Origin of the sequence: Asticcacaulis benevestitus DSM 16100 = ATCC BAA-896, assembly GCF_000376105.1 — a bacterium.
In the GTDB taxonomy this organism is placed as follows: domain Bacteria; phylum Pseudomonadota; class Alphaproteobacteria; order Caulobacterales; family Caulobacteraceae; genus Asticcacaulis; species Asticcacaulis benevestitus.
Map to the genome: position 1 here is coordinate 1 of NZ_AQWM01000014.1, position 56,359 is coordinate 56,359.

The window sequence follows — 56,359 nt, forward strand, 5'->3', positions numbered from 1 at the left end:
CAAGCCCCTTTGCCTCCAAAACCTTGGAGTGGCCGGGGACGACCACCGTCGTTGCTGCAACGTAATCCCGACCACGCGCCCATCTCGGCCAAGGCGCTGGCACGGGAGCTGCCGCCCGAGGCCTGGAAAACGGTCTGCTGGCGAGAAGGTACGAATGTGGACCTGAGTTCACGCTTTACAGCTCTTTGGCTGCACCTGGCCTCCCGCGACTATAACCTGACAGAACCCCGCCCTGAGGAATGGCTGCTGATCGAATGGCCTGAAGGCGATGAAGCGCCGCTCAAATACTGGCTTGCCACCCTGCCAGCCGACACGTCACTCGAAGATCTGGTCAGCATCGCCAAATTGCGGTGGCGAATTGAGCGAGATTATCAGGAACTCAAGCAGGAACTCGGCCTTGGCCATTACGAAGGTCGAGGGTGGAGAGGCTTCCATCATCATGCAAGTCTCTGCATCGCAGCCTACGCCTTCCTAGTCTCCCAACGGGAGGCCATTCCCCCCTCAGGGCCGCACATTGCCAAGAACCTCAAAAAACTTGGCATTCCCGAAGGTTATAGATCCCGCGGATCCCCCGATCAGGCCGGAACGCCACGTCAGGGATTCGATTGCGACCATCCGACGATGTTTGACCGTAGCCCTAAGTCGCTACCTCCAGCGATGTCCATACTGTACACGACCAACAATAACTGAGAAGGCATTTTTATGACGCAGAAAGACTAAGGCCCCGTGTTGAAAAACAGAGTGCACATGGCGGTGAGGCGGTCGCGCTCGCCATAGGTAAAGTGGAAGATCGCCGTGGAGTTGGAAAGAGCGAACAGGCCGCCCTTGCCGCGATCGCTGATAACATAGATCTCGGAATCGAAATCGCGCCTGTCACGCGACGCGACGTGATTGGCGTCGATATCATCGCGCAGGATGGAATCGACCTCCAGCCGGGTCATGCCCAGATGCACCTTGGCGCGCATCTCGATATCGCTGGTGCGCACCGTTTCGCTGGGCTCAAAGCCGGTGACGCGGCACGGCTCAGCCGCCATGACGGGCACGGACGTCAGCAGCGCCAAGAAGGCGAATAAGGTGGCGATGATACGTGGCATGATGCGCGGGGCTCTCCCAGGTTCAGCCTAGCGCAAGCTGTAGTCCGCCGTCAAATCGGCGCTTCAAGCGGCCTCGTTGGCTTTCGACTTAACAGGTTTTTGGCCGGGCATTTCGGGCGCCACAACGCCGTCGTCGAAGATGATCTTGCCTGGGATGACGGGGTCAATCGAGAAGCGGGGTGTGAGCGGGCTTTTCAGGCCCTTGAAACCGCCCAGCGCCTTGATTATGCGGGCATAGGCGATCTTGAGCGGTTCAAGCCATTTCGGTGAACGGGCGAGGCTCGGCTTGAGGCCGAAATAGCGGCGCAGGCAGCCATTGGCATAGATGACATTGGCCCGCCAAAGGGCGCGCGGCGTCATGAATTCGATCGACAGCGACACATTGACCATGCCGTGATTGACGATGCGGTGCGGCGCGTTTTGCGCCCAGGTCATCATCTCGCCCGGCTTGAGGTCGTGAACCAGCGCCAGGGAATCGAAGCCAGCGTCATAAGGCAGTTGCTCGTCGGATTCGCGCAAGGCCACGCCTTCGAGGTGGGCGTCATCGACGCAGGGCGCCGCCGGCGGATAGAGGTAGAGCTTCTTCACGCCGCGGATCTGCCACAGCATGACCAGAGGCATGTCGAGATGATAGAAGACGTGGGCATTGGGCGAAGAAATCAGCAGGCCCAGGTCCTGCTTGAGCGTGGTGGTGCCGCTCTGCGCCTTGATCTCGTCGAACATTTGGTCGCACAGCGCGGCGATATCGGCGTCGGCATGATTGACCTTGCGCAGGTTGAGCCACAGGCGGCCGGCCTTGACGCCCTCCATCAGGGCGCGACCGTCCAGATCGCCGCGCCGACCGAGATACCACTGACCCCAGTTGGCCGGATCGTAGCCCATGGTGAAGACTTCGAGCTTGTCACGCGGATAGCGGTCGATCAGCGCGATCAGGGCTTCGTCGGTGAAGAGGGGGCTTTGGTCAAGATCATGGTTGAACAGCAGGTTCTTCGCCGCGAAATCGGCCTTGTTTTCGGGTGTCCAGGTGAGCAGGGTCATATCAGCGTCCGCGCGGCTTGGGTTTCAACAGCGCCGTGCCGTAGAAACCGACTTTGAAGGGGGGCATCCAGACCAGCTTGCCGAGGCCGCGCGCCGCCTTGTCGAGACGGGCTGCGCTGGTCTTGCGGCCGGTGGCCATGAGGATAAGGCCGAGCAGGCCGAAGATCACCGCCTGCGCCGTGCCTTGCAGCATCCAGGCGGCGGTGGTGAAGGGCTTGCCGGTGAGGGCGGCGGTGTAGCTCGGGCCTTGCCCGTAGGCGAAGGCGCGCAGCAGGGTGTAGCTCAGGCGGGCGCGGGCCGGCGGCACATCCTCGAAGACCGGTGCGTCGGCGGCCCAGGCGATGACGGCGCCGCCCAGCATCAGGCTGTGAAACAACTGGTCGTCCTCGCCGCCCATATCGTTTTGCTCGACGCTGAAAGGCGCATGGTCCTGTGGCAGGCAGGCGCGGCGGATCAGGCTGTTGCCGCAGCCGTAATAGCTGGTCAGGCGTTCCGATTGCGCCGGTCCGAAGCGCGAAAAAAATCGCGTGAAATAACCATTGTAAGCGGTATCGGGTGTGGTCAGGCGGGCCTCGACCGGGCCGAAGACGACATCGGCGGCAAAGCGCGCTTGCGTGGCCATCAGCTTGCCAAGCCAGCCAGCGGGGGCTTCTTCGTCGTCATCGAGAAAGGCGATGAAGGCGCTGTCGCACGCCGCGACGGCGCTGTTGCGCGCGTTGGCCACGCCTGTGGCGGGTTCGTGGACGTAAGAGACCGGAAATGGGGCGGTGGCGGCGAAGGCCTCGGCCTGCGCCCGCGCCGAGGCCTCGGGGCTGTTGTCGCAGACGATAACGCTTAAAGATAGGTGTGCGATGTCTGTCTGGCCCGCCACCGAGGCCAGCGCTGTGGCGAGGCCCTGCGGTCGGCGGAAGGTCGGGATGATGACGCAAACAGTGCTCAGCGCATGGGCCGTCGTCACCTGCGCTTCAAGGCTGGCGGAGCTATCCGGCATGGGCGCCTCCAATGCGGCGTCGGGCGTTGGCGAAGGCATGGGCGACCCCTTTGGCACGGCCAGCGAAATCGAGTTCAAGACAAGCGATCTGATCGACGCGACGGTTCAGGCGGGTCAAGGCATTGGCCACGCCGCGACCAATCCGGTAGCGATCCATCGATTTTTGCACATCCGAGGCCAGGTGCGCCAGACGTTCGCTTAAATGTGCGCTGGCCGAGCCGCCATAGATGCGGGCATGGCGGACTGGAAACTGCGTGTTGCAGAATGAGGATTTGTAGTGGGTCTGGCCAGTCGAAAGATCGTAATAGCGCACGCCGGCGGCCTTGAGCACAGCGGGGGCGTCGCACAGGAAGATCTGGCCGGGAGAAAACTCGCTAAAGGCCGGATCGAAGCTGGACACCCACGGGTGCATGTGATCGCCGTAGCGCAGGCCATAATGGAACATGACCGGCGCATCACCGACCATCATGACCAGCAACGATCCGTGCAGGCCGTCGCGCGGGGCGTCGAACACCTCTTCGAGGAGTCTTGAGGCCCAAGGCGCATCGAGGAAATTATGCAGGCCATTCTGAGCGAGTTGCTCACGTTTGAGCCGCAGCATCATCTCGTAGTGCTCGCGATCGAATTCGCTCAGGCGGAAGGTGATCTCGCCGTGCGCCGCGATCAGGTTGCGGCGGTGGCGGTTGATGTTCTTGCTGTGCTTTTTGGTGACCGTATTGATGGGTTCGTCGCTGCCGAGGTCGATGCCGTAGCCCATATCGTCCGAGCCGTCGACATCACCAAAAACGCCATATGGATCAATCAGACCGATGGCCTGGTAGCGGTCGATACGGGCGGCGGCCAGGGCGTCACGGGCCTTGAGGTCGGTGTCAGGGAAGGTGATCAGGGCGCTGTAATCGGCAAAGGGCGCGCCGACCGGACGGGCGAAGCGGTTGGGGCGGCGATGATGCGGCAGGAAGCCTAGGGTCGCGCCATCGCGGCGATAGGCGGCGATGACGACATCATCGCGCACCGACGCCACGGCGTGGATGAAGGCCGGCGACAGGACGGGTGACTGGAAGGCTTCGGTGGCGTCGATCATATCCTGCCAGATCGTCTGGTCGCGGGGGGTAAGATTTTCTACACGGATCAGGTCACAGGTCAGCACAGGCACGCCTTTGGCACATAAACAATAAGAAACCCATGGAGTGCAAGGAGCGGGCCAGACTGTAACTGTAAGGGAGGAGGGTAAATATGAGGTAAGGAGAGGTGTTGATTTTGTCTCATATTTTTACAACGCGTGACAAGTAAGCGTGTCATTATGTAAAATAAACTTGACACAATGTGAGTGGGGTATGTAAAGCCTGCTTGTCACGTAAAGGAGGTTTGCATGCGGGTATCAAAATCGAGACTGGCGGGCGGGATTATCGCTCTTGGCCTTGTCGGAGGTCTGCTAGGCGGGTTTAATATGTATTGGGGACGGCAGCCTGAATTTCCACTGTATGGCGTTCTTATAGACCTGTGCGCTATACCCATCCTGATCGTCATGATCCTCTATGTTCGACGCATAAAGGCCTCCGCTACGGATGAATTTAGTGTGGCCAAGAAACGTTATGCCGCACAGAATGGCTTTCTGATGGGCTTCGCCCTCTTTATGCTGAGCGGCCTGTTTCCAATTGTGTTCCCGGCGGCCTATCTACAGTTTATCGCCAGTCTTGACGGCGCGCATGAGGGTTTTTTGATGGGACGTGTGGCCGGCATGGCGCCTTTTATATTGGGTCTGGTTATCGGCCAGGTCAGTGCGTGGCTGAAGTATCGCTGATGCGCAATCGCCTAAAAATACTCCGCGCCGAGCGCAACTGGTCGCAGGCCGATCTGGCTGATCGCCTCAGCGTGTCGCGCCAGACGGTCAATGCCATCGAGACGGAAAAGTACGATCCGTCCCTGCCGCTGGCGTTTAAAATTGCAGACCTGTTCGCTTTGCGGATAGAAGATATTTTCGCGCCCGCTTAAACGGTGCCCTGGGGGAACCTCATGTTCAAAGCTTTCAAATCTGGCCTGCTGGCCGCCGCCCTGCTGGCTTGCGCTTTCGCACCCTCGGTGCAGGCCCAGACTGCGCCCGCCGTCGTTGCCGCGCCAACCAAACCGGCCCTGTGGGTGATCCGTGATGCGGACTCGACTATCTACCTGTTCGGCAGTATCCACGTCATGAAAGAGGGCGCCGCCTGGCTGACGCCGGATTTGCAAAGCCGTTTCGACAAGGCTGACGACGTCTGGTTTGAGATCCCTGATCTCGACGACAAGGCGGCCGCTACGCCGCTGGCGCAAAAATATATGTTCGATGCCAGCCAGACCATGACCGATGGCCTGACGCCCGAGGAAATCGCCCGTGTCGATGAACTGCTCAAGCCCTCAGGTCTGAATTCGCAGATGCTGAAACCGATGCGTAAGTGGGCGGTGGGTCTGATCATCACCTTGCAGCAGATCACGGCTTCGGGTTACGCCACCCAGACAGGCGTCGATCTCACCCTGGTGACGCGCGCTCGCGAGTTCGGACAGACGGTCCACGGGTTCGAGACCATGGAGTCGCAACTGAAGGCCCTGGTGCCGGCCAGCGAAGACGAGGAACTGAAAAGCCTGCGCACGACGCTGAGCGATGTCGATACCATGGCGCAGGATGTGCATAACCTGTTCGGCGCCTGGCGGACCGGCGATACCGAGAACCTGACGAAGCTGATGATCAACAAGATGAAGGCGGAAGATCCGAGCGGTTATCAGCGCATGATCGTGGCGCGTAATGCCGACTGGACGCCGCAGATCGAAACGATCCTGGCTGGCAAGGGCACGGTATTTATTGCGGTCGGCGCCGGCCATCTGGCGGGCCCGGACAGCGTCATCGCCATGCTGCAAAAACAGGGCGTCATGGTTGAACGAGTAGCCTATTAAATCAGGCCGATGGCCACGGCGGTCAGCACGCTGTGCTGTAACTGATTGCCGCGGATAAAGCGGTCATTGGCGAGGATGTCGTTCTGACGGGCGGCATCCTGCGCCGCAGCGGTCTCGTCACCTTTTTCCTGATCGTACTGCCCGCTTATGACGGCGCTCAACGCGGTCAGGGCCTCGGGAAGCGTTGGGCCGGTGGCGCTAAGCTCGCCCTGCCGGACACGATAACCGCCGCCCGCCAGCAAGGATATCACCGGATGTGCTGCCTCGCTGCTCATGAGCGCCCGCCTTCCTTGCGTAAATCTTCACCATACCGTCACGCGATACACGCCCAAATATATTGACATTTCCCCCGGATGTCTACAAAACGCGCGCCTAGGCTCCCCACAGCTTAGACGCCTTTTCCCTTGCGCGAGGTGCGCAGGGTTTTTCGCCGTTTTTTGGGGTAATACCATGGCTCAGTCGGAAGATCATTTGTTTGGTGTGTATGCGCGGGCGCCTATCGAGGTGGAACGCGGTGAAGGCAGCCGACTGTATGACCGATCGGGCCGTGAATATCTCGATTTTGTGCAGGGCATCGCCGTCAATGGCCTCGGCCATGCCAACCCGATCCTGATCGCGGCGATGACCGAACAGGCGAAGAAGCTGTGGCACGTCTCCAACATCTTCCGCATCCCCGGTCAGGACGAACTGGCGGGCAAGCTGTGCGCTACGTCCTTTGCCGATCAGGTGTTTTTCACGAATTCGGGCACCGAGGCGGTCGAGTGCGCCCTCAAGCTGGCGCGCAAGTATCATGCTTCCAAAGGGCACGAAGAGCGCATCGATGTCATCGGCTTTCAGGGCGCCTTCCACGGCCGCACCTACGCCGCCGTGACTGCCGCCGGCAACCAGACCTATCTCGACGGTTTTGGCCCGCGCCTGCCGGGCTTTGTCAATGTGTCGCTCGATGACCACGAAGCCATCCGTGCGGCGGCTGAAGCCCCGACAGCGGCGGCCATTCTGGTCGAGCCGGTGCAGGGCGAGGGCGGCGCACGCGCCCTGACCGACGCTGAGCTGCACATGTTGCGCGATCTCTGTGATGCCAACGGCCTGTTGCTGATCTTCGATGAAATTCAGTGCGGCATGGGGCGGAGCGGCAAGCTTTGGGCCTATGAGCATTCCGGCGTCGCACCCGACGTCATGTGCATCGCCAAGGCGCTCGGCGGCGGTTTCCCGATAGGCGCCTGCCTTGCCACGCGCGAGGCGGCTTCCGGCATGGTGGTCGGTTCGCACGGCTCGACCTTCGGCGGCAATCCGCTGGCCATGGCCGTCGGCATCACAGCCTTCGATGAAATCTCGAAGCCGGAACTGCTCGACAATGTCGTCAAGGTGTCGGGCTATCTCAAGCAGCAGCTTGAGGGTCTCAAGCAGACCTGGCCCGACATGATCGTTGATGTGCGCGGCAAGGGGCTGCTCATTGGGGTCAAGCTCAAGCCGAACAACCGTGAGATCATGGCTCTGGCGCGCGACCATGGCCTGCTGGTGGCCGGCGGTGGCGACAACTGCATCCGCCTGTTGCCGGCGCTGAACCTGACCGAGGCCGACGCCCGCGAGGCGCTGGAACGTCTGGAAACGACCTTCGCTGCTGCCCGCGAAAAAGCTAAAAAAACCGCTTAAATCAGAGCCCCTCATCCGGCCCTCTGGGCCACCTTCTCCCCGTAAACGGGGAGAAGGAAAACCGGATCGATAAGGCTCAATGCCCCTCGCCCCGTTTACGGGAAGAGGGTTAGGTGAGGGGCCTTTCATCACTTGGAGTCACCAATGACCCGCCATTTTCTCGATATTTCCGACCTGACCGGCGAAGAGCTGCGCGCCATCGTTGATGACGCCCACGCCCGCAAGCGTCTGCGCCTCGGCTGGCCCAAGGGCAAGCCGGATGTGGATGCGCCGGGCAAGGACCGCGTGCTGGCGATGATCTTCCAGAAAAACTCGACGCGCACGCGCTTCTCGTTCGATGCCGCCATCCGCCAGCTTGGCGGTCAGGCGATCATCTCGACCGCGAACGACATGCAGCTCGGCCGCGGCGAGCCCGTCGAAGACACCGCCCGCGTTCTGTCGCGCATGGTCGACGCCATCATGATCCGCGCCAACGAACACGACGACGTGCTGCGCCTTGCCAAGACCTCCGAAGTGCCGGTGGTCAACGGCCTGACCAACCAGTCGCACCCGTGCCAGATCATCGCCGATATTATGACGATCGAGGAACATCGCGGCGCCATTGAAGGCAAGGTTCTGGCCTGGGTCAGCGATGGCAACAATGTCTGCAACAGCCTGATTCACGCGGCGGCGCGCTTTGGTTTCACCCTGCGTATCGCCTGCCCCGCCGGCTATAAGCCCTCGACCGAAGCCATGGTCTTTGCGTCAGAATCGCGCGCCCACGTCACTGTGACGCAAGACCCCGAAGAGGCCGTGCGCGGCGCCGATGTCGTGCTGGCCGATACCTGGGTCAGTATGGGTGATCTCGATCACGATGAACGCCTGGAAGCCTTCCAGTCCTATCAGGTCAATGCCGAGTTGATGAAGCTGGCCAAGCCTGACGCCCTGTTCCTCCATTGCCTGCCCGCTCACCGGGGCGAGGAAGTGACCGAGGATGTGATCGACGGCCCGCAATCGGTCATCTGGGACGAGGCCGAAAACCGCATACATGCACAGAAAGCCATACTGGCCTGGTGTTTTGGCGCGCCATCCTTGGCCGACTAATACGCAGCCTGCGCTAGCGGTACGAGATGTACCCGCGTCGCTTGCCGGCTATTATTCGTCACAAGGCTGACGGCTAAAAGCGTGACGCTATTATTTTGCCGGAAACAGGGCGCGGATGGCTTCAGTCGCCGCCGGATGATAGATCGTGCTGTGTTTTTCGGTCGGGTAGGGCCTGTAGGTCCACGCAACGGATGACCCTGCGTCGGAACGTAAGGCGGCGACAAGCCGGTCCATGCCGGTTTGCATCGTCCCGCCTTCATCGGCAATGGCAAGCCACAGCGCATAGTGCGCCGGACGTGACTCCTTGAGGAGCTTTTCTGCGTCTTTCGACAGGCGTTCGCCATCCCACCATAGGCTGGGGCTGATAGCGATATAGTCCTGAAACAGGAGCGCGCTGCGCAGGGCGGTTTCGACGACAAACAGGCCGGCCAGGGATTCGCCCATAAGGGCGTTCGTGCCATTGGCGCGACAGGTTGCATTGATCAAGGGCCGCAGCTCATCAATGAGAAAGCGTCGGAACAGGGCGGCTTTTCCGCTCGTGGGGAAGTCCTTCTGTTCCTGCGGGTCAAGGGTCGGGGCGGTGAATTCCGCCTTGCGGTCCTGGCTTTCGATGCCGACCACAATCATGGCCGCGCTGGCGCCCCATGTACCGCCTTGCTGCACAAGGCTGGCGATGTGGGCGAAATCCTGCCAGTCGGCCCCGCCATCGAGCAGATAAAGTACGGGATAGCGTGTGGCCGCGTTTTCAGGATCATCGTAGCCGGTCGGCAGCGAAATGTTGACGCGCCGGGTATGGCCCAGGACAAGGGACTGAACATCGTAGCCCTTGCCGATCTCGATAGGTTCGCCGGGGCCAGTCAGTTTCGTCTCTGCGTGCGCTATCTGCCCGACAGAACTCCAAATGGCGCAGGCGCCTGCGCCGGCAAGCCACTGACGCTTCGAGAGGCTGAAGGTTTGCGTAGGCATAAGCGGCATCCTGTTCAGGTGGTCAGGGGCGATAATTAATAGCGTTCTGGTGGTTTGGTCTGGATGCCGAGCAGGTTGAGCAGATGCACGACCATAAACAGGCTGACGGTGAAGGCCAGGATCATCAGGAAGCGCCACGGCACCATACGCGGGCCCTTGCGGATATCCAGCGGCCGCGCGCCCATATAGCCGAAAAAAGCCGTCAGAATGGCTGAGGCAGAGGCGAGAATCACGGTAAGGGTAAGGCTAAGTTCCATCCCGCGCATATGTAGGGGATCGGGCGTCGAGGCAAGGTCGCACGCTGAAAATCAGCCTTTTCCTGCCCCACTGTGTCTTTTCCCGCATCTGGCGAAAAACGCCTTTCAAGTTTCCACAGAAGATTAATGCGCTCCCACATATAGTAGTTAACAAAGTGTTTACACCCAACATAATGCGGTCTACGCTCGTTTTCTGACGAAGTTAGGGGAATCGCATGAGCGCGAACGCACCTTGGAGTGTGAAGGGTATTGATGCCAAGGCGAGAGAAGTCGCCAAGGATCTGGCGCGCCGTTCTGGCATGACCCTCGGTGAATGGCTGAACCAGATGATTCTCGAAGGCGAGGACGTTGGGGCGCTGATTTCGCGTGAGCGCGCGCAATCCGAGCGAGCCGCTGCGCCTGTGCGTGCCGCTCGCCGTGCGCCTGAGCCCGAAATTTACGAAGAGGATGAGGTGGCCTACGAAGAGCGTCCGCGCGTTCGCCGCGCGCCCGCCTATCGTGAAGTCGGCTATAACGAACTGTCCGATACGGGAGGCCGCATGGCCCGCAATGACGCCCCTAAAAGTCGCTCGGCTGCGCCCTATTCCACCAGCGCCCGTCAGGGCGCTGTGCCAAGTGATCTGCGCCGCAAGTCGATCTTCGAGGGTCGTCCGCGTTATGATGATGGTTATACTGCTGAGGAAGCGCAGTATCAGGCGGCGTCCAGTGATCTGAGCCGCGTCGCGCGTGCGCTGGAGTCGCTCGGTGCCCGTATGGAAACGTCGGAAGCCCGTTCGGCCACTGCCGTGCGCGGCGTGTCGTCGGCCGTCGAAACCGTGCTCAGCCGCCTTGAGCGCTCCGAAGCCGCTCATGCCGAAACGCAAGGCCGCATCGAGGAGCAGTCGCAGGAAGTCCAGTCGTCGTTTGAGCGTTTGGCGCGGACCGAAGAAGATCACGGTCTGTTCGCCGAGCGCCTTGAGCAGGCCGAGCGCCTGATCGACGCCCAGGCCGAGCGTCTCGAAGGCTTGTCGGGACACGTCCGCGAAGCGCGTGATCGCGCTGCCAAGGTCGAGGAGCAACTGAAATCGCCGCAGGCGCAGGAAACGGTCCGCGCTGTTGAGGGCGCGCTCGGCAAGCTGGCCAACCAGCTTTATGAGGGTGAGGCCCGCACGCGCGACACTTTGCAGGACGTCCGTCAGGATATGGTCGGCCTGTCGCACCGCATGGCGCAGGTCGAGCTGCGCGATCCCGATCGTGCCGCTCAGGCCCTGATCGATAAGGTGGTGGCGCAACTGGCGCACCGTCTGGAAGCTGCCGAAGCCCAGACAAACGGCGCCATCAAGACGCTTGAGCAGGCCTTCAAGTCGCTCGACAGCCGTGTCAATCGCGTCGAGGAAGGTGGCGATGTCACCGATTCGGAATCGATCAAGTCGCTGACCGGCCTGGCTGCCGATCTGTCGCGCCGTGTCGAGGAATCGCGTCAGGACCTGTTCAGCGCCCTTCAGACCGGCAAGCAGGAAACCATCGAACTGGCGGTCAAGGTCGTTGGTGAGCGCATCGAGCAGTCGGAGCAGCGCTCCGCCGGCGCCATCGAAAAGCTCGGCCAGGACGTCCTGCGCGTGGCCGATAATCTTAACCGTCGCGTTGCCGGCGTCGAGGCCAGCGGCCACGAGCAGTTGACCCGCGTCAGCCGCGATGTCCAGCGTGTCGCCGATTCGATCGACGGACGCCTCAGCCGCGCCGACAATACCCACGCTCAGGCGCTGGAACGTCTCGGCGGCGAAATTGCCCGCATTTCCGAGCGCCTCGGTACCAAGGTGACCGAGTCCGAGCGCCGCACCGCCCAGGTGCTGGGCGCCGTCAGCGAGCAGTTCGAGCAGCAGCGCGAACAGGCGCGCGGCGAACTGGCCGATCGTATTCGCCAAAGCGAGGAGCGCACCGCCAAGCTTCTGGAAGAGACCCGCGTCCGCATCGATTCGCGTCTGGCCCATGTCCAGACCCAGAGCCTGTTGCAGGAATCGGTGCTCAAGCCTACCGCCCGCACCGCACCGGAACGTGTCGAGCGCGCGCCGGAGGCCCCCTTGCCGAACCCTTTCGCCGCGGCTCCACAAGCTGAGCCCGATATCGATGCCTTCGATCCTGAGCCCGTGGAGGCCGTTGCGGCACATGACGAGCCGCTCGATCTGACCGGCGAACTTCTCGGCGGCATCGCTGATTTCGGCAACAGTCATTTCAAGCCGGATTTCGATCCGTTCGAAGAGGACGATATCGAAGCCGATTTCGTCACCGCGCCGAAGACCGCCGCGCCTGTCAAGGCTGCGCCGCCGGCGTTTGCACACGATGACGACGATCACAGCGACCCGTTCGCCGATATCGAGGTATCACGCAAGACCGCGCCGCGCGTATCGACGGTGACCGAAGGTTCCGCCGGTGCGGCCGCCGCTTTCGCCGAAACGCGCCATCAGGCGTCCATCAGCGAAGACATGCCGCGCGTGCATAACCTGTTTGATGACGAAGACGATATCGCGCCGGACGCTGCCGCCGTGTCGCTCTCGACGCGCGACGCCCTGGCTGCCGCCCGCGCCGCCGTCCGTGCCAGCATCGAAGGCACCGAAGAACGCGGCCTCGGTCTCCTGAAATCGGGGCCGTCGCGCGCCCGTGGTGTCAAGCCGGAGGCTGCTGCCAAGGTCAAGGGTGGTAACACCTTCATGAATGCGGTCAAGGCGTCCTCGATTGCCATGGGCGTGGTTGCGGTCGGCGCTGCCGGACTGGTGGCGGTTGATCGTCTCGATACTGCCCGCAAGGCCGAAACGCCGATCATCGCTTCGGCGCTGAATGTGGGGCAGTCCGACACGCAGAATCAGCAGAACCTCAAGACGCGCTATGATCTGGCCCTGCAATCCCTGACCGCCAAGGACCCCAAGGCGGTGGATACCCTCAAAATGGTCGCCAATCAGGGGTATGCTCCGGCGCAATATAAGCTCGGCCTTATCTATAAGGGCGACGAAGGCAAGCTGGCTCCGGTCGATAAGGCGCAGGCCCGCACCTGGATCAAGCGTGCGGCCGAAGGTGGCGTCCCCAACGCCATGTTCATGCTGGGCTCGATGTACTACAACGGTGAAGGCGGCGAGCAGGATCGTTCGACGGCGGCCATGTGGTTCCGTAAGTCGGCTGAGCGCGGCGTGGTCGATGGCCAGTTCAATCTCGGCAGCCTCTATCAAAGTGGTGAGGGCGTGCCGCTCAACCCGACCGAGGCCTACAAGTGGATGCGTATCGCCGCCGATAATGGCGATGCCGGTGCCAAGGAAGCGGTCGAAGGGCTGGCGCAGCAACTGAGCGAAGCCCAGCGCGCCAAGGCCGATGACGCGGTGGCCCGTTTCACACCGATCAGCGACGAAACGCCGCCCATCGCAGCGCCGGGTTCGGAAGCGAACAGCTAAGGTTTGAAGAGCGTAATGACCATCGTCGTTACGCTCTTTTCACATTTCGTTCTGATTAGACTTGGCCCGCTGATCGCAGCACGCTAAACTTTGCCGGTGAGTGACGACGTAACCCTGAAGACGACCGATGCGCCGGTGTGGTGGCATGAATTCGCCCCGGCGCAAGCCCTGGGCTATTCTCCGGTGCGCGCCTGTATCGCCGGCGCCGATGCGCGCGATATTTCCCCTAACGAACTGCGCGAACTGTGGGGCCGCGAACCCCTGATCGTCGCCAATGCCGCTCTGATGCGCACACGCCTGTTCGGCAATCGCAGCCACCGCGAGGCGCGCCATTTCGATGTGCTCGAACTCTTCGCCTTCGTTCGTCCGGCGCAATTCTGCGCCCCGTCCGTGGCCGGGGTGGCGCTGGCCTGCGGCTATGCCGAGCCGCAAACACCGGAAGCGCAGGCGCGCGTCCTGTTCGATGTCGTATCCAGCCTGTGCGACAGCCTGAAAGCGGCGCCGCTCGGCTTCCGGCTGGTGGCACAATCGGGCGTAAAGCTTATGGAAAAGCAGGGATGGCCGTGGGCGCGCCTGCTTCAGGCTGTGCTCGACCAGACGCAGATTCCGGCCGATTATATCCCGCCACCAGCGCTGGATGTCTGGTCGCTTCTGGAAGAATGGGAGGATCAGCCGCCCGAAGGTCAGGCGCGGTCGGTCGCGCTTAGCGACGAGGAGGTCAGCGCCGCGCTGGATGCCGGTCTGGCGCGGGCGGGGCTCGACGAGCGCCGGCCTGAGCAGCGCGAATTCGCCATGAAGGCGCGTGATATCTTCGCGCCGAAATTCGTCAAGGATCAGCCTAACATGCTGCTGGCCGAGGCCGGCACAGGCGTCGGCAAGACGCTCGGCTATCTGGCGCCGGCGATAGCCTGGGCGCAGAAGGCGCAAGGTCAGGTCTGGGTTTCGACCTACACCAAGGCGCTGCAAAAGCAGATTTACAATGACACCCGCGCCCTGTTCGATACGCCTGAAATGCGCGCTGAGCAGGTGGTGGTGCGTAAAGGCCGCGAAAACTATCTCTGCCTGCTCAATTTTCAGGAACGGCTGAATAACGCCCATAGCCAGCCGGAAATCATCATGGCGGTGCTGATGGCGCGCTGGGTGGTTTACAGCCGTGACGGCGATATCATGAGTGGGGATTTCCCGACCTGGCTGCCTTCACTGCTGCCGCCCGGTTCCCCGGCGCATGTCTTCCAGACCCTGACGACGTCGGCTTTGGTCGATCGTCGCGGCGAATGCACCTATGCCGCCTGTCCGCACTACCGCGTCTGCTTCATTGAAAAATCGGTGCGCAAGGCCAAGTCGGCCACACTGGTTATCGCCAACCACGCCCTCGTTATGGCGCAGGCGGCCTATGACCTGCGCGATGTGGCGCGCGCCGAAATGGAAGCCGAGTTGAACGGTCAGGATATGGCCGAGGAACACGCCATGCCGGCGCTGTCGCGGCTGATCTTCGACGAAGGTCACCACGTTTTCGAGGCGGCGGATTCGGCCTTCGCCACGCGGCTTTCCGGACTGGAGGCGTTTGAGCTGCGCCGCTGGATTCGTGGCAATGAGGGTCGGTCACGGCGGGGCAGGGGCCTTGAGGCGCGCCTCGGTGATCTGTTGAGCGGCGATGATACGGCCAAGGCGGCGATGCAGGATCTGATCCGCGCCGCCGCTGTGCTGCCATCGGAAGGATTCTCGCAACGCATCACGGTGCGGACGCAGGATGGCGGCGGTATCGATCCGGCTGGCCCGATCGAAGCCCTGCTGGTGGCGGTCTATGGCCAGATCGATATCCGCCAGGGCGAGGCGCGGCTGCGGTCGCGTTTCTCGCCGGACAATGAACAGGGCGGCGAATGTGAGGCGCATCCGTGTCTGGACACTGTGGCCGAGGCGGCGAAGACGGCCGCGCGTGCCTTGGCCGCCATCGAAGCGCCCCTGCTGGCGTTGGTGCGTGCGCTGGAAGATCGGCTTGGTAGTAATAATTTGGGCAGCGGCAAGGAAGAGATTGAGCCGGCCGATCGCATCCGCATCGAAGGCGCCTTGCGCGGGCTGGAGCGACGGGCGCGGATGTTGCTGCCGGCGTGGCGCTCCCTGCTGCAGCAACTGAACATAGATGACGAACCGGTGGCAGAAGCGGCGCGGACTGTGGATTGGTTCTCGACCGAGGTAATCCGCGGCCGCGTGGTCGATGTCTGCCTCAACCGCCACTATGTCGATCCGTCCCTGCCGCTGGCCGAATATGTGCTGAAGCCGGCGCATGGCGTTCTGGTGGCGTCGGCGACCCTGAGCGATGGCCCGAAGGAAAGTTCGGATGCCGATGTGTTCGCTCTGGCGCGTCAGCGCACCGGCGCCAACCATCTGGTGATGGGCGCCAAGGCGGCGCGGATCGCCTCGCCGTTCGATTACGCCTCGCAGGCCCGCCTTTTCGTGATCACCGATGTCAGCCGCGATGATGCGCGCTCGATCGCCGCCGCCATGCAGGCGCTGTTTGTGGCGGCAAAAGGTGGTGCGCTCGGTCTTTTCACCGCCATCCGCCGTCTGCGCGCTGTCTACGACCAGATCAGCAAACCGCTGGCCGAGCAGGGGCTGTCGCTCTATGCCCAGCATGTCGATCCGCTCGATGTCTCGGACCTGATCAGTGTGTTCCGCGCCGAGCATCATTCGTGCTTGCTGGGCACCGATGCGATCCGCGATGGCGTCGATGTGCCGGGGCAGGCCCTGCGCCTGATCGCTTTTGACCGCATTCCGTGGCCGCGTCCGGATACCTTGCATCGCGCCCGCCGTCTGCATTTCGGCGCCAAGCTCTATGACGATGCCCTGACCCGCGCCAAGCTGGCTCAGGCGTTTGGGCGTCTGATCCGCCGCAAAGACGATAAGGGGGTCTTCGTCATGCTCGATTCCGCCGCCCCGACGCGGCTGTTTTCCGGCCTACCCGAAGGCGTGCTGGTGCAGCGCTGCACGCTGGCGGAGGCCATTACCGCCATTCAGATATTCCTCTATCCTGATTGACTTTGCAGGGGGCGGCGTGTTTGGTTAATGTCAGTAAGCCCCTCACCCCAGCCCTCTCCCCACGCGTGGGGAGAGGGGGCAAATTAATCCCCTCGCCCCGTTTACGGGGAGAGGGTGGCCGACAGGCCGGGTGAGGGGCTCTTTCACTAGGAGCCGCCTGTGTCCGAGACCAACGACCTGACTCTCTCCGTCAAACCGCAAAAGAGGGCCAATCGCTGGGGTCTGTTCGGTCCGGTGCTGGTGCTGGGCCTCCTCTTTGCCGCCTGGAGCGGCTACTGGTTTTACACCGCGCACAAAATCCAGGGGCAGATCCTGCAAAACCAGAAGGGGCTGATCGATGCCGGCTATCAGGCCAGCTTCGATCCGGTCGCGGTTGAGGGCTACCCCTACCGCATGTATGTCGATTTCAAGAACGTGGTGGTGGTCTCTCCGGCCGGACGCGGCTTCTCAGCGCCGTCGGTTCAGGCCGAGGCCAATGCCTACGCCCTCGAAAAGTGGGTGGTGGTGGCGCCCGAAGGTCTGACCCTTTATCGCGGACGGCCGGGCGGTATCGATCTCGGCAAGCTGCTCGTCACTGGCCGCAGCCTGCGCGCCAGCATTTCGGGCGTCAATCATCCGATCTATAATGTGGCGCTGTCCGGCGTCGGCCTGACGCTGACGCCTTCGGACCCGACGCATCCCTTCACCTTCTCGTCGGCCGATAATTTCGAGGCTTACCTGCGGCCCAACGCCACCGCGCCCGACAGCGCCGACATGCTGCTGCGCCTGACTGGCGCGCGAGGCCAGCCGGGTGGCATCGTCGGCGATCTGTCGCGTGACAAGCCGCTGTCCCTGCATGTCGAAAGCACGATCAATCAGATGAGCCGCTTCAAGGGCGAGAATTTCGCGGGCAGCCTGAAGGCCTGGAGCGCTGGCGGCGGCACGGTCAGCGGCTACAAGGCCAAGCTGATCGCCGGCGATCTCAGCCTCTTCACCACCAGCGACGCCCTGACGCTTGATGAGACCTCGCACCTCAGGGGCAAGATGAACATCGAGATGTCGGGCACCTTCAATCCGCTTGATGTGCTGGGCGCCCTGCATATCATTTCAGAAGAGAACATGACCCTGGCCAAGCCCTTGCTCAACATGACGCTGGCGACACAAGGCACGCAGAAATTCGCCATCGATTTCCATGAGGGCGGCGCCTATGTCGGGCCTTTGAAAGTTTCAGATGCACCTATACTGCCGTAATACTGACGGACTGCGCATTTTAGCTCAAACAAGACTTGTGATGGTCATTTTACAGGCCTAAAGTTTTGCGATCTCTCGCCAAAACGGAAGCCTTGCCTTGACGACTCTCGCTGACCTTCGCACCCGGATCGATGCCCTCGATGCCGAACTGCTGCGCCTGATTGATGCCCGCGCGGCGCTGGGGAAGGCGATCGGTGAGGCCAAGGCGCAGGAAGAGCCGGCCAACACCCAGGTGTCGCTGTTGCGCCCGGACCGCGAGGCCATGCTGATCCGCAAGCTTATCGCCATGCCGCGCGAAGCCGCCAGCGAGAGCGTGGTGGTACGCATCTGGCGCGAACTGATCTCGGAAAACCTGCGTATTCAGGGGGCGGCGCACGGCGGCCTGCATCTCAACTTAAGTACCGCCGAACACTCAAAAGAGGTTCTGGTATGGGCGCGTGAACGCTTCGGTTTCGCGCCAAGCTTTGGCTACGTCAATGATGCGACGGCGGCGATCCAGGCCGCCCGCGATGTCCGTCACATCTCTGTCCTGTCGCTCGATCCGCGCGGCGGCGCCTGGTGGGCACGTCTGCTGGCCGAACCGAAGGTGCGCGTTATCGCCGCACTACCCGAACTTTCGAGCGCCCGGCCATACGCCGTGGCGCTCGCTTCTATTCAGCCTGAGCCTACCGGGGACGACATGACCTTCTGGGTCAGCGATTCCGCCGAACACGAAAACAAGATCGTCGAAGCGCTCGGTCAGCGTGGTTTCGCCGCAGAATGGCTTTGCACCGCGCAGGGGCTTAAGCTATTTGGCATCATCGGCTTCGTGCAGGAGCATGACGAGCGGCTGGCCACCAAGACTTTGGGCAGCCTGTCGGGCATTATCGGCGCGGCGCCCCGGATTTAAACTTAAGAGACGTCTCATGACCAAGACCGTTCCCGCTCCTAAGGCGGGCATACTGGATATCGCCCCCTATATCGGCGGCAAGTCGAAGATTGAGGGCGTGGCCGAGCCGATCAAGCTGTCGTCCAATGAAAACGCGCTCGGCTGTTCGGCCAAGGCGATCGAGGCCTATGAAGCCGCCAAGGTCAAACTGTTCCGTTACCCGGATGGTCATGCCGCGCCGTTGCGCGCGGCGGTGAGCGCCTATCACGATCTGGAACCTGAACGTCTCGTCTTCGGCAATGGCTCAGACGAGGTCTTCGCCCTGCTCAATCAGGTCTATCTCGAAGCCGGCGACAATATTGTCACCGGCGAGCATGGTTTCCTGGCCTATCGCATTTCAGCGCTCGCCTGTCAGGCCGAGGTCAGGCTGGCTGAGGAGCCGGATCAGCGCGTTTCCATCGAGAAACTGCTCGAACTGGTCGATGCGAAAACCAAGATCGTCTATATCTCCAATCCGGCCAACCCGACCGGCACCTGGAACACGCCGGAAGAGATTGCCTATCTGCGCGCACGTCTCGATCCGTCGATTTTGCTGGCGATCGATGAGGCCTATGCCGAGTTTGTCGACGAGCCGACGTGGGAAACGGCGTTCGGTATGGCGCGCGGTTCGGACAATATGATCGTCACGCGCACCTTCTCGAAAATTCACGGTCTGGCGGGTTTGCGCATCGGTTTCGGCTATTGTCCGCTGCCGGTGATCGAGGCCATCGACCGCATCCGCCTGCCGTTCAACGCTAACCTGCCGGCGCAGTTCGCCGCCGTGGCCGCCTTGCAGGACAGTGTGCACATCGAGGCCTCACGCCAGCAGATTTTGAACTGGCACCCGCGTCTGCGTCAGGCCATCGCCGGTCTTGGCTTTGAGGTGCGCAAGAGCATCGGCAATTTCGTGCTGATCTATTTCAAGGATGGCGAAGAAGCGGCGCGTGCCAATGAATTCCTGATGACGCAGGGCATTATTATCCGTCATGTCGCGAATTACGGCCTGCCACAATGTCTGCGCATCACCATCGGCAAGGATGAGGAAAACCAGGCCGTGCTTGAGGCTTTGGCGAAGTTCGCGGCGACACGGGCTTAAGCCTTAAACCCTCACGCATGTGCAGCATTTTTTTAACGCCATATTGAGTGGGATCGTCTATAAACCTTAACCGTAAGCTGGTGGGCAGCCGTAAAGGCCGTCGCGTGAACAAGTCGAATGGCCAATATCCGAAGTGAATACAAACGCCTGCTGAAATCAGGCGAGATTGTTCCCGATAACGCCCAGAAGGCGGCTATCGAGAGCCTGGTCGTGCTGGAACGTCGCATCCGGCAGAGCCGCGCCCTGTGGCGTCGTATTCTCGGCATACAGCCGCGCGTCTGCGGACTCTATCTGTGGGGACCGCCCGGCCGTGGCAAGTCCATGATGATGGACCTGTTCTATAACAACATTCACAAGATACCGAAGCGCCGCGTCCACTTCCACGCTTTCATGGCCGAGGTGCACCACCACATCCGCCTGTGGCGCGAGAGCGACGCCAAAACGCGCAAGATCAATTTTGGCACCCACAAGGGCGACGATCCGATCGCGCCGGTGGCCCGCCTGATCGCCAGTCAGTCGCAGCTTCTGTGCTTCGATGAATTGCAGGTGACCGATATCGCCGACGCCATGATCCTGGGGCGCCTGTTCGAGGCGCTTTTCGCCCGCAAGGTCATTCTGGTGGCGACGTCCAACCGTGCACCCGATGATCTTTACAAGGACGGCCTCAACCGCGAGCATATCCTGCCCTTTATCGCCATGATCAAGCAGCGCACCACCCTGGTCGAGGTGGCGGGGCCGAAGGATTTCCGCATGGATCGCCTGCGTGGCGCGCGCACCTGGTTTTCGCCTTCAACCGATCCGGACGCTATCGCCGCGTTCAATGTTTTGTGGGCCGACATGAAGCACCTGATGACCGAGATGGAATGCGTGCTGACGGTCAATGAACGCAAGCTGCGCTTCGCCCGCGCCGCTGGTCCGAGCCTGCGCGCCACGTTTGGCGAACTGTGCGGCACCTTCAACGGTCCGGCCGACTATCTCGCCATCGCCGAGCGCTTCACAACGGTGTTCATCGAGGGCGTGCCAGTGCTGTCGCCATCCAACCGCAACGAGGCTAAGCGTTTCGTGACGCTGATCGACGCGGTCTATGAGGCCGGCACCAAGACGGTGATCCTGGCCGATGCCGAACCGGCTCAGCTATATCCGGCGGGTGACGGCGCGTTCGAGTTCGAGCGCACGGTATCGCGTCTCGAAGAAATGCGGTCTGAGGAGTATCTCAACCGCGCGGGCTGAATGAAACACCCAATATCCGCTGCGCCTGTTCCAGATGCAGGCGCTCGACCATCTCACCGTTCACCGAAACCACGCCGGCTGTGCTGCCGTCAAAGGCGCCGACCACGGCCTTGGCCCAGGCGATATCTTCTGGCGAAGGGCTGAACGCGGCCTCGCAAGGCGCGATCTGCGCCGGGTGTATCAGGGTCTTGCCGTCGAAGCCCAGGCTGCGTCCCTGTTCGCACTCGGCTTTAAACCCGGCCTCATCCTGGAAGGCGTTATAGACGCCATCCAGCACAATCAGGTCTTGCGCCCGCGCGTGCAGCACGATCTGCGTCAAGGCATGAAGGATATCGCGGCGGTCGGCCATCGGACGGGTACGCAGATCCTTGCGCAGGTCGTTCGGGCCGGCGATCAGCCCCTTGACGCCGGTATCCGCGATCTCGCGTACATGGACCACGCCCCGCGCAGTTTCGATCATCGCCCATAGCGGTATATTGGGCCAGACATGCGCCACGCCTCTGATATCCTCAGGTCCATTGACCTTGGGGATCACCAGCCCATCGATGCGCAAACCTGCCAGGGTCTTGTGGATCGCGCCCAGATATTGCGGGTGGATGCGCACCAGCACGGTCTTTGCGGTGAAATCGCTGGCAAGGGTTTCGGCCAGCCGCGTTAGTGCGCCATCGCGCTCATCGTTGCCCACAGCGTCTTCGAGGTCAAAGATCAGCGCGTCACATGGCAGCGTCGCCGCCTTCGCCATGGCCTTCGCATTGGCGCACGGGATAAAGAGAACCGAACGGAACATGGCAGCCTCCTTTACGGGCAAGGGTTGGGGTGGCTGAGGTGCAGTTTAAACACCGCCTTGTCGATCTCATCGGTCCACACCGTATCGAAGGCGTCGATATCATCGATCAACTGCGTCATGCTGCTGGCGCCGATGATGGTTGAGGTGACGAACGGCCGCTGATCGACGAACTTCAGCGCCAGTTGTTCAGGCTTCAGCCCCAATTCGGCGGCCAGATCGACATAGCGGTTGATTGCTTCCTCACCGCCGGGGCCTTCATAGCGGTTCAGGCGCTGGTAGAGCGTCTTGCGAGCGCCTTCGGGCAGGGCACCGTCGCGGTATTTGCCGATAAGATAGCCTTGCGCCAGCGATGAATAGGCCAGCAGACCGACATCCTCGCGCAGGGCCACCTCGGCCAGTCCGTAATCGAAGGCGCGCGATACCAGAGAATAGGCGTTCTGGATCGAGGCGATGCGCGGCAGGCCGTGTTTTTCGGCTTCGCTCAGGAACTTCATCACGCCGTAGGGGCTCTCGTTCGAGACGCCGACATGGCGAATCCGCCCAGCCTTCACGTGACGGTCGAGGCTTTCCAGAATGCTGAGAAAGCTCTCATAATCGGCATCGTAATCGCTATAGTGATGGAAGCCAAAACCGTTATAGCGGCGGTCAGGCCAGTGGAGCTGATAGAGGTCGATATAGTCGGTTTGCAGACGCTTGAGCGAGCCTTCGACGGCGGCATCGAGATGGTCGCGGGTATGGCGCGGCCCGCCACGGATCCAGTCCATGAAGTCGGCGCGACCGGCGGCCTTGGTGGCCAGGATGATGTCCTGGCGATTACCGCGCGCCCGGAACCATTCGCCGATGATGCGCTCTGTGGCGCCTTGGGTTTCCGGACGCGGCGGGATGGCGTAGACCTCTGCGGTATCGAAGAAATTGATGCCGCGCGTCAACGCATAGTCCATCTGGTCCCAGGCATCGGCCTGAGACACCTGGCTGCCATACATCATGGTGCCGAGGCATACGCGCGAAACCGACAGGTCTGTGCGGCCAAGGGGAGAGTATTTCATGCTGAATCCGCTTAGAAAATCCCAAATTCTCGCTTAGAGAATCAAAGTCTGACCCTGTGAATGATCCCCCCTTGTCAGTCAGGGTAACGAGGGCCATATTATTTGATAGAACGTCTCTATTAAGCCCATATGTTTTGGTCGTATAGAGTGGTCACGAAATTAACAGGGGTTTTAAACCTATGAACGACACCGATTATATTGCCTTACCTTCGGCTGAGGAACAGGCCCGCGATATGGGCCTGAAGAACTTCCTTATGGGCATCTATCAAAAGATGGCGCTGGGCCTCGTGCTGACGGGCGCCATGGCCTGGGCCGTGGCGAACACGCCGGCCTTCGCACAGCTTCTTTACCAGTTCACGCCGGATGGCCGGGTCGCTGGCTATACCATTCTGGGCTGGATCTTCGCCTTCGCGCCGCTCGGCTTGAGCTTCATCTCCGGCCGCTTCATGAATGGCCTGAATGCCGGCGTTTCGGGCGCCTTCTACTGGGTGTTCGTCGCCGTCATGGGCGTGTCGCTGTCGTCGATCTTCCTGATGTACACCGGCATCTCGATCGCCAACATCTTCTTCATCACCGCCGCCACCTTCGGCGTCGTCAGCCTGGTCGGCTACACCACCAAGGTCAACATGACCGGCTGGGGCGGCTTCTTCTCGGTTGCTGTTCTGGGCCTGATCATTGCCGGCATCGCCAACGCCTTCCTCTTCAAGAGCGGCCTGATGAGCATGGTGATGTCGGGTATCGGCGTTCTGCTGTTCTCGGCCCTGATCGCCTATCAGACACAGTCGCTCAAGCAACTGTATTACTCGACCGGTTCGCTGTCGGCTAACCACCGCGCGGCCCTGACCTATATCGGCGCCATTGGCCTCTATGTCAGCTTTATCAACCTGTTCCTCAGCCTGTTGAACCTGTTCGGCGGCCGTCGCTAAATCCGGCGACAAGCGTTAAAATTAAAGCCCTCCGGAGCGATCCGGAGGGCTTTTTTTATGACAAGACGTCGAACTTGCGCTTATCCAGCCCAGCCAGCACAGGCCCCAGTTCTCGGCCGCGCTTAAGCACCATGCCCGCCTGATTAAAGACCGCAAAAGCGCCTTGCTTGCGGGCCAGCGACGGGCGCTTCTCGATGCGATAGAAGGGGGCTTCTCCGGCACGGCGGAAGATGTTGAAGGCCACGGCGTCGGTGAGTTGATCTATGCCGTAATCGCGCCATTCGCCGGCGGCGACCTGCTGGCCATAGAGCCGCAATATCATCTCCAGTTCCTTGCGCTCGAAGAAGACGACCTCCGGGCCTTTGGTAGCGCCGAATGCGCCGCTAAAATCCTGAACACTCATAGGTCAACCTGTGTCAATTGCCGGTCCAGTACACGCCACCTCAATGAATCGCGCAAGTCTTTCGCAAGGGAAATATAACGGGTCTTTATGCCCCGGTTATGAAATCGCCCCGGAATGACCTCAATTTGGCCCTTCCTGCGCCCGCTTCGGACGCCAATATATCCTTGTCAGCCAAGGCGATCTGGTTCGGGTTCCCCCTGAACAGCCCCCCCAGCCCCCGGGAATCTAATCGGGTCTCTTGGCTGACAGATACATTTCTTCTTCCCCGAGATACATGTTCTGCGCCGCTACGGACTTCCCCTCCCCGTAGCGGCGTTTTTTTGTGATTTTTTTGCGCTCATGCACCGCTAAGCGCCTCGCACATGCTCGGGCGGGCGGTCGCCCTTGCCAAATTGCAAAGAAATTTGGAGGTTATGCTCTCATGCGCCGCTCGGGCTCAGGCCCAGAGACCGGCCTTCGATTTCGGCATGGCGACGAAGAAGGGCTGGGCTTCCATGCGCTCCAGCCATGCCAGGATATTTGGATAGGCCGCAAGGTCGATGCCGCCTTCCGGGGCGTGAGCGATATAGGTGTAACAGGCCAGATCCGCCAGGGTCAGGCTGTCGCCCACAAGCCAGTCACGGGGCGCCAGATGCGCGTCGGCCACATTCAGGAAATCGTGCGCGACCTGTTGTGCGATGGCAATGTCCTGCGGCGTCTTGAAGATATTGATGCGCCGCGCGGCGGCCGGACCGTAGGCTATGGGGCCGGAGGTCTTGGCCAGCCAGGTCATGACCTCGGCGTGCTGTGCGGGCGCCTGCGGCAGGTAGGTGCGTGCGGTGTCGTAGGTCAGGGCGAGATAGGTCATGATGGCGACCGAGTCCCAGATGATCGTGCCATTGTCATTGATCACCGGTACCTGCCCGAACGGGTTCATGGCGAGGAAATCCGCCGTCTTCTGTTCCTTGTCGCGCAGATTGACGTCGATGCGGTTGAACGACAGGTCGAGTGCGCGCAGCAGCAGTTCGACGCGGTGTGCGTTGCCGGAAAGCGGGAAGGTGTAGAAGGTGAGGCGCTGGGTCATGGTATCTCCTGTGTTTTGCTTCTTACGTCCCGATTGACCAAAATCCGGCAGTTATGCGCCGTGCTGCGCGAAGAGCAGGAGCCGCATCCCGGCATCCGTTAGCACGAAAACCGCCGGGCCGATCATGGCGATGGCGAGGAAGCGCCAGCCACCGCCCTTGCGGAAGGTCACAACGCCACATGCCAGCGCGATTATGGCGGCGATAGTGGCTTCGATGGCCAGCGTGTGGGCGTCGCCGGGCTGTGTGTTGGTCACAAGGTTCAGCACCACGGCGAAGAAGGCGGCCGCGAGACCGGCCACGGCGAGGATCAGGGAGCGCTTTTTCATGATAAAATTCTACGAGGCCTATAGATAGAAAGCAAGAAACCCCACCACCAACGTGCCCATTTGGGTTGCGCTACCGCTTCGCTGCTTGAGCGCGGGGCGCGTCGGTCCCCCTCCGCGGCAAGCGGGGAGGTATAAGAAAGCGTTGTCGAGTTACGGGTGCAGGGTCGTTACGACCCAGCAAAGAAAAAGCCCTCCGACCTGATGGCCGAAGGGCTTTTCTTTTATCAATGTCGCAGAACCTATTCAGTCGCTTGAGCGCTGCGGGCCAGGTTACGCAGAACATACGGCATGACGCCGCCGTTCTTGTAGTATTCCAGCTCGGTCGGCGTATCGATGCGGCAGCGGACCGGGAAGCGGGCCACCTTGCCGTCGGAAGCGCGGAACAACTCGACGATCAGTTCCTGACGCGGCTGCACGTTTTCGAGACCACGGATGGTGACGATTTCCTCGCCGGTGAGGCCGAGCTTGGCCCAGCCGTCGACCTTGAACTGCAGCGGCAGAACGCCCATGCCGACCAGGTTGGAGCGGTGGATGCGCTCGAACGATTCAGCGATGACAGCGCGGACGCCGAGCAGCTTGGTGCCCTTGGCAGCCCAGTCGCGGGACGAGCCGGTGCCGTATTCCTTGCCGGCGAAGACGACCAGGTTGCGGCCTTCCGACTGATAGCGCATGGCGGCATCATAGATAGCCATGACATCGCCGGACGGGAAGTGCTTGGTGACGCCGCCTTCGATTTCCGGGGTCATCTTGTTACGGATGCGGATGTTGGCGAAGGTGCCGCGCATCATGACTTCGTGGTTGCCGCGGCGGGCGCCGTAACCGTTGAATTCCGACACAGGCACGCCGCGATCGATCAGATACTTGCCGGCGGGTGAGACCGCCTTGAAGGAACCGGCGGGCGAGATGTGGTCGGTGGTGATCGAGTCGCCGAAGACGCCGAGCACGCGGGCTTCCACGATGTCGGTCACCTTGTCCGGCGTCATGGTCATGCCGTCGAAGTAAGGCGGGTTGGCGACATAAGTCGATTCCGCGTCCCAGCCGTAGGTCTGGCCGCCGGCGACCGGAATGGCCTGCCAGTGCGCGTCGCCCTTGAAGACGTCGGAGTAACGGTTGGAGAACATGGCGTTGGTGACGTGCTTGCGCTGAAGCTCGGTGACTTCCTGCGTCGTCGGCCAGATGTCCTTCAGGTAGACCGGCTCACCGTTCGAGCCGGTGCCGATGGCGTCTTCCGTCAGGTTGATGTTCAGCGAACCGGCGATGGCGTAGGCCACGACCAGCGGCGGCGAGGCCAGGTAGTTGGCGCGGACGTCGGGGTTGACGCGGCCTTCGAAGTTGCGGTTACCCGAAAGCACCGAGGCGGCGACCAGATCGCCGGCATTGACGGCGGCCGAGATGGCTTCCGGCAGCGGACCGGAGTTGCCGATACAGGTGGTGCAGCCGTAACCGACGAGGTTGAAGCCCATGGCGTCGAGGTCTTCGGAGAGGCCGGCCGAGTTCAGATAGTCGGTGACGACCTGCGAGCCGGGGGCCAGCGAGGTTTTTACCCAGGGCTTGACCTTGAGGCCCAGGGCGCGCGCCTTGCGGGCCACGAGGCCGGCGGCGATCAGGACCGAGGGGTTTGAAGTGTTGGTGCAGGAGGTGATGGCGGCGATAACGACATCGCCGTGGCCGACGGTGAAGTCGGAGCCTTCGACCTGGACGCGCTTCGATTCATCACCGGCCTTGCCGAACTCGCCCTGCAGGGCCGAGGTGAAGGCAGTGGCGGCGTCGGAGAGCAGGACGCGGTCTTGCGGGCGCTTCGGGCCGGCCAGCGACGGCAGGACGGAATCGAGAGCCAGTTCGAGGCTGTCGGTGAAGACGGGCTCAACCGACGGATCGAGCCACAGGCCTTGTGCCTTGGCGTAGGCTTCGACGAGGGCGACGCGGTCAGGCGTGCGGCCGGTTTCGGCCAGGTAGTTGATGGTCGGCTGCGACACCGGGAAGAAGCCGCAGGTTGCACCGTATTCCGGGGCCATGTTGGCGATGGTGGCCTGATCTTCGAGGGTCAGGTTGACGAGGCCGTCGCCGTAATATTCGACGAACTTGCCGACGACGCCCTTTTTACGCAGCATCTGCGTGACGGTCAGAACCAGATCGGTGGCGGTGGCGCCTTCGGGCAGCTTGCCGGTCAGCTTGAAGCCGATGACTTCCGGGATCAGCATGGGGATCGGCTGGCCGAGCATAGCGGCTTCGGCTTCGATACCGCCGACGCCCCAGCCGAGGACTGACAGGCCGTTGATCATGGTGGTGTGCGAGTCGGTGCCGACCACGGTATCCGGATAGGCGACTTCGCCGCCATCCGCGATGGCCGTCCAGACGGTCTGTGCGAGGTATTCCAGGTTGACCTGGTGGCAGATGCCGGTGCCGGGAGGCACGACGCGGAAGTTGTTGAAGGCCGAGGAGCCCCAGCGCAGGAAGTTGTAGCGCTCGATATTGCGCTCGTATTCGCGGTCAACGTTCTGCGTAAACGAAGTGGTTTGCCCGAAATAATCGACCATGACCGAGTGGTCGATCACGAGGTCAACGGGGTTGAGCGGATTGATCTTCGCCGGATCGGCACCGAGCTTGACCATGGCGTCGCGCATGGCGGCCAGATCGACGACGGCCGGAACGCCGGTGAAATCCTGCATCAGCACGCGGGCCGGACGGAAAGAGATTTCGTGTTCGACGGCGCCCTTGTTTTTCACCCAGGCGGCCATGGCGCGGATGTCATCGGCCTTGACGGTGTCGCCGTCTTCATTGCGCAGGAGGTTTTCGAGGAGCACCTTCAGCGAGGCCGGAAGTTGCGAGACGCCTTCCAGCCCGTTGGCTTCGGCGACTTTGAGATCGTAGTAGGTGTAGGTTTTATCGCCGACCTTTAATTCGGACTTGGACTTGAAGCTGTCAACGGAAGACATTGTACGCAGTATCCTTCTTCAGAACCGCCCGGACGCCCCGATGGCGACCGTAATTTCAGCCTGCGCGGAAGACCGGGGACGCACAGGGTTTCCCGGTCGCGCTGCAATGCCGTAAAGGCGGGCAATTTGCCTTCTAAACTTCTTATTTGTTTTCGTCTATGTAAGCCGTAACGCGAAAAGGGTTATTTTTATGGGTGTGAGTCTGAGGGTTGAGGGGTTAAGTCTGAAAAAAGGATATAACCTGCTGATTCATAACCTGAATTTTACCCTGAAATCCGGCGAGGCGATAAGCCTGTATGGCGAAAACGGCGTCGGAAAAACAACGCTTTTACGCACCCTGGCAGGCTTTTTGACACCCTTTGCCGGCGCCATTTCTGCGTATGAGAATGATGTGCATATTGAGCCGGAAATCTGGCAAGGCCGCAGGATCCATTTTCTCGGTCATCACGATGCGCTCAGCCCTTCGCGTACGGTGGCGCAGGAGTTGAAATTCCACGCCGATTATCTGGGGGGCGCGGTGGCCGGTATCGAGATGCTGAATTTGACGCCGCTGCTTGATCTGGAGACGCGCTATCTGTCGGCGGGCCAGAAGCGCCGTTTGTCCTGCGCCAAGCTTTTGATGGCGAAGCGTTCGCTGTGGCTGCTCGATGAGCCGATGGCGCCGCTCGATGTGGATCATCGTGCGCTGCTTAGCGGCCTGATGCAGGCGCATCTGGCGGCGGGCGGCATGATCATCGCGGCGGTGCATGATCCGCTGCCGTTTGCGACGCGGATACTGAAACTGGAACGCCCGACGGCGAAAGAACGCGAGGCCGCCAGTGTTTGAGGCAATTCACATCTTCTCCTCCCCTGTAGCGAAGCGTTCGGGGGAGGTGGCGCGGCGTAGTCCGCGACGGAGGGGGCTTGGCTCTGTCACGGGAATAGCCCCCTCCGTCTCGACGCGCTACGACCTAAAGGTCTTCGCTTGCTCGACACCTCCCCCGCTTCGCAGGGGAGGAGAAGGATGATCCGCGCTTCTTTTGCCCTTATCCGCCGTGACCTTGGCCTGTCGCTGACCCGTGGCGGCGGACCTCTGCTCAGCGTCGGTTTCTACCTGACCCTGATGGCGATGATCCCCTTGAGCCTGGGCCCCGATCAGGCGGTGCTGTCGCGCATCGCCGCCGGCCTGACCTGGTTGTGCCTGGCGCTCTCCAGCCTGCTGTCATTGGAGCGCTTGTTCGAGCGCGATTACGAGGACGCGGTGTTCGATACCCTGCGGCTTGGTCCCCTGCCGCTCGAACTGATCGCGCTGCTGAAATGCCTCAGTCAGTGGCTTGGCACCGGCGTCATATTGTCGCTGATGACCCCCGTGGTGATGATCATTCTGGGCGCTCCGATGTCGCTGGCCCTGATGGGGCTGGTCTCGGCTTTTCTCGGCTCTTTGAGCTTCGCCCTGATCGGCGGGATCGGCGCGTCACTGGCGCTCGGATCGCGCAAGGGCGGGGTGCTGATGGCGCTGCTGGTGTTACCGTTTTACGTGCCGCCGGTGATCTTTGGCGCCGGCCTGATGCAGGCGGTCCAGACGGGCGCGTCACCCCTACAGGCTCTGGCGTTTTTAAGCGCCTATGCGCTATTTGCCCTGGCTCTGGGGCCGGTCGCCATGGGCGCGGCTCTCAGAAGTGCGTTGAGCTAAAGGCTTACCACGGCAAGAAGCGTGTCGCCTTGATGCGGTGCTCTCGGTAAGCGATGCGGCGGCAGTTCTTGTTGCCGAACCATGTCCGCACCGGCATGCTGAGCGCGATCATGCCAAGCACGGCGTACTGGATATACAGGCGCGCCTCGGGCGCGTTCGGCACATAGCGTTCGATGGCGTAAACCAGACCCGCCATCGTGAAGGCGGCGAGCCAGGCCATCCAGCGGCAATCCTTGCGGACATCGAAATAGTAGACGGCGAAGGTGACGCCAAAAACGCCGCCCACCATCAGGGCATCGAACAACCCAAAAGCCATAAAGCCTCTCCCAGCTACACGGCGATCATACGGTAAAACCGCAAGCATTCCGTTAACGCGCGGCGGGTGTGCCTCTTGCCGAAAATCGCCAAACCCCCTATGTCCGAAGGCATGATCAATTTCCTCGCCAATCCGGAACGGTTCACCCGCGTGACACGCCCCTTGCGGTCATGGCTGGCGGGGCTGGCCGCGCTGTTGCTCGTCTGGGGGCTTTACCTCTGCTTCGCCTCGCCGGAGGATTACCAGCAGGGCGATACGGTCCGCATTATGTATGTCCATGTGCCGGCCGCCTGGCTCGGGCTTGCCATCTACGGCGCCATGGGGCTGTCGAGCTTCTTCGGCCTGATCTTCCGCCATGCCCTGGCCGATGCCGCCGCCAAGGCGCTGGCGCCGATCGGTGCGGTTTTCACCGCGCTGGCTCTGGCCACTGGTTCGCTGTGGGGGATGCCGATGTGGGGCACGCCGTGGCAATGGGACGGCCGCATGACCTCCGAACTGGTGCTGCTGCTGTTCTATATCGGCTATATCGCGCTCCATGCCTCGATCGAGGACGAGGTGCGCGCCGCGAAATCGACCGCCATCCTGGCCATGGTCGGTCTGGTCAATCTGCCGATCGTGCATTTTTCAGTGCAGTGGTGGAACAGCCTGCATCAGGGTGGCTCGATCTTCGTCAAGGGCGGCCCGACCGTTGGGGCCGAGATGCTGTGGCCTTTGTTTGTCATGGTCGGCGCCTATCACGCCCTGACCCTGTGGCTGTTCCTTATCCGGCTCGATTCCGAGATCCTCGCCCGCAAGTACCGCGCCCTGCGCGCCCGTTTGAGCTTTAACTAGGAGCCTGCATATGGACTTTGGCCATTTAGATTTCGACATGGGCAAGTACGGGCTGTTCGTCTGGGGCTCCTATGGCGTCAGCTTTCTGGCGCTTGGCGGTCTCGTCGTGGTGTCGCTGCTGGTGCAGGCGCGCCGGCGCAAGGTGCTGGAGGCCTTGCAGGCTGCGGCGGATAGCCAATGAAGCGCCTGATCTACTTTGCGCCGCTGGTGCTGTTCGTCGGCTTGCTGGCGGTTCTGGCCTATTATAATTTCCATAAGAAAGCTCAGTACGAGCCGCGCGAAATGGTCGGGAGATCGGTGCCGGAGGTAGTGCTGAACGATGTGCAGGACGGTACGCCGGCGTCGCTGAAAGCGCTGATTGCGGCCTCGGATAAGCCGGTCATGGTCAATTTCTTCGCGTCGTGGTGCGCGCCCTGTATCAGTGAAAATCCGCAACTGATGGGCCTGAAGGCGAAGGGCGTGACGATTATCGGCATCGCCTGGAAGGACGAGCCGCAGAACACGCTGAAATTCCTGGCGCAGCATGACAATCCGTTTGTGAAGACGCTGAGCGATCCGGAAGGCAAGATGGCGCTGGCCTTTGGCAATACGGGTGTGCCGGAAACCTATATCGTCATGCCTGACGGCACCATCACCGACAAGATCAGCGGCCCGATCGTGCCCGATACCTTCGATGCCGTCTATGCCGAGGTCAGCGGGAAGAAATGATCGACCTTATCAGGTTTAGTTATCAACGCTTCAATGAAGACGGAGAACTGACCGTTGGCTTTGAATCCAAACCTTGTTCTGCTTATGGCGGCATGTGGGTTTTCAACAAAGGATTATGGGAGGCGGGGCAGCGGTTCCTGCAATATCCCCTGCCTGTCGATAAGCCTGTAGATCTTAGCAATGTCGGCCTTGTTCACGAAAAGAACTATATCCAGCTTTCTGCAATACCCTTGAATGGTATGGGAGGCATTGCCTTGCGTGTCAGCATTGCGCAACCGTTTATCACAGACGGTCGTGTGGGCTTTCGTTATCAGGCGTCTATGGAGTTTTCTGCCAATTACGAACATCTGACGCGTTTGGGCACAGGCCTGAAGGCACTTTCAAAAGGCGACATCAATGAATTTGAACTGCGTCTTATAACGTAAGGGAATGGAGGCCTGCCCCCGAATTGAACGGGGCTGAGCGGGGTTGCAATCCGCTGCGTAAACTCTCCGCCAGCAGGCCGATGACAGGACTAATCTGCCTCGCTTTGAATTGCAAAGTTGTGCGCGAAAATGGGGTAATTTAACCCAGTTTCAAAGTCACTACCTTCATCCTCCCCTGTAGCGAAGCGTTCGGGGGAGCGGAGCGGCCCGTGCCGTGTCAGCGCTAAGTCCGAAGGACTGGTGTCGCTGACGGAGGGGGCGACGCCCAAGTCAGATATAAGACCTCTCCGTCACGGACTTCGCCGTTACACCTCCCCCGCTTCGCAGGAGAGGAAAAGCTCAATAATGCGGTGGCTTGGTCACCGCCGGTGCATCGACCGAGGCCATGCTCTCCAGTCGCTCGCCCAGGCTTTCCAGCGCGCGCTTCATCCGGTCGATGATCTTCCACTGTTCGGTTAGTTGGTCCGACAGTTCATCAATGGTCTTGCCCTGATGCGCCACGGTTTCTTCCAGCGCGGTTATGCGGTCGATGGACATTATCTTTGACCTTCGGAGTTGCGGAATGGATCAAGCGGATAGGTGCCCAAAATCTCGACATCGACGGCGAAGAAATTGATCTCCTCCAGCGCCTGTTTCAGACCGCCCTCGGTGGGGCGCCCTTCGACATCGCAATAGAAGACGGTCGAGGCGAAGACGCCGTTTTCGATATAGCTTTCCAGCTTGGTCATGTTGACGCCGTTGGTGGCGAAACCGCCCAGCGCCTTGTAAAGCGAGGCGGGGATGTTCTTCACGCGGAAGATAAAGCTGGTCATGCAATCGATGCCTAGCTCAGGCTCGACCACGCGATCCTCCGTCGTCAGGATCAGGAAGCGCGTCGTGTTGTTGCGGGCGTCCTCCATATGGCGGCGCAGGATCTTCAAACCGTAAAGCTCGGCCGCCGGTTCGGGCGCGATGACGCCGCGGTCGAGTTCGCGGGTTTCCGAAAGAGCGCGCGCCGCACCGGCGGTATCATGAAAAACCTCGGCGGTGATGTTCAGTTCTTTCAGTGCCTTGCGGCATTGCAGCAGCGCCATGGTGTGCGAGGCGGCCACCCGGATATTGGCCAGCTCGGTTTCCGGCACGCCCATCAGGATCATCTCGATCGGCAGGAAGCGCTCGCCGATGATCTTCAGGCCCGAATTGGGCAGCAGGTGGTGGACATCGGTGACGCGGCCGGCCACCGAGTTTTCGACGGGAATCATGCCCAGTTCGCACTCGCCATCGCGCACGGCCGCGAAAGCGGCTTCAAACGTCGGGTAGGGGGTCGGGGTAAAGTCGCTAAACCACCGCTTGATGGCCTGATGGCTGAAAGCCCCCGGCTCGCCCTGGAAGGCGATTTTGCGAATGATTTGCGTAGTCATAATAAACCTTTATTTCCGTGCGACGATTTGACACGCAAAGCCCATTTTTGCCCTTATTGGCTGAAAGTCGGCTTGCGCATTTGGCGGTAGCGTGTCAGAGAGCCAAACGCAAGTAGATGAATAAGAGGCTTGTTCGGCCGGATATTGACAGACGCGCTCTGTGGCCTAAGCTTCATAACAATGATTCACAGGGTATCTTGGCAAGATGAGCGGCGACCTTCAGGTTAATAAGATTCTTGGCGCAGTATTGGCGACCGGTCTGGTCATCATGGGCGTGCGTGTTGGCTCGGAAATGCTTTTCCATCGTGAAGCGCCGGAAAAGCCGGGCTATGCCATCGAAGTCGCCGATACCGGCGGCGAAGCGGGGGCTGCGGCTGCCGTCGAAACCCTGCCCGACTGGGGTACGGTCCTGGCTACCGCCGATGTGGCGGCGGGTGAGAAAACCTTCACCACCAAGTGCACCTCCTGTCACAACGACAAGGAAGGCGGCCCCAACGCCATCGGTCCCAATCTCTGGGGCGCGGTCGGTCGTCCGGTCGCTTCCCACGCCGGTTTCTCTTATTCTGACGCCATGAAGGCGCACGTCGCTGACGCGCCGGCCTGGAGCTATGACGCCTTGTTCCACTTCCTCGGCGCGCCGGGCAAGGTGGTCAAGGGCACCAAGATGACCTTCGCCGGTGTTAAAAAACCTGAAGAACGCATCAACTTGATCGCCTATCTGCACACGCAGGGCTCAACCGGCTATGCCGTGCCCGCGCCCGATCCGACGCGTGCGCCGGGCGCTGCCCCTGCGGCTGCGGGCGCTACGCCTGCGCCTGCTATCGGCGCGACTGCAGCCCCTGCCACGGTAGCACCAGCCGCCACGGGGACAACGCCGCCGAAGGCCGAAGCTGCCGCAAAGCCGACCGTGGCACCGGCAGAGGCCGCTCCCGCGCACTAAGGCGGTCAGAGACGCAAACAAAAACCCCGTCGGATAGCTCCGGCGGGGTTTTTCATTTTTGCACCACCCTAGCTATGTCGGGCTGGGGGCCGCACGCCGATGCGGCGCGTCAGTGGTATCTATTACAGTCTGCGGAAGGCTGTCGGCATGCCCGTGCCGCAACCGTCGATGCGGGCGACCGCGTCGGCCAGCGGCTCGATGGCTACCTTCATGTGATGGGCGTTGGCGTGGATGATGTGGACATCATCGATCATGATGGCGACATGGCCTTTCCAGAAGACCAGATCGCCGCGCACCAGGCCGCGCAGGTCAGCGCCGATGTCCAGCGACAAGCCGAGCTTGGCTTGCATATCGGAATCGCGTGGGCAGCCGTAGCCAGCAGCGTAAAGCGCCTGTTGCAGCAGGCCCGAACAATCGAGACCGATGCTTTCGCGACCGCCCCATTGATAAGGTGCGTTGATATAGCTTTCGGCCACGCTGACAAAATCGTTGGCGAAGGTTTCAAAAGTCGACAAATGGTTCGTGAAGACCCAGCCCATCTCATTGATATAGGCAAAGCCGTTTTCGTAGCGCGTCACCGAGACCAGCGCGTTCATGCTGACAGCGGCAAGCGTCGAGGATTTCAGGTTCGGCCCGGCAAAGACGTAGGTGCGCAGGGTCGAAACATAGTGCGTCGGCAGATACCAGTCGCGCTTGAAAGCGGACACCGGCACATAGCCGACATAGCCATCGCGCAGGGCCTGGCCCCAGAAAAAGTCATGCTTGCGCTCAATCACCTTGAAGCGCTCGCCAAGCAGGAGTTGGTCCCATTGCTCGGCACCGGCTTCCGGCTGCGACAGGATGGGCGCGGTCGCGTTGTAACAGCTCAGGACTTCACCGACGATATAGGACTTCGCGCGGATCAGGCCTTCGTGGGCGTGATCGGTGACACCGTCCTTGAGAGGTGTGGTGCGCTTATCGAAAGGGTCGTCGCTCATATGCGTCATAAAGCCGTCTGCCTTCTACAGGTCTGTTACTGTATGAGCACCCTACAGCAGGGATGCAAAGATCGCCTTAACAGCCAAGGTCAATAGGAAGTTTATGAGTCCTGAAGCGGGTCTTAACGCCTGTCGCTCAGAACGCCTTGAGCAGATGGTAGACGGCGCGCAGGGTCTGGGCCTCGGCGCCCACGGGAGATCCGGCGCGGCCGCGCGGGTTCCAGGCATAGATGTCGAAATGCACCCAGGTGCCTGATTTTGGCGCAAAGCGTTGCAGGAAAAGCGCCGCCGTCACCGAGCCGCCTTGTGCCCAGCCCGCGGGATCATTTCGGATATCGGCGATGTCGGAATCGAGCGCATCCTTGTAGCCGGCCCAAAGCGGCATCCGCCATACCGGATCGTTCTGGGCGATGGCGCAGACCTCAAGCTGACGCGCCACGTCTTCGTCATCCGAATAGAAAGGGATGACCTCTGGCCCCAGCGCTACACGCGCAGCCCCCGTGAGCGTCGCGAAGTCGATCGTCAGGGCGGGTTCAAGTTCACCGGCACGGGTCAGGGCGTCGGCCAGGATCAGCCGGCCTTCGGCGTCGGTATTGCCGATCTCGATGGAAAGACCGGCGCGTGAGGCCAGGATATCGCCGGGCCGGAAGGCGTTGCCGGAGATCGCGTTCTCGACGGCCGGGATCAGCACATGCAGCTTCAGCGGCAACTGGCTGGCCATTACCCAGTCGGCCAGGGCCAGGGCGTGGGCCGCGCCGCCCATGTCCTTCTTCATCAGCCCCATGCCGGAACCGCCCTTGATATTGAGGCCGCCGGTATCAAAGGCGACACCCTTGCCGACCAGCGCCACCACGGGCAACGGGCCGGGTACGCCTGCCGGCTGCCAGGTGATCTCGATAAAGCGCGGCTGGTTGTCTGCCCCGGCGGCGCGGCCGACGGCATGGACCGCCGGATAATTCTCTTTCAGCAGGTCGTCACCGATGATGACCGAAATCTCGGCGCCGTGCATTTCGGCGATCTGCCGGGCCTCGGCTTCAATATCTCCGGGCCCCATATCATTGGTCGGTGTGTTGACCAGATCACGCGCCAGACTATGGGCCTTCACCTCGCGGGCAATGTCTATCTTTTGCGGCTCGTCGAGATGGGAGTCATCAAGCCGCACCTCGCTTGGCGCATGGCTGACCTTATAGCGGGTGAAGCTATAGGCCCCCAGCCCCCAGGCGACGTGGATGGCGTGGGCATCCAGCCCCTTGTCATAGTCCAGCGCCCACAGCCCCTTGGGCAGTTGCGCCGGCAGGGCACGGAAGGTCATCGGCGTATAGGTTTTGCGCGCGCCCAGTCCGAACCACGCCTTGACGCCGCCGTCCTCCGGCACAACGATCAGGCTGCCCGCCTTGCCGGTGAACCCCCGCAAACTGAGGTACTTCGCCTGAGCCGGTTTGAGCGCCGCCAGTGCGGCCGCCGCGTCCTCCTCGAACAGCGCGATCAGGGTGTTGTCGGCGGCAAGCTGGGCGGCTTTGATCGGCTTGGGCATCGTTGGGTCTCGTTAACCATTGTTAAGAGCTTTAACTCTATCTTCACATCGGTCACTGAAGTCTTAATCCGTTCAAAATCATGAGTTCGATCATGTCGCTTATTCGCTATGCCACCTTAAGCTTTGCCGCTGCGTTGCTTTTGAGCGCTGCACCGGCCTCTGCGGGCCTGTTCGGTAAGGATAAGTCAAAAGAGGCCACGACGACGGGGCCGACCACGAATCTCAAGGCGGCATCACAGACGGACACCTGGAAGCCTGCCAGCAAGGCTGATATCGAGAGCGTGCTGCGCGCTGATGCCCTGACCCAGTCCACCTTCTTCACCACCCAGTTCGAGCATGATCCGACGAATGTGCAGATCGGCCTCTACCTGTCGAACGCCCTGCGCGCGCTTGGCCGTTATGCCGAGGCCGCCGATACGGCCCATCGTGTGCTGCTGTTCGCGCCTGATAATCATGACCTGCTGATCGCCGCCGGCCGTGCCCATATCGCCGACAACAACGCCTTCTTTGCGATCGATCCGCTTGAACACGCCATCGAACTAAAGCCGAAGGACTGGCAGGCCTATTCGCTGCTCGGTGTGGCCTATGATCAGACCAAGCGCCCCGAAGAGGCCCAGACCACCTGGGCCAAGGCGCTGGCTCTGGCGCCCAACAATCCGATGGTGCTGACCAATATGGCAATGTCGAAAGTGACGCGCGGTGATTTCGCCGGCGCCGAGCCTTTGCTGCGTACGGCCGTAACGCAACCCGGCGCCACGCTGCAGGTGCGGCAGAATCTGGCGCTGGTGCTGGGCCTGCAGGGCAAGATGCCGGAAGCCGAGCAGTTGCTTCGCCGTGACATGCCGCCGGAACAGGCCGATGCGGCTCTGGCCTGGCTGCAACAGGCGATCACGGTCCATACCGCGCCGGTCGCCAATCCTGCGCCGGCCCGGTCCTGGGATTCGGTCAAGGCCAGCGGCAGTTAAGTTTGCCCCTATTTCTCCTCTCCTGTTTTGCAAGGGAGGAGAAAGTCAGCGGCGGAAAGCTCAACGTGCGCTGTCAAAATTCCGGGTCCAGGGTCCGCGACCCTGGCTTACCAGATGCGGACGCGGTCGGCGGGCTTCAGATAGTACTTGCCGCTGGTCACATCGAACGCCTTATACCAGGCATCGACATTGCGCACCGAGCCGATGGCGCGGAACTTGTCGGGCGAGTGCGGATCTGACGACACAAGATACTTCATGAAGTCGTCTTGATACTTGCTCTGCCACACCTGCGCGAAGCCGAGGAAGACGCGCTGATCACCCGTCAGGCCGTCGATCACCGGCGCCGGCTTACCGCCGAGCGACAGGTGATAGGCGTCGAGACCGAGCAGGATGCCGCCGAGGTCAGCGATGTTCTCGCCCATGGTCAGGCCGCCCTGAACGTGGAAACCGGGAACGGGCTCATAAGCATCATACTGCTTGCCGAGCGCCACGGTCTGGGCCTCGAACTTGGTGGCGTCTTCCGGCGTCCACCAGTCGATAAGCGCGCCGGTCGAATCGTAGTGACGGCCCTGATCGTCGAAACCATGGGTGATTTCGTGGCCGATAACGCCGCCGATGGCGCCGTAATTGACGGCCGGATCAGCCTTCGGATCAAAGAAGGGGGCTTGCAGGATGGCGGCGGGGAAGACGATCTCATTCTTGGTCGGGGAATAGTAGGCGTTGACGGTTTGCGGCGTCATTTCCCAGTCTTCCGGATCGATCGGCTTATCGATGTGCGAGACATTGTAGGCCCATTCAAAAGCCGATGAGCGCTCGATATTGCCGTAGAGATCGTCGGCCTTGATGGTCAGGCCTGCATAATCGCGCCACTTGTTGGGGTAGCCGATCTTGACGCCGAAGGTAGAGAGCTTTTCCAGCGCCTTGGCCTTGGTGGGCGCGCTCATCCAGGTCAGGTTGTCGATGCGGAGTTTCATGGCCGCCAGCAGGTCATGTACCAACGCTTCCATCTTGGCCTTGGATTCGGGCGGGAAGTAATCGCGGACATAAGCGCGGCCGAGGGCCTCGCCAATCTTATCGTCGGTGGTGCCGATGGCGCGCTTCCACAGGGGGCGCTGCTCGGCGATGCCGTACATGGTCTTGGAGCGGAACTCGAAGCGGCGGTTATAGAAGCGATCACCGAGATAGGCCGAGGCCTGATCGGTGGCCTGGAAAGTTTCCCAGGCTTTCAGGGTTTCGAGCGGCGTGTCGGCGAAGATCTTGGCGATCTTAGGGATGGCGGTGTTTTGCCCGACGATGACCTTCTGCGCCTGACTCACTGTGGCGGCGGCAAAGAAACCGTCCCAGTTGAAGCCGGGGGCGTAGGTGTTCAGATCCTTCAGCGCCATCGGGTTGTAGGTCTTGGTGTCGTCGCGGCTCTCGATCTTGGTCCAGCTTACCTTGGCGATTTCCGTTTCCATGGCGACGATGTTTTTCGCGGCGACTTCAGGATGGGCGTACCCGGTCAGGGTCAGCATGTCCTTAATGTAAAGTTCGTAGGCCGCCTTCTTATCGGCGTAGGTCTCCGACAGGTAATAGTCGCGGTCGGGCAGGCCGAGGCCGCCTTGCGTCAATTGCAGCGCGCGAAAGCCGGGCTTCTTGGCATCGTCATAGACGAAGATATTGAAGAAGGCCGCGCCGAATCCCTGCGACGTCCAGCCCATGAAGCTGGCCATGTCCGCCTTTGTCTTGATGGCGGCGATCTTCTCCAGTTCGGGTTGCAGCGGCTTGACGTCGAGCTTGTTCTTCAGGTCGGCGTTCATGGCGCTGCGGTAGAGGTCGGCGATCTTCAGATTTTCGCCGGTCAGGTCGGTGCGTGCGGCCAGGCCGGTCACCAGAGCCTTCAGGCGGAATTCGGAGAGATCGGCCAGTTGGTTGAAGGCGCCATAGCCTGGCTGATCGCCGGGGATGGTCATGGCCTTCAGCGCGGCGCCATTGGCGTAGTTGAAGAAGTCATCGCCGGGCTGGATCGTCTTGTCCATGCCATCGAGGGCAAAGCCCCAGGTGCCGTAGCTCTTCGCCACAGTATCGGAAGCGGCGGCATCGGTCTCGCCGAACAGATGGCTGGCATCGGCCTTGTCATTGATGGCCGGCACAGCGGCGATGACGGGCAAGGCCAGCAGGGCGGTGCTGATGGCTAAAGCAGATGTGAGGATTTTGGCGCGCATGAAGTCTCTCCGGTAAGGGAGACGTCGTGCGCTCCCGAAACAAGCGCACACCTTGATACAGTTTAACGCTTTCGTCTCATGAACATTTGGTAATCTTGTTCCGAACGATACGATGTCACCGCCTTAACAACTGATTAACAGTTTTTGACGACCGCGTCATATTTTTGGAATTTAAACCAAAAAAAAGCCCGCACAGGGGGGATAAGGCCCGGCGAGCTTTTTTATTTGTTATAAGCGAGCGTTTCCTCCCCGAAACGCTGGGAACTGACTTCACTCTACTGGGGAAGTTCCGTTCTCTTGGGTTGGAGAAAACATTTTTAGGGCCGCGCTGTCAACTGGTTTTGTCACATTGCGTCAAAATTATTTCAAGCGCTCTTAACCTTTATAACGCCGTGGTCAAAACGGCGTGAAAATCAAGGTTATATTGACGCCGCCATCAACGGTTTTCTGCTATAGATTTCAAGTGGTTGATGGCTTCTGCACGTGACAGGGTGACCTGGCCGGGGCGCCCTTCCTTCCATGCCTTATTGTCACTTATTTGCATCGCCAGGTCGCGACCGAGATCGAGGTCCTTGATCGTGACTTGACCGGCTTTCAGCTCGTCTTCGCCCATCATGACCACAGCGGGGCTGAGTCGGCGATCGGCGTACTTCATTTGCGCTTTCATGCCTGAACGGCCGAGGTAGACCTCGGCGGCCATGCCGGCGGCGCGCACGTCAGCGGCGAATTTGAAATACTCGCCCATATCGGATTCGGAGAAGGCGATAATGACGATGGGGCCGCGCGCCACGTTCTTCTTGCCGAGATCCGTCAGGGCCAGTGCTGCCGCCAGACGTGATACGCCGAACGAGAAGCCGGTGGAGGGCACCTGCTGGCCGGTGAAGCGCGCGACAAGATCATCGTAACGGCCGCCGCCGCCGACGCTGCCCATCTGAACCAGATTGCCCTTGTCGTCGCGGGTTTCGAGCAGCAGTTCACCCTCGAAAACCGGGCCGGTATAGTATTCGAGACCGCGCACGATGCCCGGATCGAAGATGGCGGCATCTTCGCCAACGCCCATAGCGGTCAGGGCGGTATCGATGCGCGTCAGGTCTTCGAGACCCGCCTGTCCTTCGGCCGAATTGGTCAGCACGGCGGCCAGTTTTTCCAGCACCGCCGCGCGGGTGGCGGCCCCGCCCGCCGATACGAAATCGAGCACGGGCTGAATGGCGGAGTCGGGGAGCTGGGCGCCTTTGGTGTAGTCGCCGCTGTCATCCTTGCGGCCGGCACCGAGCAACAGGGCCACGCCTTCAAGGCCGAAGCGGTCGAGCTTATCTATGGCGCGCAGGACGCCGAGTTGCTGGCCTGACTCGCTGACGCCGAGGCTGGTCAGCAGGCCATTCAGCAGTTTGCGGTTGTTGACGCGCAGGCGCGCCGGCACATCGAGCGCCTTGTATCCGGCAACGGCCAGGGCGATCATTTCGGCATCGGCCTCGGGGCGATCGGAACCAACGATATCGGCGTCGCACTGCATGAATTCACGCAGGCGGCCGGGGCCCGGTTTTTCGTTGCGCCACACCGGCCCGAAGGCGTAGCGGCGGAAGGGCTTGGGCAGGGTTTCCCAGTTTTGGGCGGCGAAGCGCGCCAGCGGCGCGGTCAGGTCATAGCGCAGCGCCATCCATTGCTCGTCATCGTCCTGCTGGGCGAAGACGCCCACATTGGGGCGGTCCGAATCCGGCAGGAACTTGCCAAGGGCGTCGGCATATTCAAAAGCCGGGGTTTGCAGGGCTTCGAAACCGAAGTCCTCATAAACCTTCGACACGGTGGTGATCAGATGACGCTCGATGGCGATCTGATGGCTTCGCTTGTCGATAAAGCCGCGCGGACTGCGTGCCTCAGGACGAAAGGACGGGACGGGGTTTTCTGGATTTTCGCTCATGCGCGCCGATTAAAGCATTGGCGGCTTTGAGACAAGGGTGCAGGCCAGAAAGGCCGCAAACGGACAACATCCGAAAGCGCAAGTTACTCGCCCATAAGGGGAAAATAAAAAGTCAGCGGTATTTTGACACTTAAGTCGAAAAATTTAGTAAACCCCTTCTAAATGTGGTGGAACGGTGTTATAAATAAGGCTCCCTTAAGGAGGGCAAAGCCATGAGGAAGTCGCCTACAGCAGAAAACTTTTCGCGTTTTGTCGTCGCCATGATTGTGGTGACGGTCGTTATCGCCGCCTTGGTCTGGGCGTTCTCGTCCGTCGGACCGGAATGTGCGGCGGGTGTACCTTGCCATCCCAATGGCCAGGCTGCAGTCGTACATTACTGACGCAAGGTTGCCGCGCTTTTATCTGACATTATCAGCGCGACCTCCGGCGCACAGACACGCGATGACGTCCGTTCGGGCTGGAACGGCGTCGGCAATATCTGTGCGCCGGGGAGGCCTGCATTAACGCTTTGTTGGACTGGCTCTGGCATAAGAGACGTCATGACCTGTTTCCGCAAAGCCGTTCCGCTCGTACTGACCCTGTGCGCCGCTCTGATGGCGCAAACCGCCTGCGCCACCGCGCCGGTGGCTTCATCCGCTGCGCCAACCAGCAAAATTTCGCGCGATCCCTTTTTCGCCGGTCTGGTAACCCGTGCGCGGCGCCTGGAAAGCGAGACCAAGGCCTTCACGCCGGCGCTTGACCTGTTGCAGCAGCCAAAGTTCAAGATCTATACGCAGGCCATCCGTAATCTGTCGGCCGATGATCAGAAGGGCCACATGACCCTGAAAGCGCGCGGCACCGATAACGACCTGAAATGTATTATGAAGGGGCTGTCGCTTGATCTGAACATCAAGATGGACGCCATCCTGACCGCTAAGAGCGATGCCGAGGTCGGGACGGCACTCAATAACATGGCTGCCCTGCTGAGAGATCATATCGATGTCATCGTCACGCCAGCCACCGCCGATTCCGGCCTTGATTGCGTCATCGAGTTCGGCAACACTTGAGAACCGGGCAACCCGCCCCGCGAGGTTGCTTCATGATCCGATTTACCCCTCTTCTCTGCGCCGTTCTCTTGTTAGCCGGTTGCGACAAACCTGCGCCGCCGAATGCCGTGCCCGCCGTGGTCGTGAGCCTGCCTGCCACGCAGACGGCCTTCCTCGCCCTGCCGCGCACCGGCGCAGCGTCTGATCGTTTTTGTGAGCAGTTCAAGACCTATGATCGCTTTGACAACTGGCAGGGCAAGGTGCGCGACTTGCGCGTCTCCACACTCGATGGCACGGCGGATATGGCGATCACTCTTGGCCAGGGCATCCGGCTGGAAGCGCTCGTCAGGAAAACCGACCCGGCCTATGCCGCTGTCATGGCGCTGCGGCTTGGGCAGTCCGTGACCTTTTCAAGTCAGTTTCAGCACAGCAACAACGACTCCGAATGTATCTATTATAATGGTCCGTTCGGCGTCCGGCTGTCCGCGATCAAGAGCATTTGACGCCGCGGAAACAGATCGGATCGCGCCTTAAGCTTGTCTTTCTTGGTAGCCTGCGGTGGGCCGCGCCATCATTTCCAACGTCAGGTGCACAAGTTCGACTGACTTGAACGGTTTGCTGATTTCAGCATCAGCCCCAGCCTTGACTGCCGCCGAGGTGGCGCGTCCTGACGTGATGCGGTTGCTCAATCCGCCCGACATGGCCAATATCTTAACCCATGGCCAGGTCGATTTGATGATCTTGATGCCGGCCAGTCCGCCCATTCCGGGCATGAAAATATCCGACAACACCAGATCGACGTGGGCGATGTCGACATTATCGAGGGCCTCTTCCATCGACTTGACGATGCTGACCCGATAACCGTTGTCACTCAGCATCTGGCCGGTCACCTTGCCAGCGGTCGGGCTGTCATCAATCACCAGGGCATGGAAGCGATGCTTGCCTTCGGCCTGATCCTGCTCGGCTGACTGGACGATGGCGCGCAATTGATTGCGCGAAAAAGGCTTGCGCAGGATATAATCGACCTTGGCCTTGCGGGCGATGTTGAGTGTTTCTTCGATAGCTTCGCTGCGGTCACCGGCGGTCATCACGGCGACGGTGGCCTCAAGCGCCAGATCGCGCAGGCGACCAAGGTGCGGCAGCGTGTTTTCCTCTGCCAGAAAGACATCGACAAACAGCAAGGTGGGGTGCTGTTGCAGGATAACGCGTTCGGCGTCCTCCAGAGTCTTGGCCAGAACGTAGGTCCAGTCTTCGTCTGCAAGCATGCGCCCGATGATCTGTGCCTGTGTCTGGCTGTCCTCAATGATCAGCGCCAAGCCGTTTGCCATGATGTAACCCCTTATGCCCACGCAAATCAGATGAATGGAAACGATGTTATCATGAGGATGTTAAGTAGTCGTGAGCGCGGGATTGTGTCAGATAGTTTGGGCTTGCATGACGCGTTTTCACCGTAGGCTCATGTTTATATAAATATATTTTCGACTTTAAATTCCGGAAAGCGCTTCGAAGCCTGGCCGGAAGACAATTTTCAAGCCACAAAAAACCCGCCTGTTTCCAGACGGGCTTTCAGTATCAGGCTGCGAAAATCTCAACATGCGCTGTCAAGATTCCGGCGTAAGAGCCTGTGGCCCTTACCAGATGCGGACGCGGTCTTCCGGCTTCAGGTAATATTTTTCACCCGGCTGAACGTTGAAGGCCTTGTACCAGTCGTCGATATTGCGCACCGGCCCGATGACACGGAAAACGGCAGGCGAGTGCGGATCGGTAGCCACCTGTTGCTTGACGGCGTCATCGCGGTACTTCGAGCGCCAGACCTGAGCAAAGCCCATGAAGACGCGCTGATCGCCGGTGAAGCCGTCGAGGACGGGTGAAGGCTTGCCCTTGAGCGACAGGCGGTAGGCGTCGAGACCCAGCAGGTTACCGCCGAGATCGGCGATGTTCTCGCCCATGGTCAGGCCGCCCTGGACATGAACACCGGGCAGGGGCTCGAAGGCGTCATACTGCTCGCCGTACTTCTTTGTCTGGGCGTCGAACTTGGCCGAATCCTCGGCGGTCCACCAGCTTTTGAGGAAGCCGTCGCCGTCATAGTTGCGGCCCTGATCGTCGAAGCCGTGGGTGATTTCGTGGCCGATAACACCGCCGATGCCGCCATAGTTGACGGCCGGATCAGCATCCGGATCGAAGAAGGGCGGTTGCAGGATGGCGGCGGGGAAGACGATCTCGTTGCGCGTCGGGGAGTAGTAGGCGTTGACGGTCTGCGGTGTCATGCCCCATTCGAGCGGATCGACCGGCTTGTCGATCTTGGCGACGTTGAAGTCCCATTCAAAGGCATTCGAGCGTTCGATATTGCCGAACAGGTCGCCGTCCTTGATTGTCAGGGCGGAATAGTCGCGCCACTTGTCAGGGTAGGCGATCTTGACGCCGAACTTGGAGAGTTTCTCCAGCGCCTTTTCCTTGGTGGGGGCGCTCATCCAGGTCAGGTTCTCGATGCGGATCTTGAGAGCGGCGCGCAGGTCGGCGACAAGGCCTTCCATCTTGGCCTTGGAGTCGGCAGGGAAATATTGCGCCACATAGGTGCGGCCGATGGCTTCACCGAGAGCGCCGTCGGTAACGCTGATGGCGCGCTTCCAGCGCGGACGCTGCTCCAGGGCGCCGGAAAGGTCACGCGAGCGGAACTCCCACTGGGCGGTGGCGAAGCGCTTGGACAGATAAGGCGCGGCCTGATCGATGGTGCGGAAGGCCTCCCAGGCTTTCAGGGTTTCCAGCGGGGTATCGGCATAGATCTGGGCGATCTTCGGGAAGGCGGTGTTTTCCGACACGATCAGCTTGCTGGCCTTATCGACGCCGGCGGCCTTGAAGTAGCTGTCCCACTCAAAAGCCGGGGCGAAGGTCGCCAGTTCGGCGCGAGTCATCGGATTGTAGGTCTTGTTGTCGTCGCGGCGCTCGATCTTGGTCCAGCTCACCTCGGCGATCTTGGTTTCCAGCGCCAGGATATCCTTGGCGGTCTGGGCCGGATTGGGGTCGCCGGCCATGGTCAGCATGTTGACGATATAGGCCTCATACTTGGTCTTCTTGTCGGCGAAGCTGTCCTTGAGGTAGTAGTCGCGGTCGGGCAGGCCGAGACCGGACTGCGCCACGTAGAGCACGTTAACCTGCGGGTTCTTGGCATCGCCATCGACATAGGCGCCGAAGAAGGCCGCACCGATCATACCGGAGGTCTTGCCCATCCAGGCGGCCATCTCAGCCTTGCTCTTGATGGCCTTGATGGCGGACAGCGTCGGGGTGAGCGGCTTGATGTCGAGCGTCTCGATGGTCGCTTCGTCCATCATGGCATTGTAAAGCGCGGCGATCTTGGCATCATCGCCTGTCAGGCCCTTTTGTGCGGCCAGACCGGTGATCAGAACCTTCATGCGGTTTTCCGACAGTTCGCGCAGTTGCAGGAAGGAGCCATAAGACGTGCGGTCGGCGGGGATGACCATGGTCTTAACGGCGGTGCCGTTGACGTAATCGAAGAAGCTGTCGCCCGGCTTGACGCTGGTGTCCATGCCAGCGGTGTCGATGCCCCAGGTGCCGAACTTCTTGGCGACCGTGTTGGGGGCGGCATCATTGCTGCCGCTTGAGGCGTCTGCGGCCAGCAGGGCGTCGAAGCTTTCAAGCGTTTCCATGCGGCAATAGGCATCGATGCAATTGCCAGCTTGGGCGGGGGCAAACGTTAGGGCCAGCCCGGCCAAAGCCTGTGCTGTCAGCGCTGAGGTGGAGGCGAGAATTTTCAGGAATGTCATAGGTCACTTTCCACGCGGCAGGTGTAGGCGCCATGTCGCGATTGATAAAAAAGATACTATTTCGCAACTTATCCACTTTTCGGAAAGTGGCGCATGAATTTTCCGTAATGTTTCACGAAAAAATGTATTTGAGGGGTTACATAGGATGTCTGGTTCGCCTTATAGGTAATACTCCCCCCTTAAAAGGATAAGTACCCGAAGATGAACGCATCCGTTGGCCATCCAGTGACCACGATAGCAAAAGAAGCCCTTGCCCCTGTCCTCAATACGGATGCGCAAGGCTATTACATCTTCATTATCGTCTTTCTCCTGGCTTCCGCGGTCGTTGTTCCGATCTTTCAGCGCTTTAAGGTTTCAAGTGTTCTGGGTTTTCTTCTCATTGGCGTCCTGCTTGGGCCCGATGTCATGGGACGACTTGAGAAAATCTGGCCGGCGTTTGATGCCTTCGATGTCATGCGGTCGCACACCGTCCACCAACTCGCCGAACTGGGCGTCGTCTTTCTTCTCTTCACCATTGGTCTCGAACTGACGTTTGAGCGTCTGAAATCCATGCGGCGCCTTGTGTTCGGCCTGGGTGCGCTTCAGGTCGCGCTGTGTTCGCTGGCCCTGACCGGCCTGTTCCTGATCATGGGCCAGAGCATCGTGGCCTCAATCGCGCTCGGTATGGCCATCGCCCTGTCGTCCACCGCTGTGGTCATCCCGGTACTGGCCGATCGCAAGGCGCTGAAAAGCGCTTCGGGCCGCAGTGTCTTCGCCGTTCTGCTGGCGCAGGATATCGCCGTGGCGCCGATCATGATCACCGTGGTCATGCTGGCCGGCGGTGCGGCCGGCACGGCCGGTGGCAGTCTGGGCGGATTGCTGGCGCTCATCCCGGCCCTGGTTGGCATGGGCGTGCTGGTGGTCGGCGGTCGCTGGCTGCTGCGTCCGCTATTTAATACGGTCGCCTTCTCCAATTCGCGTGAGCTTTTCATGGCGGCCTGTCTGCTGTGCGTGCTCGTGGCCGGGCAGATATCTGTGATGGCGGGGCTGAGCATGGGGCTTGGCGCCTTTGTCGCCGGTGTGCTGCTGGCCGAAACCGAATATCGTCGTGAAATCGAAAACATGGTCGAGCCCTTCAAAGGCCTGCTGCTCGGCCTGTTCTTCGTGACGGTCGGGGCGCGCCTTGAAATCACCGCCGTGCTCGATCAGCCAGCGCTTGTGCTGGGTCTGGCGGCAGGCTTGATCCTCATCAAGGCCGCGGTCATCTATCCGGCGGCGCGCCTTTTCGGCATGAACAACCGCAGTGCCATCGAAACCGCCGCGGTGCTTGGGCCGGCGGGGGAATTCGCCTTCGTCATCATTGATCAGGCCATCGACCACAAGGTGCTGTCGGCCGATCTTGGCCAGACCGTCATCGTGGCGTCGATCCTGTCGCTGTTCGCCATTCCCTTTCTGGCCGCCGCTGCCGGTCGCTTGTCAAAATCGATCGCCAAGAGTGGTGAAACTGCGACCACTGTGGCGCCGGAGACCGTCAGCGAGGCCGATAAGGTCATCGTCGTCGGCTTCGGGCGCGTTGGCGAACTGGTCATCGACATGCTGCGGATGCACCAGATCGAGTTCCTGGTCATTGATATCAACCCGCAGGTCACCCAACGTGCCCGTGCCGCCGGTATCGAAGCCTGGTATGGTGACGCCTCCATGCCGGATTTCCTGCATTCCATCGGTATCGCACGCGCCCGCGCCGTGGTGGTGACGGTGTCAAATCCGGCCTTTACCGACAAGGTGGTGCAGGCGGTGCGCGCCATGCGTGAGGACGTCCATATCATCGCCCGCGCGCGTGACGCCTCGCACGCTCAGCGCCTGTATCAAATGGGCGCCACCGACGCTGTGCCGGAAACCATCGAGGCGTCTTTGCAACTGGCGGAAAACACGCTGATCGATCTTGGCGTACCGATGGGGCTGGTGCTGGCGAGTGTCCACGAACGCCGTGATGTCTTCCGCAAGATGTTCGGTATTCGCAAGCCGGAAGCCATCAAGCCCGATATGCCTTTGGCGGCGGTGGCCCTGGCGATGGCGGAGAACCATGCCGCGGAGAAGCAGGGGTTGTAGCCCTCTTACTTCCCGGAATCGTGCGCTTCGAGTCGGTTGCGCAGGGCGTCGATCTCGCTGAAGAAGCGCTTGCGCACTTCGGCGGCGAACGGGTTGTCGCGCTCAATCGACAGGAACAATTCATCGGAATCGCCCGACACCAGCCCCACGCCCTGCATCATCAGGTCGTAGGAGCGGGTGGTGTGGACGGTGGGCAAAGGCTCAAGGCCGCTTAAGACCTTGGCGATCAAGTGGGTCAGGCCCTGCACGGCCGCCAGCGCCTTGTCGTGCTGCTCAGGCGTCGCCAGCGACACCTTAAGGTCCAACGTATTGGCAAAGAATTTAACGATGGTATCGACATGACGGATACGCACCGGACAGACGACGATTTCCAGATCGTGGATGCCCTTGCGCGCCGATTGCGGCCCAAACAGGGGGTGGGTACACAGGATGGATACGGTCGAGGGCAGGGCATCGACCAGCCATTTGGCCGGCTTCATCTTCACCGAACCGACATCGGCGACGAGGCCGTAAGGCTTGACGTGGGGTGCAATCGCTTCAGCCAGGGCCTTCAGGCTGCGGATCGGCGTGGCCAGGACCACGATATCGCAGGCGGCCGCCGTCGGGAGATCGACACGCGTTACATTGTGGCGGCGGGCATAGCGTTTGGCCTCAGGGCTCGGATCGTGGGCGTAGATGTCGAAATAGGGCGACAGATGCTTTACGATCAGGCGGCCAAAGGCGCCCAAGCCAAACAAACCCAAGGTGCGAACTGTCTTGACCACGCTGCCTACTCTTCCGTGAGCGCACCAGGGCAGGCCTGTGCACTGAAATTCAAACAGCGCCGGTAACATAGATGGGCAGTCAAGGCGAGGCGAAAATTCCACGGCTTGCGCCAATGCGGGGGCATTTCATCGTTGAAGCGAGATTATGCAGATAATTTCACCGGCATCTTACCATAAGCCGGAACGTTTTTTCTTGCCCTTGCCGGCCTTGTCGTCGGGCGTCACTTCGCCGGCGATCTGGGCAGGAGTCTTGGGCATTTCATCGGCTGTGATGAATCCGTCCTCATTGCGATCAAGAATGGTGAAGCGCTGGTTGGTGGCGTTGATCCACTCTTCCCTCGAGACGCGGAAGTCGAAATTGGCGTCGGCGGCACGCACCGGCTGAGGCTCATCGATCAGCCCGTATTGCGTGGCGCCGATGATCTGTTTGCGATACTTGCCGCCAGTCGGATCGGGTGAGCCGCCCGCGTCAGGGTCAGGCGCCTGGGCGCGGTTGACCGGTTGCTTGATACGCGGATCGATGCGCTGGATTTCCGGCGCCACCTGAGTTTCGTAACGCGAATTTTCCGGGCTGTTGATGTATTTGTCGTGGTTGAGGTCAAGTTTGTCAAAGAAGGCCAGGGCGTCGGCCATGAACTCGTCGTGGCTGATCTTGCCGTCCTTGTCGGTATCGGCCTGCGCCACCCAGGCGCCCACCGGATAGGGCTGGTTGGCCGCCGAACGGAAGGGTTGTCCCGAGGGCGAGAAGAAGACGTTCTGCGTCAGGCCGATGCCGACATAGCCGCCCGTCTGCGCATTCGCCGCGCCCGTCACTGTGAGGCCGGCAATAAGAACCGTGAGAAGAGGGCGGATCGGGCGCATGGGGCACATCATTCGGCTGGAGAAGAGACGTGGAATCGGTAGAGTCGTTTTGTGACCAATTTGCGGCCATTTTCAGATTAGCGGTGGCGCTTGGGTTAGGCAAGCGGACATCGACGGGCGGAAAAACTTGCCGATGTGTTTTTTCCTACAGTAAATTCGTCTTGTTTTTATGTTGATACTGATATATTCAGGTTAAATTGTTTGCTTATTTGAGTTAAAAATAAGTCGAAATTGTTTCGAAACTGAAATATATATTAAAATAATATATTGTTAATTGAAATATTTTCTCCTTTATCTTGCTGGCCCTTCGTGTGTCAGCTTTTTTAGGAGAGTCCCTCATGCAAATAGGCAACTCGGCGAGCACATCGCTCACCCAGCTATTGTCTCAGATGAAGGCGAAGCTGGCTACGGAAACGACCGCGAGTGCGTCCTCATCGACGTCCACCACCAGCAGCAGTTCGGCTTCATCGACCACAAGTGTCAGCGAAAACGCTGACGTCTTCATCAGTGCCCTGTCCTCGCAGATCATGGAAGGCCTATTGGCTGTCCAGTCGGGTCAATCCGGCCAGTCCGGCGGTTCAGGTGGTCATCATAAGTCGCCGTCCATGGAGGACATGGACAGCGACGGTGACGGCAGCCTCACCAAGACGGAGATAGAAAGCTTCAGGTCATCGGTCAGCGGTAACACCGACACCAGCAAGACTGACGAACTCTTCAGCAAGATGGACGCTGACGGCAACGGTTCGGTCACCAAAGACGAGCTGTCGAGCTTCGATGCCCAGATGGCTGCCAATGGTCCCTCGCAAGGTGGTTCGCAAGGTGCCAATGGACCGCAAGGTGGCCCGCCGCCGGGACCGCCGCCATCGGATAGCAGCGCGTCATCGTCAACGACCGCTTCCAGCGCCCTCAGCAGCACCAATTCCGCAACGGATATCGCCAGCCTGTTGAAGGAATTGCAAAGCGCGGTTCAGGCCTATAGCGCCAACAGCCTGAAAGCCATGGCGTCCGCCAGCTCTTCATCGCTGTCGATTGCGGCATAAAGACTTGAGGGCCGGTTTCGCACCGGCCCGAACCCTTATGAAGAGGGAAGACCTTAGCGCAGGTGAGGGAAAAATTCGCGCTTCACCGAGGTCCAGATATAGTCGAGAACCAGATAGAAGAACACGGTCTTGACCATCTTGATGGTTTCGATGCCGGTGTAATATTGGAAACCGATGCAGAACCACAGCGTGGCGATCATCACCCAACCGGCGATTTCGAGCTTGCGGGGCATCAACAGCTTATCGACCAAAGACATAAACGCGTCTCTCCTACTTATGAGATTCTTACTTTTAGTCCCGCCGGTTTTATAAGCTCTTAACACCGGTTGGGGGTCGGTCAACCCGAAAAATTCGCTTGAGAAGATATGTGATGATGTGTTTCATCCCTCTCAGCCGCGCTTTATCCCCAAGTGACTGGCGTGGATGGCGGTATCCTTCCATCTTACCTGCCATGCAAAATCTCCATCATCTCAATACCCTCAGCCATATCGGCGCCGGTGGTCTTGCCCTGCTGCTGGGTCTGCTGCCGCTGCTTTCCCGCAAAGGCCACCGGCTGCATCGCCTGTCCGGCTGGATGTTCGTCGTGGCCGGCCTTGTGGTGCTGATCTGCGCCATTATCGGCGTCGTCGTCTATCCGCGGCCGGGGCCGCTGGTCATGGTCAGCCTGTCGGCCAGCTATCAATATCTCAGCGGCTTGCGCGCCCTGCCACGTTTCCGCACCGCGCCGTCGTGGCTGGATACCTTGATGGCATTGGCGGCCCTGACCGGCTGTTGCCTGCTGCTCAGCCGCATGGCGAACGGTGAGGCGTCATGGTCGCCGGCGATTGGTTACAGCACGCTCGGATTTCTGGCCGTCGTGGCGCTTTACGATCTCAGTCGTATCTTGTGGGTAGCCGCATGGCGGCGGATTCGCGCCATCGATCACGGCCTGAAAATGACCGCCACCTACTTCGCCTTTGCCTCAGCCGGGCTCGGCAATCTGGCGCGGGCCTGGCAGCCGTGGAGCCAGATCGGGCCGTCCCTGCTTGGGCTGATTGTTATGCTCTTGCTTTTAAGCCGCTATATCCGCGACAACAGGCGAAGGGGTACGGAGGATTAAGGTTTGCGCGGGAAAGATAATTGGCCATGGGCGTTGTCGCTGGTCATCTATGTCAGCACGGTGGTCTGCGCCGCCCTGGCCATGATGGCGCTGCGCCATGACGCCGGTCGCGACATCGACGGACTGACCGCGCTTAGCTGGCAGGGGTTGATCTATACGGCATGGTGGCCGTTTGTCTGGGCGGCCTGGGCAATGGTGCGGCGTTACGACCTGACTGCGCGGCTGATCCTGTGGTTCTATCCACTGATCCTTGGCTATACCCTGATCCATGCCTTTTTCGCCGTGCAGGTTGATGCCGGTTTCAGTCACAATGCGCCGCGCCTCGCCAACGGTCTCAATCGTCTGCCGGTCGATCTTTTGATCGCCACCGCCATCGCGGCTCTGGTGGCGGCGGTGCACGGTGCGCGCCTCTCGGCTGAGGCCAGGGCAGTGGCCGATCTGTTGCGGGAGGCGCTCGATCAGGCGCGTAAAACCGAGGCCTTGCCGCAGCGCTTGCCGGTATCGGTCGGCAACCGCACGCTTCAGGTCGATCCGGCCGAGGTTGAATGGTGCGCCGCCGCCGGCAACTATGTCGTCATCAATTTCACAGGCACGGACGGCCAGATACGCGAGGGCCAGATACGTGAGGGGCTGATCCGCGAGACGCTGACCGCTCTGAGTGCGCGCCTCGATCCGGCGGTTTTCGCCCGCGCCCACCGCTCCACCGTGGTCAATCTCGCCCGTGTCCGCGCCACCCAGACCTTGCCCGATGGCGGCTGGGTTCTGACCATGGAAAGCGGCGCCGAACTGGTGGTCAGCCGCACCTACCGCGACGCCATCCTCAGCCGTCTGTCACACTCTCGACCGCTTTAGCTATCGAGCAAGTCCCTGACGCGGGCGGCCAGTTCATCAATGGTGAAAGGCTTGCCGATCAACTGTACGCCCTTGTCGACGATGCCGTTATGTACCACGGCGTTGCGCGTATAACCGGTGGTGTAGAGCACCTTGAGATCGGGCCGGATCGCTTGCGCGGCGTCGGCCAGTTTGCGGCCATTGGTATCGGGCATGACAATGTCGGTGAAGAGCAGAGAGATATCGGGGTTGGCCTGCAGCAGCGCCAGGGCGGTCGCGGCACTGTCGGCCTCCAGCACACGATAGCCCAGTTCGCTCAAGGCATCGCAACTGAACTGGCGCACCGCCGGCTCGTCATCGACCACCAGAATGACTTCGCGCTCCTCGCCCATCAGCAGCACGGTGTCGGCCTCGGCGACTTCGGTCTCATCGCGTTCATGGGAACGCGGCAGGTAGATCTTGATCGACGTGCCTTGCCCGACCTCGGAATAGATCTTCACATGGCCGCCCGATTGCTTGACGAAACCATAGACCTGGCTAAGGCCCAAGCCCGTGCCCTTGCCAACCGCCTTGGTGGTGAAGAAGGGATCGAACGCCTTGGCGATGATCTCGGGCGGCATGCCTTCGCCGGTGTCGGTGATGGCAATCAGCACATATTGCCCCGCCGGCACGCCCATTTCCGACGCGACATAGCGTGCGTCGAGATGGGCGTTCTGGGTTTCAATGGTCAGCTTGCCGCCGCCGGGCATAGCGTCGCGGGCATTGACGCCGAGATTGAGGATGACGCTCTCAAGCTGGTTCGGATCGGCGCTGACCCGCCACAGCCCGCCGGAGAGCACGGTTTCCAGCCGGATATCGGCGCCGATCGAATGGCGCAACAGGTCCGACATGCCGGAGACCAGCTTGTTGGCGTCGATCGATTCCGGCCGCAGTGGTTGCTGACGCGAGAAGGCGAGCAGGCGCTGAGTCAGGCTGGCGGCGCGCTTGGCGCCTTCCATGGCCGCTTCGACATAGCGCTTGGCGCGCGGGTCTTCGGGGCCCAGTCGCCGGTTGAGCAGGTCGAGCGAGCCCATGACGACGGCCAGCATATTGTTGAAATCGTGCGCGATGCCGCCGGTGAGCTGGCCCACGGCTTCCATCTTCTGGGCTTGCCGCAGAGCGTCCTGCGCCTGCTGCAACTGGCGTTCGCGCGCCTTGTCCTCGGTCAGGTCGCGGCCGACGGCGATAAAGTGCAGGCCATCCGGTTCGGGCGCCACGGTCCAGTCGATCGGCTTCCATTCGCCACTTTTCGACAGGATCAGGTTCTGGAAGCGTGTTGGCTGACCGGTCTCGCCCATTTCCGCAAGCGCCGCCACGGTTACAGTTACGTCGTCGGGGTGGATAATATCGGCGTAGGGGTTGGTCAGCAGTTCGTGCTCACTCCAACCCAGGATTTCGGTCCAGGCCGGATTGACCGCGTTCATGTCACCGGAATAATCGGCGCGCGCCAGCATGTCGGTCGAGAGGGTCCAAAGTCGCTCACGCTCGGCTTCGGCGGCTTTTTCTTCGGTGATATCGCGGGCGCTGCAATAGACCTTGCCATCTATCGGAACGGCTACCCACGATAGCCAGCGCCAGCCGCCATCGGCATGACGATAGCGGTTCTCAAAGCGCAGGACAGGGGCTCCGCTTTTGGCAATTTCAAAGGCCTCGTGGCTGGTCTCTACATCGTCCGGGTGGAGAAAATCGGCAAAGGGCGTCAGGATGATCTGCGCCTCTGACCAGCCAAGGACCTTCTTCCATGCAGGGTTCGCGCTTTCAAACCGCCCGTCCGTCCTTAATACGGACAAGAGGTCGGGACTGACGGCCCACGTCCTGCCGCGTTCGCGCGTGCGTTCAATCACTTCACGTTCGAGATTGGCGTTCAGTTCGCGCAAGGCGGCCTCGCTGCGGCGGAGTTCGACCGCCACGCGCGCGCGTTCGGTGGCGGTGTGCGTCCGTTCAGCAACCTCCTTGATGAGCGCCAGATCATTCTCCGTCCACTTGCGCGCCGTTTCGTGGTTGAGATAGAGCAGGGCGACAAATCGCCCGTGTTCGGTCACCGGCATATTGACGACCGACTGTGCGCTGATCGCTTTCAGAGCGGCCGCGTTAGCCTGGGTGCGCGGGTCTTTTTCGGCGTCGGCGAAGACGACCGTATCACCACGTTTCAAATCCTCGATATAGCTGCCATAGTCACGAAACTTCAGGACGCCGGCCAGAGACTTAATCCCCGGCGCGTTCCAGTCGCGCTTAATCGTTATGGTCTCGTCTTCACGATCGATGACCCCGTAGCCCGCCCGGCTGACGACCAGCGCTTCACCCAACACGCGCGACGCGACAAAGGCAATCTCGGCCGGGTCTTCCAGATCGCGGATCTCGTCGGTCAGACGCAGCAGGGCCTCGCGCCGCATGTCGGCACGCTTGCCGTCGGTGACTTCGTAACCGCCCATGAAGATGCCGGTGACGTCATGGTGCGCGTTGCGGATGGGCTCGAAGACGAAGTCGATATACTGGATGACATCGCCGCCATGCAGGCGCAATTCCA

The 56,359-nt window shown here is 60.7% G+C and carries 53 protein-coding genes and 1 pseudogene (1 of these 54 cut by a window edge); 28 read left to right on the plus strand and 26 right to left on the minus strand.

Going from position 1 to position 56,359, the window contains the following annotated elements; genetic code table 11:
* Window positions 1-570, plus strand: a pseudogene (locus tag B060_RS24640) (IS701 family transposase); the annotation flags it as partial.
* Window positions 571-716: 146 nt separating this feature from the next.
* Here B060_RS24640 and B060_RS0113995 read toward each other — a convergent pair.
* From B060_RS0113995 to B060_RS0114010, 4 genes are all read right to left on the minus strand, one after another.
* Window positions 717-1,094, minus strand: a complete 378-nt coding sequence (locus B060_RS0113995) for a hypothetical protein (protein WP_018082422.1) — start codon at window positions 1,092-1,094, stop codon at window positions 717-719.
* A 63-nt stretch (window positions 1,095-1,157) separates the two neighbouring features.
* The gene (locus B060_RS0114000) at window positions 1,158-2,132 is read right to left on the minus strand and encodes a hypothetical protein (RefSeq protein ID WP_018082423.1); all 975 of its coding nucleotides are present in this window, start codon (window positions 2,130-2,132) and stop codon (window positions 1,158-1,160) included.
* 1 nt (window position 2,133) lies between these two features.
* Window positions 2,134-3,123, minus strand: coding sequence for a glycosyltransferase family 2 protein (locus B060_RS0114005; RefSeq protein ID WP_023447272.1), 990 nt, complete (start codon window positions 3,121-3,123; stop codon window positions 2,134-2,136).
* Entirely contained in the window at window positions 3,113-4,270 is a 1,158-nt protein-coding gene (locus B060_RS0114010; RefSeq protein ID WP_018082425.1) for a GNAT family N-acetyltransferase, read from the minus strand. The genes B060_RS0114005 and B060_RS0114010 overlap by 11 nt, the downstream gene beginning before the upstream one ends.
* A gap of 222 nt (window positions 4,271-4,492) precedes the next feature.
* On the opposite strand from B060_RS0114010, the gene B060_RS0114015 reads away from it, so the two are divergent.
* From B060_RS0114015 to B060_RS0114025, 3 genes are read left to right on the plus strand one after another with little or no spacing between them, the layout of a single operon-like run.
* Complete coding sequence (locus tag B060_RS0114015; protein WP_018082426.1) at window positions 4,493-4,924, plus strand: hypothetical protein; 432 nt, start codon at window positions 4,493-4,495, stop codon at window positions 4,922-4,924.
* Window positions 4,924-5,115, plus strand: a complete 192-nt coding sequence (locus B060_RS0114020; RefSeq protein ID WP_018082427.1) for a helix-turn-helix transcriptional regulator — start codon at window positions 4,924-4,926, stop codon at window positions 5,113-5,115. Before B060_RS0114015 ends, B060_RS0114020 begins: the two co-directional genes overlap by 1 nt.
* Window positions 5,116-5,136: 21 nt before the next feature.
* Entirely contained in the window at window positions 5,137-6,048 is a 912-nt protein-coding gene (locus tag B060_RS0114025; RefSeq protein WP_018082428.1) for a TraB/GumN family protein, read from the plus strand.
* Here the strand turns inward: B060_RS0114025 and B060_RS0114030 are convergent.
* Complete coding sequence (locus B060_RS0114030; RefSeq protein ID WP_018082429.1) at window positions 6,045-6,323, minus strand: hypothetical protein; 279 nt, start codon at window positions 6,321-6,323, stop codon at window positions 6,045-6,047. The two genes, B060_RS0114025 and B060_RS0114030, sit on opposite strands and share 4 nt — an antisense overlap.
* 175 nt (window positions 6,324-6,498) lie before the next feature.
* Between B060_RS0114030 and B060_RS0114035 the strand changes: the two genes are divergently transcribed.
* Together B060_RS0114035 and argF are read left to right on the plus strand one after the other, a co-directional pair.
* Entirely contained in the window at window positions 6,499-7,701 is a 1,203-nt protein-coding gene (locus B060_RS0114035; protein ID WP_018082430.1) for an aspartate aminotransferase family protein, read from the plus strand.
* Between the two features lie 144 nt (window positions 7,702-7,845).
* On the plus strand, window positions 7,846-8,784 hold the full coding sequence (gene argF / locus B060_RS0114040; protein WP_018082431.1) for an ornithine carbamoyltransferase: 939 nt from the start codon (window positions 7,846-7,848) through the stop codon (window positions 8,782-8,784).
* 90 nt (window positions 8,785-8,874) lie between these two features.
* Here argF and B060_RS0114045 read toward each other — a convergent pair whose 3' ends face one another.
* Together B060_RS0114045 and B060_RS0114050 are read right to left on the minus strand one after the other, a co-directional pair.
* Entirely contained in the window at window positions 8,875-9,750 is an 876-nt protein-coding gene (locus B060_RS0114045; RefSeq protein WP_018082432.1) for an alpha/beta hydrolase, read from the minus strand.
* Between the two features lie 35 nt (window positions 9,751-9,785).
* Window positions 9,786-10,007 (minus strand): hypothetical protein, encoded by a 222-nt coding sequence (locus B060_RS0114050; protein ID WP_236621556.1) that lies wholly within the window; start codon window positions 10,005-10,007, stop codon window positions 9,786-9,788.
* A 215-nt stretch (window positions 10,008-10,222) separates the two neighbouring features.
* Here B060_RS0114050 and B060_RS0114055 point away from each other — a divergent pair, with 215 nt between their 5' ends.
* The 6 genes from B060_RS0114055 (at window position 10,223) to zapE (ending at window position 20,925) form a co-directional block, all read left to right on the plus strand.
* Window positions 10,223-13,426: an SEL1-like repeat protein gene (locus tag B060_RS0114055; RefSeq protein WP_018082434.1), complete on the plus strand. Its 3,204-nt coding sequence runs from the start codon at window positions 10,223-10,225 to the stop codon at window positions 13,424-13,426.
* 90 nt (window positions 13,427-13,516) lie between these two features.
* The gene (locus tag B060_RS0114060) at window positions 13,517-16,462 is read left to right on the plus strand and encodes an ATP-dependent DNA helicase (RefSeq protein ID WP_018082435.1); all 2,946 of its coding nucleotides are present in this window, start codon (window positions 13,517-13,519) and stop codon (window positions 16,460-16,462) included.
* 159 nt (window positions 16,463-16,621) lie between these two features.
* Window positions 16,622-17,692: a DUF2125 domain-containing protein gene (locus B060_RS0114065; protein WP_018082436.1), complete on the plus strand. Its 1,071-nt coding sequence runs from the start codon at window positions 16,622-16,624 to the stop codon at window positions 17,690-17,692.
* A 97-nt stretch (window positions 17,693-17,789) separates the two neighbouring features.
* Complete coding sequence (locus tag B060_RS0114070) at window positions 17,790-18,581, plus strand: chorismate mutase (protein WP_018082437.1); 792 nt, start codon at window positions 17,790-17,792, stop codon at window positions 18,579-18,581.
* A 16-nt stretch (window positions 18,582-18,597) separates the two neighbouring features.
* The gene (gene hisC, locus B060_RS0114075) at window positions 18,598-19,695 is read left to right on the plus strand and encodes a histidinol-phosphate transaminase (protein ID WP_018082438.1); all 1,098 of its coding nucleotides are present in this window, start codon (window positions 18,598-18,600) and stop codon (window positions 19,693-19,695) included.
* A 117-nt stretch (window positions 19,696-19,812) separates the two neighbouring features.
* The gene (zapE, locus tag B060_RS0114080; RefSeq protein ID WP_018082439.1) at window positions 19,813-20,925 is read left to right on the plus strand and encodes a cell division protein ZapE; all 1,113 of its coding nucleotides are present in this window, start codon (window positions 19,813-19,815) and stop codon (window positions 20,923-20,925) included.
* Here zapE and B060_RS0114085 read toward each other — a convergent pair.
* Entirely contained in the window at window positions 20,909-21,712 is an 804-nt protein-coding gene (locus tag B060_RS0114085; protein ID WP_018082440.1) for an HpcH/HpaI aldolase/citrate lyase family protein, read from the minus strand. The genes zapE and B060_RS0114085 overlap by 17 nt on opposite strands.
* Before the next feature lie 11 nt (window positions 21,713-21,723).
* Window positions 21,724-22,758, minus strand: coding sequence for an aldo/keto reductase (locus tag B060_RS0114090; RefSeq protein WP_018082441.1), 1,035 nt, complete (start codon window positions 22,756-22,758; stop codon window positions 21,724-21,726).
* A gap of 179 nt (window positions 22,759-22,937) precedes the next feature.
* Between B060_RS0114090 and B060_RS0114095 the strand changes: the two genes are divergently transcribed.
* Window positions 22,938-23,684, plus strand: a complete 747-nt coding sequence (locus B060_RS0114095) for a Bax inhibitor-1/YccA family protein (RefSeq protein ID WP_018082442.1) — start codon at window positions 22,938-22,940, stop codon at window positions 23,682-23,684.
* A 55-nt stretch (window positions 23,685-23,739) separates the two neighbouring features.
* Here B060_RS0114095 and B060_RS0114100 read toward each other — a convergent pair whose 3' ends face one another.
* The 4 genes from B060_RS0114100 to acnA form a co-directional block, all read right to left on the minus strand.
* Window positions 23,740-24,087 (minus strand): DUF2794 domain-containing protein, encoded by a 348-nt coding sequence (locus B060_RS0114100; RefSeq protein ID WP_018082443.1) that lies wholly within the window; start codon window positions 24,085-24,087, stop codon window positions 23,740-23,742.
* 436 nt (window positions 24,088-24,523) lie between these two features.
* Window positions 24,524-25,150, minus strand: a complete 627-nt coding sequence (locus B060_RS0114105) for a glutathione S-transferase family protein (RefSeq protein ID WP_018082444.1) — start codon at window positions 25,148-25,150, stop codon at window positions 24,524-24,526.
* A 51-nt stretch (window positions 25,151-25,201) separates the two neighbouring features.
* Window positions 25,202-25,477 (minus strand): hypothetical protein, encoded by a 276-nt coding sequence (locus B060_RS0114110; RefSeq protein ID WP_018082445.1) that lies wholly within the window; start codon window positions 25,475-25,477, stop codon window positions 25,202-25,204.
* Between the two features lie 239 nt (window positions 25,478-25,716).
* Complete coding sequence (gene acnA / locus B060_RS0114115; protein WP_018082446.1) at window positions 25,717-28,413, minus strand: aconitate hydratase AcnA; 2,697 nt, start codon at window positions 28,411-28,413, stop codon at window positions 25,717-25,719.
* A 190-nt stretch (window positions 28,414-28,603) separates the two neighbouring features.
* Between acnA and ccmA the strand changes: the two genes are divergently transcribed.
* Window positions 28,604-29,239: a heme ABC exporter ATP-binding protein CcmA gene (ccmA, locus tag B060_RS0114120; protein ID WP_018082447.1), complete on the plus strand. Its 636-nt coding sequence runs from the start codon at window positions 28,604-28,606 to the stop codon at window positions 29,237-29,239.
* 177 nt (window positions 29,240-29,416) lie between these two features.
* On the plus strand, window positions 29,417-30,085 hold the full coding sequence (gene ccmB / locus B060_RS0114125; protein ID WP_018082448.1) for a heme exporter protein CcmB: 669 nt from the start codon (window positions 29,417-29,419) through the stop codon (window positions 30,083-30,085).
* A gap of 4 nt (window positions 30,086-30,089) precedes the next feature.
* Here ccmB and B060_RS0114130 read toward each other — a convergent pair whose 3' ends face one another.
* Window positions 30,090-30,401: a hypothetical protein gene (locus B060_RS0114130; protein WP_018082449.1), complete on the minus strand. Its 312-nt coding sequence runs from the start codon at window positions 30,399-30,401 to the stop codon at window positions 30,090-30,092.
* Window positions 30,402-30,500: 99 nt separating this feature from the next.
* Here B060_RS0114130 and ccmC point away from each other — a divergent pair, with 99 nt between their 5' ends.
* From ccmC to B060_RS0114150, 4 genes are read left to right on the plus strand one after another with little or no spacing between them, the layout of a single operon-like run.
* Window positions 30,501-31,232, plus strand: coding sequence for a heme ABC transporter permease CcmC (gene ccmC / locus B060_RS0114135; RefSeq protein WP_018082450.1), 732 nt, complete (start codon window positions 30,501-30,503; stop codon window positions 31,230-31,232).
* Between the two features lie 10 nt (window positions 31,233-31,242).
* Complete coding sequence (gene ccmD, locus B060_RS0114140) at window positions 31,243-31,413, plus strand: heme exporter protein CcmD (protein WP_018082451.1); 171 nt, start codon at window positions 31,243-31,245, stop codon at window positions 31,411-31,413.
* Window positions 31,410-31,940, plus strand: a complete 531-nt coding sequence (locus tag B060_RS0114145) for a thiol:disulfide interchange protein (protein WP_018082452.1) — start codon at window positions 31,410-31,412, stop codon at window positions 31,938-31,940. Before ccmD ends, B060_RS0114145 begins: the two co-directional genes overlap by 4 nt.
* Entirely contained in the window at window positions 31,937-32,365 is a 429-nt protein-coding gene (locus tag B060_RS0114150; RefSeq protein WP_018082453.1) for a hypothetical protein, read from the plus strand. Before B060_RS0114145 ends, B060_RS0114150 begins: the two co-directional genes overlap by 4 nt.
* 339 nt (window positions 32,366-32,704) lie before the next feature.
* Here the strand turns inward: B060_RS0114150 and B060_RS0114155 are convergent, their stop codons facing one another.
* Both B060_RS0114155 and B060_RS0114160 read right to left on the minus strand, forming a co-directional pair.
* Window positions 32,705-32,902, minus strand: coding sequence for a SlyX family protein (locus B060_RS0114155; protein WP_018082454.1), 198 nt, complete (start codon window positions 32,900-32,902; stop codon window positions 32,705-32,707).
* Window positions 32,902-33,765, minus strand: coding sequence for a prephenate dehydratase (locus B060_RS0114160; protein ID WP_018082455.1), 864 nt, complete (start codon window positions 33,763-33,765; stop codon window positions 32,902-32,904). The genes B060_RS0114155 and B060_RS0114160 overlap by 1 nt, the downstream gene beginning before the upstream one ends.
* Before the next feature lie 205 nt (window positions 33,766-33,970).
* Between B060_RS0114160 and B060_RS0114165 the strand changes: the two genes are divergently transcribed.
* A complete protein-coding gene (locus B060_RS0114165) occupies window positions 33,971-34,705 on the plus strand; it encodes a c-type cytochrome (protein ID WP_018082456.1) in 735 nt (244 codons plus the stop codon).
* A gap of 122 nt (window positions 34,706-34,827) precedes the next feature.
* On the opposite strand, the gene B060_RS0114170 is transcribed toward B060_RS0114165, so the two are convergent.
* Entirely contained in the window at window positions 34,828-35,682 is an 855-nt protein-coding gene (locus B060_RS0114170) for a C40 family peptidase (RefSeq protein WP_026172852.1), read from the minus strand.
* Window positions 35,683-35,818: 136 nt separating this feature from the next.
* The gene (locus B060_RS0114175; RefSeq protein ID WP_018082458.1) at window positions 35,819-37,216 is read right to left on the minus strand and encodes a leucyl aminopeptidase family protein; all 1,398 of its coding nucleotides are present in this window, start codon (window positions 37,214-37,216) and stop codon (window positions 35,819-35,821) included.
* A 92-nt stretch (window positions 37,217-37,308) separates the two neighbouring features.
* Here B060_RS0114175 and B060_RS0114180 point away from each other — a divergent pair, with 92 nt between their 5' ends.
* Window positions 37,309-38,181 carry a tetratricopeptide repeat protein gene (locus B060_RS0114180; RefSeq protein WP_155847893.1) on the plus strand — a complete coding sequence of 291 codons (873 nt, stop codon included), beginning with the start codon at window positions 37,309-37,311 and terminating at the stop codon, window positions 38,179-38,181.
* A gap of 107 nt (window positions 38,182-38,288) precedes the next feature.
* Here B060_RS0114180 and B060_RS0114185 read toward each other — a convergent pair whose 3' ends face one another.
* Window positions 38,289-40,385 carry a M13 family metallopeptidase gene (locus tag B060_RS0114185; protein WP_018082460.1) on the minus strand — a complete coding sequence of 699 codons (2,097 nt, stop codon included), beginning with the start codon at window positions 40,383-40,385 and terminating at the stop codon, window positions 38,289-38,291.
* Window positions 40,386-40,821: 436 nt separating this feature from the next.
* Window positions 40,822-42,303 (minus strand): histidine--tRNA ligase, encoded by a 1,482-nt coding sequence (gene hisS / locus B060_RS0114190; protein WP_018082461.1) that lies wholly within the window; start codon window positions 42,301-42,303, stop codon window positions 40,822-40,824.
* Window positions 42,304-42,515: 212 nt separating this feature from the next.
* Between hisS and B060_RS27225 the strand changes: the two genes are divergently transcribed.
* From B060_RS27225 to B060_RS0114200, 3 genes are all read left to right on the plus strand, one after another.
* Window positions 42,516-42,683, plus strand: coding sequence for a hypothetical protein (locus B060_RS27225; RefSeq protein ID WP_155847892.1), 168 nt, complete (start codon window positions 42,516-42,518; stop codon window positions 42,681-42,683).
* A gap of 159 nt (window positions 42,684-42,842) precedes the next feature.
* Window positions 42,843-43,349 (plus strand): hypothetical protein, encoded by a 507-nt coding sequence (locus B060_RS0114195; RefSeq protein ID WP_018082462.1) that lies wholly within the window; start codon window positions 42,843-42,845, stop codon window positions 43,347-43,349.
* A 32-nt stretch (window positions 43,350-43,381) separates the two neighbouring features.
* Window positions 43,382-43,831, plus strand: a complete 450-nt coding sequence (locus B060_RS0114200; RefSeq protein ID WP_018082463.1) for a hypothetical protein — start codon at window positions 43,382-43,384, stop codon at window positions 43,829-43,831.
* 27 nt (window positions 43,832-43,858) lie between these two features.
* On the opposite strand, the gene B060_RS0114205 is transcribed toward B060_RS0114200, so the two are convergent.
* Window positions 43,859-44,656 (minus strand): response regulator, encoded by a 798-nt coding sequence (locus tag B060_RS0114205; RefSeq protein ID WP_018082464.1) that lies wholly within the window; start codon window positions 44,654-44,656, stop codon window positions 43,859-43,861.
* Window positions 44,657-44,959: 303 nt separating this feature from the next.
* Window positions 44,960-47,110 carry a M13 family metallopeptidase gene (locus B060_RS0114210; protein WP_018082465.1) on the minus strand — a complete coding sequence of 717 codons (2,151 nt, stop codon included), beginning with the start codon at window positions 47,108-47,110 and terminating at the stop codon, window positions 44,960-44,962.
* A 201-nt stretch (window positions 47,111-47,311) separates the two neighbouring features.
* Between B060_RS0114210 and B060_RS0114215 the strand changes: the two genes are divergently transcribed.
* Entirely contained in the window at window positions 47,312-49,198 is a 1,887-nt protein-coding gene (locus B060_RS0114215) for a cation:proton antiporter domain-containing protein (RefSeq protein ID WP_018082466.1), read from the plus strand.
* A gap of 5 nt (window positions 49,199-49,203) precedes the next feature.
* Here B060_RS0114215 and B060_RS0114220 read toward each other — a convergent pair whose 3' ends face one another.
* Both B060_RS0114220 and B060_RS24645 read right to left on the minus strand, forming a co-directional pair.
* Window positions 49,204-49,962, minus strand: a complete 759-nt coding sequence (locus B060_RS0114220; protein ID WP_035423553.1) for a prephenate dehydrogenase/arogenate dehydrogenase family protein — start codon at window positions 49,960-49,962, stop codon at window positions 49,204-49,206.
* Between the two features lie 168 nt (window positions 49,963-50,130).
* The gene (locus B060_RS24645; RefSeq protein ID WP_018082468.1) at window positions 50,131-50,823 is read right to left on the minus strand and encodes an EF-hand domain-containing protein; all 693 of its coding nucleotides are present in this window, start codon (window positions 50,821-50,823) and stop codon (window positions 50,131-50,133) included.
* A gap of 338 nt (window positions 50,824-51,161) precedes the next feature.
* Between B060_RS24645 and B060_RS26165 the strand changes: the two genes are divergently transcribed.
* The gene (locus tag B060_RS26165) at window positions 51,162-51,863 is read left to right on the plus strand and encodes an EF-hand domain-containing protein (RefSeq protein WP_081606866.1); all 702 of its coding nucleotides are present in this window, start codon (window positions 51,162-51,164) and stop codon (window positions 51,861-51,863) included.
* Between the two features lie 53 nt (window positions 51,864-51,916).
* Here B060_RS26165 and B060_RS0114240 read toward each other — a convergent pair whose 3' ends face one another.
* The gene (locus B060_RS0114240) at window positions 51,917-52,120 is read right to left on the minus strand and encodes a hypothetical protein (protein WP_018082471.1); all 204 of its coding nucleotides are present in this window, start codon (window positions 52,118-52,120) and stop codon (window positions 51,917-51,919) included.
* A 194-nt stretch (window positions 52,121-52,314) separates the two neighbouring features.
* Here B060_RS0114240 and B060_RS0114245 point away from each other — a divergent pair, with 194 nt between their 5' ends.
* Window positions 52,315-52,962, plus strand: a complete 648-nt coding sequence (locus B060_RS0114245) for a hypothetical protein (protein ID WP_018082472.1) — start codon at window positions 52,315-52,317, stop codon at window positions 52,960-52,962.
* Window positions 52,963-52,965: 3 nt separating this feature from the next.
* A complete protein-coding gene (locus tag B060_RS0114250; RefSeq protein WP_155847890.1) occupies window positions 52,966-53,814 on the plus strand; it encodes a LytTR family DNA-binding domain-containing protein in 849 nt (282 codons plus the stop codon).
* Here the strand turns inward: B060_RS0114250 and B060_RS28060 are convergent.
* Window positions 53,811-56,359: the 3' portion of a PAS domain-containing protein gene (locus B060_RS28060; protein ID WP_018082474.1), read on the minus strand. 745 nt of this gene lie beyond the right edge of the window; only the last 2,549 of its 3,294 coding nucleotides appear in the window; its start codon lies off the right edge, out of view — the gene reads right to left on this strand; it ends in the stop codon at window positions 53,811-53,813. The two genes, B060_RS0114250 and B060_RS28060, sit on opposite strands and share 4 nt — an antisense overlap.

Excerpts from the sequence above, each read along its gene's own strand:
- B060_RS0113995 (WP_018082422.1), bottom strand. The coding sequence starts at position 1,094 with ATGCCACGTATCATCGCCACCTTATTCGCCTTCTTGGCGCTGCTGACG.
- B060_RS0114000 (WP_018082423.1), bottom strand. The coding sequence starts at position 2,132 with ATGACCCTGCTCACCTGGACACCCGAAAACAAGGCCGATTTCGCGGCG.
- B060_RS0114005 (WP_023447272.1), bottom strand. The coding sequence starts at position 3,123 with ATGCCGGATAGCTCCGCCAGCCTTGAAGCGCAGGTGACGACGGCCCAT.
- B060_RS0114015 (WP_018082426.1), top strand. The coding sequence starts at position 4,493 with ATGCGGGTATCAAAATCGAGACTGGCGGGCGGGATTATCGCTCTTGGC.
- B060_RS0114020 (WP_018082427.1), top strand. The coding sequence starts at position 4,924 with ATGCGCAATCGCCTAAAAATACTCCGCGCCGAGCGCAACTGGTCGCAG.
- B060_RS0114025 (WP_018082428.1), top strand. The coding sequence starts at position 5,137 with ATGTTCAAAGCTTTCAAATCTGGCCTGCTGGCCGCCGCCCTGCTGGCT.
- B060_RS0114030 (WP_018082429.1), bottom strand. The coding sequence starts at position 6,323 with ATGAGCAGCGAGGCAGCACATCCGGTGATATCCTTGCTGGCGGGCGGC.
- B060_RS0114035 (WP_018082430.1), top strand. The coding sequence starts at position 6,499 with ATGGCTCAGTCGGAAGATCATTTGTTTGGTGTGTATGCGCGGGCGCCT.
- argF (WP_018082431.1), top strand. The coding sequence starts at position 7,846 with ATGACCCGCCATTTTCTCGATATTTCCGACCTGACCGGCGAAGAGCTG.
- B060_RS0114045 (WP_018082432.1), bottom strand. The coding sequence starts at position 9,750 with ATGCCTACGCAAACCTTCAGCCTCTCGAAGCGTCAGTGGCTTGCCGGC.
- B060_RS0114050 (WP_236621556.1), bottom strand. The coding sequence starts at position 10,007 with ATGGAACTTAGCCTTACCCTTACCGTGATTCTCGCCTCTGCCTCAGCC.
- B060_RS0114055 (WP_018082434.1), top strand. The coding sequence starts at position 10,223 with ATGAGCGCGAACGCACCTTGGAGTGTGAAGGGTATTGATGCCAAGGCG.
- hisC (WP_018082438.1), top strand. The coding sequence starts at position 18,598 with ATGACCAAGACCGTTCCCGCTCCTAAGGCGGGCATACTGGATATCGCC.
- zapE (WP_018082439.1), top strand. The coding sequence starts at position 19,813 with ATGGCCAATATCCGAAGTGAATACAAACGCCTGCTGAAATCAGGCGAG.
- B060_RS0114085 (WP_018082440.1), bottom strand. The coding sequence starts at position 21,712 with ATGTTCCGTTCGGTTCTCTTTATCCCGTGCGCCAATGCGAAGGCCATG.
- B060_RS0114090 (WP_018082441.1), bottom strand. The coding sequence starts at position 22,758 with ATGAAATACTCTCCCCTTGGCCGCACAGACCTGTCGGTTTCGCGCGTA.
- B060_RS0114095 (WP_018082442.1), top strand. The coding sequence starts at position 22,938 with ATGAACGACACCGATTATATTGCCTTACCTTCGGCTGAGGAACAGGCC.
- B060_RS0114100 (WP_018082443.1), bottom strand. The coding sequence starts at position 24,087 with ATGAGTGTTCAGGATTTTAGCGGCGCATTCGGCGCTACCAAAGGCCCG.
- B060_RS0114105 (WP_018082444.1), bottom strand. The coding sequence starts at position 25,150 with ATGACCCAGCGCCTCACCTTCTACACCTTCCCGCTTTCCGGCAACGCA.
- B060_RS0114110 (WP_018082445.1), bottom strand. The coding sequence starts at position 25,477 with ATGAAAAAGCGCTCCCTGATCCTCGCCGTGGCCGGTCTCGCGGCCGCC.
- acnA (WP_018082446.1), bottom strand. The coding sequence starts at position 28,413 with ATGTCTTCCGTTGACAGCTTCAAGTCCAAGTCCGAATTAAAGGTCGGC.
- ccmA (WP_018082447.1), top strand. The coding sequence starts at position 28,604 with ATGGGTGTGAGTCTGAGGGTTGAGGGGTTAAGTCTGAAAAAAGGATAT.
- ccmB (WP_018082448.1), top strand. The coding sequence starts at position 29,417 with ATGATCCGCGCTTCTTTTGCCCTTATCCGCCGTGACCTTGGCCTGTCG.
- B060_RS0114130 (WP_018082449.1), bottom strand. The coding sequence starts at position 30,401 with ATGGCTTTTGGGTTGTTCGATGCCCTGATGGTGGGCGGCGTTTTTGGC.
- ccmC (WP_018082450.1), top strand. The coding sequence starts at position 30,501 with ATGTCCGAAGGCATGATCAATTTCCTCGCCAATCCGGAACGGTTCACC.
- ccmD (WP_018082451.1), top strand. The coding sequence starts at position 31,243 with ATGGACTTTGGCCATTTAGATTTCGACATGGGCAAGTACGGGCTGTTC.
- B060_RS0114145 (WP_018082452.1), top strand. The coding sequence starts at position 31,410 with ATGAAGCGCCTGATCTACTTTGCGCCGCTGGTGCTGTTCGTCGGCTTG.
- B060_RS0114150 (WP_018082453.1), top strand. The coding sequence starts at position 31,937 with ATGATCGACCTTATCAGGTTTAGTTATCAACGCTTCAATGAAGACGGA.
- B060_RS0114155 (WP_018082454.1), bottom strand. The coding sequence starts at position 32,902 with ATGTCCATCGACCGCATAACCGCGCTGGAAGAAACCGTGGCGCATCAG.
- B060_RS0114160 (WP_018082455.1), bottom strand. The coding sequence starts at position 33,765 with ATGACTACGCAAATCATTCGCAAAATCGCCTTCCAGGGCGAGCCGGGG.
- B060_RS0114165 (WP_018082456.1), top strand. The coding sequence starts at position 33,971 with ATGAGCGGCGACCTTCAGGTTAATAAGATTCTTGGCGCAGTATTGGCG.
- B060_RS0114170 (WP_026172852.1), bottom strand. The coding sequence starts at position 35,682 with ATGAGCGACGACCCTTTCGATAAGCGCACCACACCTCTCAAGGACGGT.
- B060_RS0114175 (WP_018082458.1), bottom strand. The coding sequence starts at position 37,216 with ATGCCCAAGCCGATCAAAGCCGCCCAGCTTGCCGCCGACAACACCCTG.
- B060_RS0114180 (WP_155847893.1), top strand. The coding sequence starts at position 37,309 with ATGTCGCTTATTCGCTATGCCACCTTAAGCTTTGCCGCTGCGTTGCTT.
- B060_RS0114185 (WP_018082460.1), bottom strand. The coding sequence starts at position 40,385 with ATGCGCGCCAAAATCCTCACATCTGCTTTAGCCATCAGCACCGCCCTG.
- hisS (WP_018082461.1), bottom strand. The coding sequence starts at position 42,303 with ATGAGCGAAAATCCAGAAAACCCCGTCCCGTCCTTTCGTCCTGAGGCA.
- B060_RS27225 (WP_155847892.1), top strand. The coding sequence starts at position 42,516 with ATGAGGAAGTCGCCTACAGCAGAAAACTTTTCGCGTTTTGTCGTCGCC.
- B060_RS0114195 (WP_018082462.1), top strand. The coding sequence starts at position 42,843 with ATGACCTGTTTCCGCAAAGCCGTTCCGCTCGTACTGACCCTGTGCGCC.
- B060_RS0114200 (WP_018082463.1), top strand. The coding sequence starts at position 43,382 with ATGATCCGATTTACCCCTCTTCTCTGCGCCGTTCTCTTGTTAGCCGGT.
- B060_RS0114205 (WP_018082464.1), bottom strand. The coding sequence starts at position 44,656 with ATGGCAAACGGCTTGGCGCTGATCATTGAGGACAGCCAGACACAGGCA.
- B060_RS0114210 (WP_018082465.1), bottom strand. The coding sequence starts at position 47,110 with ATGACATTCCTGAAAATTCTCGCCTCCACCTCAGCGCTGACAGCACAG.
- B060_RS0114215 (WP_018082466.1), top strand. The coding sequence starts at position 47,312 with ATGAACGCATCCGTTGGCCATCCAGTGACCACGATAGCAAAAGAAGCC.
- B060_RS24645 (WP_018082468.1), bottom strand. The coding sequence starts at position 50,823 with ATGCGCCCGATCCGCCCTCTTCTCACGGTTCTTATTGCCGGCCTCACA.
- B060_RS26165 (WP_081606866.1), top strand. The coding sequence starts at position 51,162 with ATGCAAATAGGCAACTCGGCGAGCACATCGCTCACCCAGCTATTGTCT.
- B060_RS0114240 (WP_018082471.1), bottom strand. The coding sequence starts at position 52,120 with ATGTCTTTGGTCGATAAGCTGTTGATGCCCCGCAAGCTCGAAATCGCC.
- B060_RS0114245 (WP_018082472.1), top strand. The coding sequence starts at position 52,315 with ATGCAAAATCTCCATCATCTCAATACCCTCAGCCATATCGGCGCCGGT.